Source organism: Paenibacillus arenosi (genome assembly GCF_014841135.1).
Taxonomy (GTDB): Bacteria; Bacillota; Bacilli; order Paenibacillales; family Paenibacillaceae; genus Paenibacillus_B; species Paenibacillus_B arenosi.
The window spans coordinates 57,672-112,246 of the sequence record NZ_JACYTN010000016.1 but is presented as its reverse complement, the minus strand read 5'-3'; the positions used below and the strand labels follow the sequence as shown (position 1 = coordinate 112,246).

The 54,575-nt window shown below is 45.0% G+C and carries 46 protein-coding genes (1 of these 46 only partly in view); 24 read left to right on the top strand and 22 right to left on the bottom strand.

The features are described from left to right. Nucleotides 1-188: 188 nt before the first annotated feature. The 6 genes from IFO66_RS16785 to IFO66_RS16760 form a co-directional block, all read right to left on the bottom strand. Complete coding sequence (locus tag IFO66_RS16785) at nucleotides 189-1,904, bottom strand: ABC transporter ATP-binding protein (RefSeq protein ID WP_192026266.1); 1,716 nt, start codon at nucleotides 1,902-1,904, stop codon at nucleotides 189-191. Nucleotides 1,905-2,094: 190 nt separating this feature from the next. Then, nucleotides 2,095-3,126 (bottom strand): ribonucleotide-diphosphate reductase subunit beta, encoded by a 1,032-nt coding sequence (locus IFO66_RS16780; RefSeq protein ID WP_192026276.1) that lies wholly within the window; start codon nucleotides 3,124-3,126, stop codon nucleotides 2,095-2,097. Between the two features lie 265 nt (nucleotides 3,127-3,391). Continuing rightward, the gene (locus IFO66_RS16775; RefSeq protein WP_192026265.1) at nucleotides 3,392-5,749 is read right to left on the bottom strand and encodes a ribonucleoside-diphosphate reductase subunit alpha; all 2,358 of its coding nucleotides are present in this window, start codon (nucleotides 5,747-5,749) and stop codon (nucleotides 3,392-3,394) included. Between the two features lie 582 nt (nucleotides 5,750-6,331). After that, complete coding sequence (locus IFO66_RS16770) at nucleotides 6,332-7,114, bottom strand: formate/nitrite transporter family protein (protein ID WP_192026264.1); 783 nt, start codon at nucleotides 7,112-7,114, stop codon at nucleotides 6,332-6,334. Nucleotides 7,115-7,594: 480 nt separating this feature from the next. Continuing rightward, complete coding sequence (locus IFO66_RS16765) at nucleotides 7,595-7,735, bottom strand: hypothetical protein (protein WP_192026263.1); 141 nt, start codon at nucleotides 7,733-7,735, stop codon at nucleotides 7,595-7,597. Beyond that, nucleotides 7,736-8,632 carry a manganese catalase family protein gene (locus IFO66_RS16760; RefSeq protein WP_192026262.1) on the bottom strand — a complete coding sequence of 299 codons (897 nt, stop codon included), beginning with the start codon at nucleotides 8,630-8,632 and terminating at the stop codon, nucleotides 7,736-7,738. A gap of 251 nt (nucleotides 8,633-8,883) precedes the next feature. Here IFO66_RS16760 and IFO66_RS16755 point away from each other — a divergent pair, with 251 nt between their 5' ends. The 4 genes from IFO66_RS16755 to IFO66_RS16740 all read left to right on the top strand — a co-directional run bounded on the left by IFO66_RS16755 (nucleotide 8,884) and on the right by IFO66_RS16740 (nucleotide 13,378). Further along, on the top strand, nucleotides 8,884-9,585 hold the full coding sequence (locus IFO66_RS16755) for a response regulator (RefSeq protein ID WP_192026261.1): 702 nt from the start codon (nucleotides 8,884-8,886) through the stop codon (nucleotides 9,583-9,585). Next, nucleotides 9,582-10,574: a sensor histidine kinase gene (locus IFO66_RS16750; RefSeq protein ID WP_192026260.1), complete on the top strand. Its 993-nt coding sequence runs from the start codon at nucleotides 9,582-9,584 to the stop codon at nucleotides 10,572-10,574. The genes IFO66_RS16755 and IFO66_RS16750 overlap by 4 nt, the downstream gene beginning before the upstream one ends. Before the next feature lie 133 nt (nucleotides 10,575-10,707). Continuing rightward, on the top strand, nucleotides 10,708-11,478 hold the full coding sequence (locus IFO66_RS16745; RefSeq protein ID WP_192026275.1) for an ABC transporter ATP-binding protein: 771 nt from the start codon (nucleotides 10,708-10,710) through the stop codon (nucleotides 11,476-11,478). Next, a complete protein-coding gene (locus IFO66_RS16740; RefSeq protein ID WP_192026259.1) occupies nucleotides 11,453-13,378 on the top strand; it encodes an ABC transporter permease in 1,926 nt (641 codons plus the stop codon). Before IFO66_RS16745 ends, IFO66_RS16740 begins: the two co-directional genes overlap by 26 nt. A gap of 151 nt (nucleotides 13,379-13,529) precedes the next feature. Here IFO66_RS16740 and namA read toward each other — a convergent pair whose 3' ends face one another. Together namA and IFO66_RS16730 are read right to left on the bottom strand one after the other, a co-directional pair. Continuing rightward, nucleotides 13,530-14,540 carry an NADPH dehydrogenase NamA gene (namA, locus tag IFO66_RS16735; protein ID WP_192026258.1) on the bottom strand — a complete coding sequence of 337 codons (1,011 nt, stop codon included), beginning with the start codon at nucleotides 14,538-14,540 and terminating at the stop codon, nucleotides 13,530-13,532. A gap of 222 nt (nucleotides 14,541-14,762) precedes the next feature. Further along, complete coding sequence (locus IFO66_RS16730; protein ID WP_192026257.1) at nucleotides 14,763-15,692, bottom strand: alpha/beta hydrolase; 930 nt, start codon at nucleotides 15,690-15,692, stop codon at nucleotides 14,763-14,765. A gap of 160 nt (nucleotides 15,693-15,852) precedes the next feature. Here IFO66_RS16730 and IFO66_RS16725 point away from each other — a divergent pair, with 160 nt between their 5' ends. From IFO66_RS16725 to IFO66_RS16700, 6 genes are all read left to right on the top strand, one after another. Then, complete coding sequence (locus IFO66_RS16725) at nucleotides 15,853-16,749, top strand: PhzF family phenazine biosynthesis isomerase (protein ID WP_225445830.1); 897 nt, start codon at nucleotides 15,853-15,855, stop codon at nucleotides 16,747-16,749. 374 nt (nucleotides 16,750-17,123) lie between these two features. Beyond that, complete coding sequence (gene ggt / locus IFO66_RS16720; RefSeq protein ID WP_225445835.1) at nucleotides 17,124-18,812, top strand: gamma-glutamyltransferase; 1,689 nt, start codon at nucleotides 17,124-17,126, stop codon at nucleotides 18,810-18,812. Nucleotides 18,813-18,981: 169 nt separating this feature from the next. Next, nucleotides 18,982-21,030 carry a methyl-accepting chemotaxis protein gene (locus IFO66_RS16715; RefSeq protein WP_192026254.1) on the top strand — a complete coding sequence of 683 codons (2,049 nt, stop codon included), beginning with the start codon at nucleotides 18,982-18,984 and terminating at the stop codon, nucleotides 21,028-21,030. Nucleotides 21,031-21,202: 172 nt separating this feature from the next. Next, a complete protein-coding gene (locus IFO66_RS16710; protein ID WP_192026253.1) occupies nucleotides 21,203-21,712 on the top strand; it encodes a GAF domain-containing protein in 510 nt (169 codons plus the stop codon). Nucleotides 21,713-21,744: 32 nt separating this feature from the next. After that, nucleotides 21,745-22,203, top strand: coding sequence for a DMT family transporter (locus tag IFO66_RS16705; RefSeq protein ID WP_028596764.1), 459 nt, complete (start codon nucleotides 21,745-21,747; stop codon nucleotides 22,201-22,203). 186 nt (nucleotides 22,204-22,389) lie between these two features. Next, entirely contained in the window at nucleotides 22,390-23,364 is a 975-nt protein-coding gene (locus IFO66_RS16700) for a diaminopimelate dehydrogenase (protein WP_192026252.1), read from the top strand. A 244-nt stretch (nucleotides 23,365-23,608) separates the two neighbouring features. Here the strand turns inward: IFO66_RS16700 and IFO66_RS16695 are convergent, their stop codons facing one another. Continuing rightward, complete coding sequence (locus IFO66_RS16695) at nucleotides 23,609-24,124, bottom strand: GNAT family N-acetyltransferase (protein WP_192026251.1); 516 nt, start codon at nucleotides 24,122-24,124, stop codon at nucleotides 23,609-23,611. A gap of 147 nt (nucleotides 24,125-24,271) precedes the next feature. Then, on the bottom strand, nucleotides 24,272-24,823 hold the full coding sequence (msrA, locus tag IFO66_RS16690) for a peptide-methionine (S)-S-oxide reductase MsrA (protein WP_192026250.1): 552 nt from the start codon (nucleotides 24,821-24,823) through the stop codon (nucleotides 24,272-24,274). A 607-nt stretch (nucleotides 24,824-25,430) separates the two neighbouring features. Here msrA and IFO66_RS16685 point away from each other — a divergent pair. After that, on the top strand, nucleotides 25,431-26,069 hold the full coding sequence (locus IFO66_RS16685) for a Bax inhibitor-1/YccA family protein (RefSeq protein WP_028596760.1): 639 nt from the start codon (nucleotides 25,431-25,433) through the stop codon (nucleotides 26,067-26,069). 231 nt (nucleotides 26,070-26,300) lie between these two features. After that, a complete protein-coding gene (locus IFO66_RS16680; protein WP_192026249.1) occupies nucleotides 26,301-26,483 on the top strand; it encodes a hypothetical protein in 183 nt (60 codons plus the stop codon). A gap of 109 nt (nucleotides 26,484-26,592) precedes the next feature. Here IFO66_RS16680 and IFO66_RS16675 read toward each other — a convergent pair whose 3' ends face one another. Next, nucleotides 26,593-27,672, bottom strand: a complete 1,080-nt coding sequence (locus tag IFO66_RS16675) for a M42 family metallopeptidase (protein ID WP_192026248.1) — start codon at nucleotides 27,670-27,672, stop codon at nucleotides 26,593-26,595. Nucleotides 27,673-27,996: 324 nt separating this feature from the next. Next, nucleotides 27,997-29,721 (bottom strand): phospho-sugar mutase, encoded by a 1,725-nt coding sequence (locus IFO66_RS16670; protein WP_192026247.1) that lies wholly within the window; start codon nucleotides 29,719-29,721, stop codon nucleotides 27,997-27,999. A gap of 357 nt (nucleotides 29,722-30,078) precedes the next feature. Here IFO66_RS16670 and IFO66_RS16665 point away from each other — a divergent pair, with 357 nt between their 5' ends. The 4 genes from IFO66_RS16665 to IFO66_RS16650 all read left to right on the top strand — a co-directional run bounded on the left by IFO66_RS16665 (nucleotide 30,079) and on the right by IFO66_RS16650 (nucleotide 32,842). Beyond that, on the top strand, nucleotides 30,079-30,711 hold the full coding sequence (locus IFO66_RS16665) for a DUF418 domain-containing protein (protein ID WP_192026246.1): 633 nt from the start codon (nucleotides 30,079-30,081) through the stop codon (nucleotides 30,709-30,711). Nucleotides 30,712-30,776: 65 nt separating this feature from the next. Then, on the top strand, nucleotides 30,777-31,205 hold the full coding sequence (locus tag IFO66_RS16660; protein WP_192026245.1) for a DUF2500 domain-containing protein: 429 nt from the start codon (nucleotides 30,777-30,779) through the stop codon (nucleotides 31,203-31,205). 49 nt (nucleotides 31,206-31,254) lie between these two features. After that, complete coding sequence (locus IFO66_RS16655) at nucleotides 31,255-31,674, top strand: hypothetical protein (protein WP_192026244.1); 420 nt, start codon at nucleotides 31,255-31,257, stop codon at nucleotides 31,672-31,674. Nucleotides 31,675-31,960: 286 nt separating this feature from the next. After that, nucleotides 31,961-32,842, top strand: coding sequence for an ATP-binding cassette domain-containing protein (locus IFO66_RS16650; protein WP_192026243.1), 882 nt, complete (start codon nucleotides 31,961-31,963; stop codon nucleotides 32,840-32,842). A gap of 227 nt (nucleotides 32,843-33,069) precedes the next feature. On the opposite strand, the gene IFO66_RS16645 is transcribed toward IFO66_RS16650, so the two are convergent. The 6 genes from IFO66_RS16645 to IFO66_RS16620 all read right to left on the bottom strand — a co-directional run bounded on the left by IFO66_RS16645 (nucleotide 33,070) and on the right by IFO66_RS16620 (nucleotide 40,810). After that, a complete protein-coding gene (locus IFO66_RS16645) occupies nucleotides 33,070-33,540 on the bottom strand; it encodes a MarR family winged helix-turn-helix transcriptional regulator (RefSeq protein WP_192026242.1) in 471 nt (156 codons plus the stop codon). Between the two features lie 85 nt (nucleotides 33,541-33,625). Then, on the bottom strand, nucleotides 33,626-34,993 hold the full coding sequence (locus tag IFO66_RS16640; protein WP_192026241.1) for a glycosyltransferase family 2 protein: 1,368 nt from the start codon (nucleotides 34,991-34,993) through the stop codon (nucleotides 33,626-33,628). Beyond that, nucleotides 34,990-36,618: a tetratricopeptide repeat-containing glycosyltransferase family 2 protein gene (locus IFO66_RS16635; protein WP_337913254.1), complete on the bottom strand. Its 1,629-nt coding sequence runs from the start codon at nucleotides 36,616-36,618 to the stop codon at nucleotides 34,990-34,992. The genes IFO66_RS16640 and IFO66_RS16635 overlap by 4 nt, the downstream gene beginning before the upstream one ends. Continuing rightward, nucleotides 36,584-38,782: a glycosyltransferase gene (locus IFO66_RS16630; protein WP_192026239.1), complete on the bottom strand. Its 2,199-nt coding sequence runs from the start codon at nucleotides 38,780-38,782 to the stop codon at nucleotides 36,584-36,586. Before IFO66_RS16630 ends, IFO66_RS16635 begins: the two co-directional genes overlap by 35 nt. Nucleotides 38,783-38,878: 96 nt before the next feature. Next, nucleotides 38,879-40,498: a DUF6385 domain-containing protein gene (locus IFO66_RS23840; RefSeq protein ID WP_225445829.1), complete on the bottom strand. Its 1,620-nt coding sequence runs from the start codon at nucleotides 40,496-40,498 to the stop codon at nucleotides 38,879-38,881. A 3-nt stretch (nucleotides 40,499-40,501) separates the two neighbouring features. Further along, nucleotides 40,502-40,810 carry a DUF6385 domain-containing protein gene (locus tag IFO66_RS16620; RefSeq protein WP_192026238.1) on the bottom strand — a complete coding sequence of 103 codons (309 nt, stop codon included), beginning with the start codon at nucleotides 40,808-40,810 and terminating at the stop codon, nucleotides 40,502-40,504. Between the two features lie 810 nt (nucleotides 40,811-41,620). On the opposite strand from IFO66_RS16620, the gene IFO66_RS16615 reads away from it, so the two are divergent. After that, complete coding sequence (locus IFO66_RS16615) at nucleotides 41,621-41,950, top strand: DUF1904 family protein (protein WP_192026273.1); 330 nt, start codon at nucleotides 41,621-41,623, stop codon at nucleotides 41,948-41,950. A 101-nt stretch (nucleotides 41,951-42,051) separates the two neighbouring features. On the opposite strand, the gene IFO66_RS16610 is transcribed toward IFO66_RS16615, so the two are convergent. Then, nucleotides 42,052-42,810 (bottom strand): tryptophan-rich sensory protein, encoded by a 759-nt coding sequence (locus tag IFO66_RS16610; RefSeq protein ID WP_192026237.1) that lies wholly within the window; start codon nucleotides 42,808-42,810, stop codon nucleotides 42,052-42,054. A gap of 229 nt (nucleotides 42,811-43,039) precedes the next feature. Here IFO66_RS16610 and IFO66_RS16605 point away from each other — a divergent pair, with 229 nt between their 5' ends. From IFO66_RS16605 to IFO66_RS16590, 4 genes are all read left to right on the top strand, one after another. Continuing rightward, nucleotides 43,040-43,549: a DUF2062 domain-containing protein gene (locus tag IFO66_RS16605; RefSeq protein ID WP_192026236.1), complete on the top strand. Its 510-nt coding sequence runs from the start codon at nucleotides 43,040-43,042 to the stop codon at nucleotides 43,547-43,549. A gap of 159 nt (nucleotides 43,550-43,708) precedes the next feature. Beyond that, on the top strand, nucleotides 43,709-45,100 hold the full coding sequence (locus IFO66_RS16600) for a dicarboxylate/amino acid:cation symporter (protein ID WP_192026235.1): 1,392 nt from the start codon (nucleotides 43,709-43,711) through the stop codon (nucleotides 45,098-45,100). A 172-nt stretch (nucleotides 45,101-45,272) separates the two neighbouring features. Further along, entirely contained in the window at nucleotides 45,273-47,084 is a 1,812-nt protein-coding gene (gene pepF, locus IFO66_RS16595) for an oligoendopeptidase F (RefSeq protein ID WP_192026234.1), read from the top strand. A gap of 433 nt (nucleotides 47,085-47,517) precedes the next feature. Then, entirely contained in the window at nucleotides 47,518-48,357 is an 840-nt protein-coding gene (locus IFO66_RS16590) for a M15 family metallopeptidase (RefSeq protein ID WP_192026233.1), read from the top strand. A 424-nt stretch (nucleotides 48,358-48,781) separates the two neighbouring features. Here the strand turns inward: IFO66_RS16590 and IFO66_RS16585 are convergent, their stop codons facing one another. Both IFO66_RS16585 and IFO66_RS16580 read right to left on the bottom strand, forming a co-directional pair. Beyond that, nucleotides 48,782-49,537 carry a GTP pyrophosphokinase gene (locus tag IFO66_RS16585; RefSeq protein WP_420488676.1) on the bottom strand — a complete coding sequence of 252 codons (756 nt, stop codon included), beginning with the start codon at nucleotides 49,535-49,537 and terminating at the stop codon, nucleotides 48,782-48,784. 118 nt (nucleotides 49,538-49,655) lie between these two features. After that, on the bottom strand, nucleotides 49,656-51,923 hold the full coding sequence (locus tag IFO66_RS16580) for an ATP-dependent helicase (RefSeq protein WP_225445828.1): 2,268 nt from the start codon (nucleotides 51,921-51,923) through the stop codon (nucleotides 49,656-49,658). A 197-nt stretch (nucleotides 51,924-52,120) separates the two neighbouring features. Between IFO66_RS16580 and IFO66_RS16575 the strand changes: the two genes are divergently transcribed. The 3 genes from IFO66_RS16575 (at nucleotide 52,121) to IFO66_RS16565 (ending at nucleotide 54,435) form a co-directional block, all read left to right on the top strand. Then, complete coding sequence (locus tag IFO66_RS16575) at nucleotides 52,121-52,960, top strand: zinc ribbon domain-containing protein (protein ID WP_225445827.1); 840 nt, start codon at nucleotides 52,121-52,123, stop codon at nucleotides 52,958-52,960. A 230-nt stretch (nucleotides 52,961-53,190) separates the two neighbouring features. Next, nucleotides 53,191-53,985 carry a TrmB family transcriptional regulator gene (locus tag IFO66_RS16570; protein ID WP_192026230.1) on the top strand — a complete coding sequence of 265 codons (795 nt, stop codon included), beginning with the start codon at nucleotides 53,191-53,193 and terminating at the stop codon, nucleotides 53,983-53,985. Nucleotides 53,986-54,123: 138 nt separating this feature from the next. Continuing rightward, nucleotides 54,124-54,435: a dipeptidyl aminopeptidase gene (locus tag IFO66_RS16565; protein WP_192026229.1), complete on the top strand. Its 312-nt coding sequence runs from the start codon at nucleotides 54,124-54,126 to the stop codon at nucleotides 54,433-54,435. A gap of 115 nt (nucleotides 54,436-54,550) precedes the next feature. Here IFO66_RS16565 and mscL read toward each other — a convergent pair whose 3' ends face one another. Continuing rightward, a protein-coding gene (gene mscL, locus IFO66_RS16560; RefSeq protein ID WP_192026228.1) for a large-conductance mechanosensitive channel protein MscL crosses the window boundary here: on the bottom strand, nucleotides 54,551-54,575 show its 3' end. 467 nt of this gene lie beyond the right edge of the window; only the last 25 of its 492 coding nucleotides appear in the window; its start codon lies off the right edge, out of view; it ends in the stop codon at nucleotides 54,551-54,553.

Below are 54,575 nucleotides of genomic sequence, written 5' to 3'. Positions count from 1 at the left end.
AGGGCTGAGAAGTTTACTTACTCGTTATGTAGAACTTTGTTAACCTTTTGGAACCGCCGTATGCGGACCCGCATGTACGGTGGTGTGAGAGGACGGGGGCTAGGCGCCCCCTCCTACTCGATCGTTGGTCTTATTACCTTTTGTAACCTTTTGTAACAGGAACCTTCGTAATTTCCGAAATTCTAATTCTAAGAGCTAAACTGAGCATGGTGCAAACGGCTATATATTCCGCCCGCGGTTACAAGCTCTTCATGCTTACCTTGCTCAGAAATGCCATCTTCCGTAACAACGACGATACGATCTGCGTTCTTAATCGTCGCTAATCGGTGAGCGATGACAAGCGTCGTACGTCCAACAGACAGTTCCGCCAACGACTGCTGAATCGCCTGTTCTGTCTCGGTATCAAGCGCGGAAGTGGCTTCATCTAAAATGAGAATCGGCGGATTTTTCAAGAACATTCGTGCTATCGCTAAGCGCTGCTTCTGACCACCAGAGAGCTTCACGCCTCGCTCACCAACGAGCGTTAGCAAACCATCTGGTTGTGAACGAATAAAGTCGTCCAAACGCGCACGACGAGCTGCCTCCATAATTTCCTTATCGCTTGCGCCAAGCTTGCCGTACTCGATATTTTCCCGGATCGTTCCTGCGAATAGGAACACATCCTGCTGAACGATACCGATCTGGCGACGCAAGCTTGTCAAGGTCATGTCGCGACTATCGATGTTATCAATCGTGATGCTGCCCTCATTTCGTTCGTAGAAGCGGGGGAGCAGGCTGCACAGCGTTGTCTTACCAGCGCCTGACGGACCGACAAATGCAATCGTTTCACCTGCATGAATCGTCAAGTTAATCTGGTTGAGAACATTAGCATGTCCTTCGTAACCGAACGTAACATTGTCATAACGAATGTTCCCGTTTAGATGAGCGACCTCAATCGCATCTGGCATATCTGCTACATCAGGCTCTGTATCGATAATTTCGAGATATCTTTTGAATCCGGCAATACCTTTTGGATAGCTTTCGATAACCGCGTTAATTTTCTCAATCGGTCTAAAGAACACGTTCGTAAGTAACAGGAAGCCAACAAACTCACCGTACGTAATCTTATTTTGAATAACGAACCATGTTCCTGAAATCAGTACAAATAGATTTCCTAATCGCATAAGCAAGTAGCTAGTCGAAATATTGAAGCCCATTATTTTGTAGGCCATCAGCTTCGCTTCACGGAAACGCATATTGTTGACGGCAAACTGCTTCTTCTCATGTTCTTCGTTTGCAAACGCTTGAACAACGCGGATACCGCCAACACTATCTTCTACGCGCGCGTTGAAGTCGGCAATATCGGAGAACATACGGTCAGCCGCTACAGTCATACGTTTATTGCAAACGACGACGAGCCATGCCATGAATGGCACGATAATAAACGTCATTAGTGCCAGCTGAACATTCATATACAACATAATTGTAAAAGAGCCGATCAAGGTCATAATCGCGATGAAAATATCCTCGGGACCGTGATGTGCCACCTCACCAATTTCAAATAAGTCATTCGTCATACGAGACATCGTATGACCTGTCTTGTTGTTATCGAAGTAACGGAAGGACAGCTTCTGGATATGCTCGAACAACTTTTTCCTCATATCCGTTTCTATATTGATGCCAAGCTTATGTCCCCAATACGTTACTACATAATTGAGTCCTGTATTAATGATATACAAGACGAGCAGCCCGAAGCATGCCCATGCGATCCATGACCAGTTATTACTTGGAAGTAGATCATCTATGATTCTATTAACGACGAGAGGGAAGCCCAACTCTAAGAGCGCAGCGATCACAGCACAGGAAAAGTCGAGTATAAACAAACCGCGATAAGGCCGGTAGTACGAGAAAAATCGTTTTAACATGGAAATTCGGTTCACTCCTTTGGCTGTTGTGCAAGAGGTTGAAAGTAATCAGTTGATAATCGTTATCAATGGTAGCATCAATTGTAAAGGATGTCTACAAATCTATAGGATGTTGATAAGATGTTACTATAAAAAAGAGCAGCGCCACGTTTGTGACCTGCTCTCTTCGTATTATATAAACGATAAATAATTACAGCTCGTCGAACCCATTGTCGTCGCCAGCTTTTGCGTACGTGCGGGACTTCGCTTCGAAGAAGTCCGTCTTCGTTGCGTTCAATGCTTCATCAGAGAATGGCTTGATCCAAGGCATACAGTTGACGTCAACGCCTTCATAAGCTTTGTCCATACCCATGAGAGCAAGGCGGCGGTTCGCAATATGCTTGATGTAGTCAGACAACTCACGAAGGTCAATACCGCTAATATTTTTGAGCGTGTAATGTGCCCAATTTGTCTCCAACTGTACAGCACGCTCAATTGTGTCATATACAAATTTGCGGTTTGCTTCTGTATCCAATTCTGGGAAGTCACGCATCAACTGCTTGAACACTTCACCGAAGAAGTAGCAGTGCTGATTCTCGTCACGTTGAATGTAAGAGATCATTTGGCTTGTGCCCATCATCTTCTGGTCGCGTGCCATGTTGTAGAAGAAGGCAAACGTTGAATAGAAGAAGATACCTTCAAGAATCAAGTCCGCAACCAACGATTCGAAGAACGTTTGCGGAGTCGGATTGTTACGGAAAGACTGATAAATATCAGCAATAAAGCGATTGCGCTCAAGCAATACTTCATCGTGCTTCCAGTACTCGAAGATTTCTTTCTGTTCTTGCTCTGACACGATAGAGGAAAGAACATAAGAATATGATTGGTTATGAACAACTTCTTGCTGTGCGATAATTGCAGAAATTGCTTCAAGTGAAGAGTCTGTAAAGTACTGCTTCACGTCGCCTACGTACATCGTCTGCATGGAGTCAAGTACAGCAAGTAGGGAGATGTTTATTTTGAATGCACGACGCTCTTCTTCAGACAACAATGCAAACTGCTGTGCATCTTTGTTCATTGGAATTTCGTCTGCGATCCAATGGTTCAATAACAATACTTTATATAGTTTGTACATATGAGGCATACGAATATCGTCCCAGTTCAAAATACCGGAACATTCACCCATAATGATACGAGTGGATTGGTTAGGTGCGGATGTATTGAAGATCGACTGGCGCTTCAAATCTTGTTCTAACAAGCTCATGAAGGAGCACGTCCTTTCTGCGTAACAATAATAATTAATAATAGAATGAATTAGGAAAGCATCGTACATATATCATAAAGTTTCGAATGCGAAACCGTTTGTCCAAAGGAAGGGCACAAGAGGGAAAGGCGGTAGCCAGTAACTCATTGTGCCCTATTATCATATATACGTGTTCGTTTAAAAGTGTGAACTATGATGGATTGCATTCATTTTACTAATGAAATCGTAAAATGATCTCTCTCAATTAAGAGCTGCAAGACTCACATTCTTCAACTGTTAATGCTTGGCTGCGTACATAGTACGTGGACTTCATGCCATCGCGCCATGCGTGAAGGTGAAGCTCAAGGAACTCAACTGCACGAATGTCAGGACGAACGTACAAGTTGAAGCTTTGGCCTTGATCTATATGGCGCTGACGAGCAGCTGCCATACGGATAGATGCATGTTGGTCAAGACGGAATGCCGTCTTGTAGAACCACATCGTCTTGTCGGACAAGTCTGGAGCCGGATTTGCAATCTTATAAGTTGTCTTCTCTTCGTAGCTAAGAAGCTCATACACAGGGTCAATACTTGCTGTAGAACCTGCAATAATGGATGTAGAACCATTCGGCGCTACTGCCATTAGCCAACCATTGCGCATGCCGTTCTCACGAACTTCTGCCGCCAACTGCTGCCATTGCTCAGTCGTAATGAATTCACCAACACGAGTACCTGTTGTGTATTCACGATCATCGAAGTAACGGCCATTTTCCCACTCAGAACCAGGGAAGAGCTCGTACGTTCCTTTTTCCTTCGCCAACTCCATGCTGGAGCGGATAGCCAAGAAGTTAATGCGCTCATAAAGATTGTCATTGAACGTAACCGCTTTGTCGGATTCCCAAGCGATCCCTTCAAGTGCAAGCAAGTGATGCAAACCGAATGTACCAAGACCGATTGCACGGTAGCGGCGGTTCGTGTGCTGTGCTTGCAATACTTCAATATTGTTAATGTCGATAACGTTGTCGAGCATACGAACTTGAATTGGCACTAGGCGGTCCAGTACGTCAGCGCGTACCGCACGTGCCAAGTGAATGGAGTTCAAGTTACACACAACAAAGTCACCAGGTGTCTTCGTAATCACGATACGTGTTTGACCGTCTTTCGTTACGAGCTCTTCGTGCTCAACAACCGTAGCGGACATGTTTTGGAAAATCTCTGTACACAAGTTAGAGCTGTAAATCATACCGTGACCTTTGTTCGGGTTCGCACGGTTTGCAGCGTCTTTGTAGAACATATATGGCGTACCTGTCTCAAGCTGAGATTTCAATACGCGCTTCATAATGTCGATAGCTGGCAAAGTAATGCGGGACAACTGAATGTTAGCTACAGCCTCAGCATACTTTTCACGGAATGTGCCTTCGCCGAACTTCTCATCATAGAAGTCTTCCAAGCCAAGCGGTCGACCATTCGCATCTGTCCAACCCATTACTTTCTTAATTTCGTGCGGGCAGAATAGGTGCCAGTCTTCACGTTTCTCCACAGCTTCCATGAATAGATCCGGAATCGAGATCCCGTGGAAAATGTCATGCGCACGCATGCGCTCATCCCCGTTATTCAACTTCAAGTCGAGGAAGGACAGAATATCTTTATGGTACACATCTAAGTAAACAGCAATTGCACCTTTACGTGTACCCAATTGGTCAACGCTTACTGCTGTATTATTCAGCTGGCGAATCCATGGGATTACGCCCGAGCTTGTATTTTTATGTCCGCGAATATCAGAACCACGAGCACGAACTTTACCTAAGTAAACGCCGATACCGCCGCCCATTTTGCTAAGACGAGCTACGTCTGTATTGGAATCGAAAATACCTTCCAAGGAATCGTCGATCGTATCGATGAAGCAACTGGAAAGCTGGCCAGCGACTTTCTTACCAGCATTCGCCATCGTTGGCGTTGCGGCTGTCATGTATAAGTTGCTCATTGCCCAGTACGCTTCTTTAGCAAGCTCTACGCGGCGCTCCGCTGGCTCTTGATACATCAAGTACATCGCGATAATCATGTAGCGCTCTTGTGGAAGCTCCATCGTACGAGCATCGAAGTCTGTAGCCAAGTAGCGCTCACGAAGCGTCAGAAGGCCGATATAGTCGAACAACTCATCACATACAGGCTCAATCGCTGCACCGAGCTCAGCAATTTGCTCAGGTGTATAGGCATCGAGCAATTCTTGACGGTATACGCCAATATCAACGAGACGTTTGATCAATTTATAGAAATCACCATAAGGCTTATCTGGATAAGCTTTGTAGTTACGATGTACAGCTGCTTCTTTGTACAGCTTCGTCAATAGAGAACGTGCAGCGACGAACTTCCAGTCTGGCTCTTCACGGGAAACGAGCTCCAGCGCAGACATAATGCAAGCTTGTGTAATTTCCGCAGCTTGTACACTTGAAGAACGAAGCTTCGTTAGTACACTGCGGTGCCAGCGCTCGACATCAAGATGCGGATAATCCTCCATAAGACGTTCGCCGTATACACGGATACGATTGGCATCGAAGGCGAGTGAGCGATTATTCGGCTTAAGTACCGTCTGCACGGTATGAGCAGTATTGGTTGAATACATAGGTTGTTCCTCCTCCACATAAATCCGTACTATCCTGCTTCATGTACATCCATATCATAAGCTGTCATTTAGCTAATCCTTCTGGTAGTAGGCGTTAAGCATAAGACAGCGTTCTAACCGTCCGTCATGAGTCATAAGGAAGCCTCTTTGCTGCATACATGTAACTGCCGGATTGTTCCGAACAGATGTCAGCCGCAAAGAGGCGTACTATTGTTATAAATTGCGCATACTGAATGTACCCTTATCCCCAAAGGGCAGTGTTAATCATTAACGTTGACTTGGTGGGCTATTCGGTGACAGCTTGTCTGAGTCATAACGTGACCTTGGCAAGGTTTCATTTCTTTACAATCATGCATGTTGAACTCCCTGCGAGGTAGATAAGATTGTTCATTTCTATCAGTAATCAAGTTGTTAATATACTACATGAAATAAGGGGAAGTAAATAGGACTGAGTGACATTAATCATACCATAATGGGTTAAACCTTTGGTGTTATTGGCTTTAATTCGAGAGAAATTTTTTTTGGAAATGATGAGCATTACTATGAGACATTTTTAGGGATGAAATGCAAGTAGTTGCGTGTTCACTTTACTGTATGTTTATTACTAATATACCAATAAGCCATGCCGACAAATACAATTCCACCAACGGCGTTACCAACCGTAACCGGAATCATGTTGTACAACCAGCCACCCCATGTAATGGAATCCGGGTGCTGCGGCAATAAAAGTGATAAGGTTAGCAAAGACATATTAGCAACACTGTGTTCGTAGCCTGTGGCGATAAAGGCATACAGCATCCACCAAATAAGAACTAACTTTGCGATGTCATCCTTTGCACGCATCGATGTCCATATCGCTAAGCAAACTAACCAGTTGCACAATATGCCTCGGAAAAATAGCTCATGGATCGGCATATTCATTTTTGCTGCTGCAGTCGTAAATAGTAGATGATCAGGCGCAATTTTTCCGAAAATGCCTGTACCATAGATGAGTAAACTAAATACGACAGCTCCAGCCAAATTGCCGAAGAACACGATGACCCAATTGTTCCATGTAACAGACCAAGGTGTTCTCTTCGACAGGCTGCTTACCGTAAACAGCATATTGTTGCCCGTTAGTAGCTCCGCCCCTGCAAATATAATCAACGTTAGTGCGATGCCGAAGGAGCCTCCCATAATAACGGAAGTGGCGGGAGAGTTCGCCGCCATAAAAGGGCCGCCAATTTTGAAAATTAGCATAATGCCAAAGCCAACGTAAGCGCCTGCGAGCATCGCTGCTACCCAGTATCGTGCAAGGCTTGATTTCATAAGATTCTTCTTTGTTTCTACAGCTTCATTAATCTGTTCAATCGTTGGCTGAAACATCGTGACCCCTCGCTTTTTCATTTACAGATAATAGGATAATAGTAGTTCATATTGAAGATTTGAAAATGATCTATTAGCATTACTATCGCTTTTTAGTAGTTTTTAGTGTATTACAATGCGGATGGAATTGTCTCGAACTTTAGTGATAAGAAGTAGAGCTCGCGAACTCATGACTAGCTACCAAGCATTAGTTGTACTCAGCAACTAGCTGCAAGCTGCTTCATTACAGAGGAAAGGACTAGGCTGCTACCATACATCAATGTATTAAAGTACTCGTCGTGTAGCGAACAGTGGCAATTATGCAGTTATTTCTTTGGTAAATGCACTTATTTAGGCTGTTATCCGCAAAAATGCAGTTATTTTTCTGTCATTAGCCATTTCAGCTACTAATTTAGAAAAATAACTGCACATTTGTCCATTTTTATCTTCAAATGACGTTTTTTCATTAAAATACCTGCATTTTTGTCCATACAATATGATTTAAGCACAATAGTGGTAGAATTCGTGAGTACCAGTACCAGTACCAGTACCAGTACCAGTACCAGTACCAGTACCAGTACCAGCACCAGCACCAGCACCAGTACCACTGTGCTCCGAGCTAATTATTTTTGTTGATGACAATTACAATCCGGCGTTCTTTTGTAAACGGCGCACAATGGCCATAAAGTCTTCTTTGGAAATGCCAGGAGCAAATTCTTCGGGCAAGTCATCCAAGTCTGGAATCGGGTGGCCTTCTGGTGTGCCTTGCTTCACTTCTAGCGGTTTGCCGTCTCCTGGATGTTTGCCGCTCCAAATTAACCCGATGTCCTTGTAGTCATTGTCACTCCAGGTGTACAGAATACGACCAAGCCCTTGATCCTCGAATTTGCGTGCCGTATCAAAGGCGCGATTGTCCAGGTTAGGGATCGGCAGCATTTTGGATACATCGACTCCTGTTGCAATTTCCAATGCCTTCGAGTAGGCAAGAACATGGGTGCCACCACGGACGAGCAGATATCCAATCATGGCTCGGGCAGTAGGGTGATCTGTCATTTCATATACCCTCATCTTATGGGTACGGGCACCACATTCAAGGAAAAAGTTATGCAGCAGATCAAGCACGAGGTTGCCGCTGTTGAATACATAGTCTCCAGCCCACGGTCTGCCCATGGAATCTCCAACGACAGTGGTTTGGGCATTGGCGATAAAGTGATACGTATTGCGGGCGTTCATGCCTACATGCAAAGGCGTCTTGTTCGGATTTCCAGCCTTTGTGCTGCCTGACAACACAATGTTAATCGCATTAGAAACAAGCTCGACATGCCCGAACTCTTCCGCTGTGATGCTGGCAACAATATCGTAAAAAGGCTTCAACTTTCGCTTCTGCCGGAAGTTGAACGACTGGAACATATAATTGTTCAAGGTAGACATTTCACCGAAGCGTCCACCGAGCAGTTCCTGTACGGCGGCAGCCGCATTCGGGTCGCCTTCTTTTAAGACGGGCAAGTCAATCGCCAGTCGATTGATCCTTTTAAACATCTGAAGTCCTCCTTCATGAGGGATCGGATCGCTGCGGCTCGTCACCGTCCCCAAATTCCGTTCGAATCTTGCTGCTATTTTTGTTACGCCACTTCAATAAAGTTCATTATCATACATGGTTCTAGACCTATGCGTATGACAGAATGTCCTATGCTTGCAGCCTACAAACCGTCACGTTTGACCTCTATATTAGGGTCTTTTACAATAGTGAAAAGATCGAAAAGATTCGGATTCATGAAGGGGAATGACGTGTGTACAAAATAATGATCGTGGAAGATGATCCGAAAATAGCAGAACTGCTAGCCTCTCATATTGAGAAATATGGGTATGATAGCATCACAATCGAAGATTTCACTCATGTTTATGATGAATTCCAACGTGTTCAGCCCCATGTCGTGGTGATGGATGTCAATTTGCCCAGCTATGACGGTTATTATTGGTGTCGGCAAATTCGCATGGTATCTACTTGTCCTATTTTGTTCTTATCTGCGCGCAGCGGTGAAATGGATCAAGTGCTAGCGCTAGAGAGTGGAGCGGATGATTATATTACGAAGCCATTTTCACGCGAAATAGTAATGGCCAAAATCCGTAGTCAAATTCGACGTGTCTACGGCGACTATGCGATAAAGGAACGTACGGTGGAAAAGTACGGTATGATGCTGTATCCAGAACGGCTGGAGCTTCATCTTATGGGCAGCATGGTTCCGCTGACAAAGAAAGAAGCGGTGCTCATTGAGACGCTTCTTCAAGCTTGTCCGCGTATCGTAAAGCGAGATGCTATTTTGGATAAGCTATGGGACGATGAAAGCTATATCGATGACAATACATTGAGCGTCAACATTACACGGTTACGGAAGAAGCTATCGGATCTTGGTGTAGAAGATGCGCTGGAGACGGTACGTGGGGTAGGCTATCGCTTAAATCAAACATGGTCTGTAGAAGGTGATTCATGAGGTTATTTATTCGTGAGCATGTTCCGCTAATAGGCTTTACAATGATACAACTATTGCTCGTGCTGCTTGTCGTATGGTTTGATGGCTATCAGCAAATAGGGACTGCTTTATACGCAATGTTTCTAGGGCTGTTTGTCCATTTGGCTTATTTGATATACCGATATGTGACCCATCGCAGGTTGTATGAACGGCTATCACGACCGCTTGCGTCCATTCATGATGGAGGAATTACGGCCGACACGCCGCTGGGCCATGCGGTAGACTCTCTGTTGGAGAAGCAGTACGGCTATTATCAACAGCAGCTCAAGACGTGGGAGCGCAAGCAGCAGGAGCATCTTACGTTTATGAACCAGTGGGTTCATCAGATGAAAACACCACTGTCTGTCATCGAGCTCATCATTCAGGATGGTGAAGATATCGACCCGACAAGCATCTCGGAAGAGACCGATCGCCTGCGACAGGGGCTTGAAATGGTGCTGTATATGTCCCGGCTGGGAACGTTCGCTCAAGATTTTCATGTGGATCGGGTATCGTTGCATGCGGTTGTCAAAGAAGCGATTAGGGACAATAAGGGATTTTTCATTCGCAGCTATGTATATCCAGAGAATGTCGTTCCAGAAGAGGTGTTCGTTGAGACTGACGCGAAGTGGCTTCGTTTTGTTATTTATCAGCTGTTATCTAATGCCATTAAATATTCGGCAGGCAGTCGAGAGAAAGTAACGATTTCTGCGTATACAGAGGGACGCTCAGTCTTCTTGGAAGTGACAGATCGTGGTGCAGGGATACCTAAGCAGGATCTATCTCGCGTATTTAGAGCATTTTATACAGGGGAAAATGGGAGAGCGTACCGAGAATCAACAGGCATGGGGTTGTATCTTGTTAAGGAAGTCGTCGATAAGCTTCATCACAACATTTCTCTTGAATCGACGGTTGGAGTAGGCACGACCGTTCGCATTGAATTTCCATATGCAGGGACGAGGGCTGATTAGTCATACCTCGTTCTTTTTTTGTAGAGAGGCGAACATAATCTTACAAAGTTGTTAGCTTGGTGAAAGATGGAAAGGTAGGAGGTGCTGCAACGGTGTTTTATACTAAATTGCATCTGAGAAGGGAGACGGAATGATGGACATCGTAAACGTTCGCGACCTGTGTAAAATATATAAAGAAAAAGTAGCGCATGAGGCACTCACCAATATAGATTTAACGATTGCCAAGGGAGAGTTTGTTGGTATTATGGGGCCATCTGGCAGTGGCAAAACCACACTCCTCAATATTATATCGACGATCGACGCACCAACTTCTGGTGATGTTCGAATTAATGGTCAATATCCGCATGATTTGTTCCCTGAGCAGCTAGCTTCCTTTCGCCGCAAGGAATTAGGCTTCGTGTTTCAGTCATTCAACTTGTTGAACACACTCACAGTGGAAGAAAATATGCTGCTGCCCCTTACGCTGGAAGGGGCCTCTCTCAAAGAAATGGACATCAAAGTGAAAGAGATCGCGCAGAAACTGGGGATTTCAGATATTTTACATAAGCGCACGTATGAAATATCTGGGGGGCAAGCTCAGCGAACTGCGATTGCTCGTGCACTCATTCATGACCCGAAGCTTGTGCTAGCTGATGAGCCGACAGGTAATCTGGATTCAAAGTCGGCCCGCGATGTTATGGAATTGATGGCTCATTTGAACCGTACGGAGCAGACGACGATGATGCTCGTGACGCATGATGCGATGGCGGCCAGCTATTGTAACCGAGTTGTTTTTATTAAGGACGGAAAGTTCCACAATGAGATCGAATGCGGCGAGAGCCGGGAGGAGTTCTACCAGAAAATTATTCATGTCCTATCGCTGTTAGGAGGGTATCGACATGACGTTTCGTCAATTCGCGTTTAGAAATATTGTTCGGAATAAACGCGTCTATGTAGCTCATTTTTTGAGCAGCTCTTTTTCCGTCATGATTTTCTTTATTTATGCGCTGTTGTTGTTTCATCCCAATTTGCAAGGGGAGTTGGCTTCTACTAGCATTACTATTAGTAAACTCGGCATGATGGCAATGAAGGCATCGCAATATATTATTTTTACCTTTTCATTTTTCTTTTGTATGTATTCCGTCAGCGCTTTTTTGAAGGCGCGCAAGCGAGAGTTTGGTATTTTGATGGTGCAGGGGATGTCGCCGAAGCAGCTTCATCAACTTTTGTTTATGGAAAATATGATGATTGGTATAGCTTCGATTATTGTTGGCATAGTAACGGGAGTTGTGTTCTCCAAACTTATACTGCTTGTTAGTGCTAGCGTGCTGTTTATACGAAATGGACTTCCGTTTTATTTACCGTGGCAAGCTGTTTCTTTAACGGCATTGGCGTTTATAGTGATGTTTTTGGTAGTCTCATTACTCACATCAAGGTTGGTGAAGACCAATCAGTTAATCGAGCTGATTCGGTCGGCAGATAAGCCTAAGCCTGAGCCGAAGGCGTCCGTATGGTTAGCGCTGTTATCGATTGTGCTCATCGTGGCAGGATATGCATCTGTATTTTATTTTGCACTGAGAGAACAATCTCCGTATATCCTCCTTGCCTGTGTCATTCTTACAGTAACGGGGACCTATTTCTTATTTACACAGTTGAGTGTGTATGTGCTCCGTTTGTTACGTTCTAGGAGAGGATTGCTGCTTCGTAAGACGAATCTACTCGTATTGTCAGAACTCGGTTATCGGATGCGAGATAATGCCGTCATGTTCTTTATGGTCGCGGTTGTAACGGCAGTATCCTTCACAGGCATTGGTACTTCTTTTGCTCTGCTCAATCCAGGTCTTGCCGCCATGGAGAATCCGTACGCATTTACGTATAGTTCTCATAATAATAATACGTTTGAAGCAAAGCATTGGAAAATGATAGAGCAAGAGCTTGAGCAGGCTGGATTCGCTTATGAATCAGCTAAAATAACAGCGATCAATACGACGGATGGACAGGCACTGCTTAAGCTGTCTGATTATAACCGCTTGGCTGAGATGCTCGGATATCCAACAGAATCGCTATCTGATCCGAATGAGGTTATTTTGTCTCCTTCAAGGGTGTCCCAGCAAACACAGTTTAAGCAGAAGATAATGATACCAGAAACGGTGACGATCGGGCATATGGATTGGAAATACGATATGAAGGTTAAAAAAGCAGCAACGGCCATTGTATATACTCACAATGAACATGTTATCGTGGTGCCAGATGACCTATTGGAGAGGGGATTGCATGGTGAAGGAGTAAACGCTTATACACCGACGTATATTCAATTTGTCGTTAAGGACTGGGAGTATTCACAAGACGTAGCGCAAAGAATCGAGGCTAGTCTACAAAAAGACTATAATAATAGAGAGTACATGTTTTATTTTGAATCACTCGTTACGCACTGGCTTACTTCCAAACAGGAAAATGGGATTGTTCTTATGGTAAGTGTGCTTATCGGCATTGTGTTCTTTACGTTTGCAGCCAGCTTCCTGTACTTCCGTCTGTACACAGATCTTGACCGAGATCGCCAGCACTACAACATGATCGCAAAAGTTGGATTGAGCCGGAAAGAAATGGGGCGGGTTGTCACTGTTCAATTTATGTTCATGTTCTTCTTGCCTTTCCTCATTGCTGTTATCCATAGTAGTGTTGCATTTATGGCTTTGCAGCAACTGGTCAGTTATTCGGTCTTACAGGCATCGATTCTTATTTTTATTTCCTTTGCTGCAGTGCAGTTTGCTTACTTTATCGGAATTAGATGGCGCTATCTTCGCAATTTGACACGTGCGATGTAGGCTTGAATGAATAAGAAATCCCCTTGCGAATGGAGATCATTACTGCTTTAAGCAGCGATGCATATCTCGCTTTCGTTAAGGGGATTGTTCAGGTTATCGTTGTGCTGTCTATGGTCGGCTGCAATGGTTCGTAGCTAGTACCAGTGCAAGATTACCATCCACGCTTATAAGGCTGTGGTGGTTCCAATTTGGCATCTAAGACGGCCGCAGCACGTCGTGGCCAATAAGGATCGCGGAGTAGCTCGCGTCCAATGAACACAAGATCGGCACGATGATTGCGTATAATGTCTTCTGCATGAGTAGGCTCTGTTATAAGTCCAACTGCTCCTGTTAAGATACCCGTCGATTGACGAATCATCGAAGCATAGTTGATTTGATAGCCTGGGTAGGCTTTGACGGGATAAGGTACGGTTCCGCCTGAACTGCAGTCTACAACGTCAACACCTTGTGACTTCATGCGGCGTGCATAGTCCGTATACGTTTCTATAGAATTTCCGTTCTCCGCATATTCATTTGCAGATATACGGACGAACAAAGGTTTATCCCACACATGACGGACGCTATCAATAATTTCTGCTAAGAAACGATAGCGATTGTCGCTGTTTCCACCGTATTGATCTCTTCGCTCATTGGTGAGTGGCGACAAAAATTCATTGATTAGATAGCCATGTGCCGCATGAAGTTCTACAACATCGAACCCCGCCTGCTGGGCACGCTGTGTTGCATCCGTAAATGCTTTGATCGCTTTTCGAATTTCTTCTTGCGACATTTCTCTAGGAACTTGATAATCGCCATTAAACGAAATAGCAGATGGAGCTACAGCATCAGGAACGTCCGCCTTGCGGCCAGCATGGGCGAGTTGAATACCGATCTTCATCCCATGCGCATGCACCATATCTACGAGACGGCGCAAGCCTTCAACATGCTCATCGCTCCATATGCCTAAGTCGCGGGCACTAATCCGCCCGTTCGGTTGAACAGCTGTAGCTTCCACTATAATAAGGCCTACTTGTCCAATTGCACGAGATGCATAGTGGACGAGATGCCAATCGCTTACTTTACCGTCTTCGGTCTCACAGGCGTACATACACATTGGTGACATGACAATTCGGTTTGGTAATGTGACATTACGAATCGTTAACGGTTCGAATAAATGAGGCATAGGATTCCCTCCATTCTCCACTCTACTAGATTCATCGCTAATCTATCTTATCTCTAGTTATGTTGATATGTAGTTATACAACCATTATACCTGTTCCTAAGATCGCTTACCAATCACATACAGTAGCGGGATATATGGACATTTTTGAAAACGCCTCAGCTAGATCCTCTTAGTTAACTGAGGCGTGTGTACATACTAATAGATCCTACGTTCCACATCATTTTAGGCCAGTATTTGATCAAACCATTGAATGACATCTGCCGTGACTTCATCACGATTCGTATCATTAAGAAGCTCATGTCTTCCTTCTTTGTACGTAATCCTTTTCAAGGATTGTGATCCCGCTTGCTTCAATAACTGCTCTAGACGAGGTACACCTTTGCCGAAATGGCTCACTGGATCCATATCGCCTGCAATAAGTAGAATAGGAAGATCATTCGGTATGCGAGCAAGTTGTTTTGGCTGGTGAATACGGCGCAGCATGTGGAACATCTCTTCGTAGAAGCCTACGCTGCAAATGAAGCCGCAGTAAGGGTCTTCCACATATTTGCGCACTTCATCTTTATCACGGGACAGCCAGTCAAATGAAGTTATGCTTGGCTGGAAGCGACGATTAAAACCACCAAAAGCCATGTTGTTAATTAGGTTGCTATGATACGTACGTCCACGTATTTTTCCAATCAACTTCGCGAGTACTACGCCTGCTCCTAGTTCTGGTCCGCGCGGACCATTACTGCCGCTCAGTACAGCACCTTTCAAACGTTGTCCGTACTCTGTAAGGTAGTCCGTAGATAAAAATGAACCCATGCTGTGTCCAAATAGCAGCAGAGGCAGTTGAGGATGGGCTGATTCAATATGTCTGCTTAACAGATCCATGTCCTGCACCATATGTCTCATATCGTTGGCTTCCAGGTGGCCCAGCAGTTCATTGCTTATAGATGTTTGCCCGTGACCACGATGGTCGTTGGCATAGACGATATACCCGTGTTCAGTCAAGGAGCGAGCGAATCGTTCATAGCGTGATCCGGTCTCTGTCATGCCATGTGCAATTTGTACAACGGCACGCACAGGCTCGTTCTCATCAGGTGACCATTGACTTATATGCAAGGCAAGCCCGTCATGTGCTTGCAGAGTAAAGGTGTGATGTTGCATCGTAGTTGTTCAACTCCTAATGAAGTGTTTGATGGCGAGATCGTATTTAATATTGTAACTTGAAAAGGGATGAAGTGCAGTGCAGCATTTCTCTTCTTCATTTCTTTCCTACTATAAATGAAACATAAGCTATGAATGATACATAAAGGAGATGAATGTTATGAAAACAGTTCACCCAGTGACTATTTATCACTATGATGCATTTACGAATGTGGCAGGTAAAGGAAATCCGGCAGGTGTAGTTCTTGATGCTGATCAACTAACAGCTGCGCATATGCAGCAAATTGCGCTGGATGTGGGTTTCAATGAGACGGTCTTCGTGTGTACATCTCAGTGTGCGGATTTCCGTCTCGTTTATTATACGCCAGGTCATGAGATGAATTTGTGCGGACACGCTACGATAGCAGCATTAACCTGCCTTCTCGATGAGAAAAGAATGGTTGGGCGTACTGCTTTGACGATTGAGACCAAAGCAGGTGTATTGCCTATTCATATCGAGCAGGGTGAACAAAGCAAACGGAATATCACGATGAGGCAAGATGAGCCTCAATTTGTACCTTACACGGGAAATCGTGGACAGTTAGCGTCGCTAATTGGATTGACGGAGCAGGAACTGCATTCAAATTTACCCATTGTTTATGGAAGTACAGGGATATGGACATTGCTTGTGCCAATTGCTAGGCGAGAAAGTTTTGGTCATATGGTACCGCATACCAAGGCATTTCCTGAATATCTATTGCAAAATCCTAAGGCGTCTATTCATCCATTTTGTCTGCAAACGGTAGATCCGACAGCATTCATGTATGCTCGACATTTTTCTTCACCTTATTCAGGAACTATTGAAGACGCAGTCACAGGAACGGCTTCTGGAGTCATGGGAGCCTATTATTTGACTTATATGGAGCCAACACTAACACAAGCTTCTTTTCTTGTTGAGCAAGGGTATGAGATAGGGAGAGAAGGCAGGGTAAAGGTACATGTGAAGCGGCCTGAAAAAGGGTCGATGGAAGTGAATATATCAGGTACAGCAGCTCTTGTAAGGACGTGGAATTGGTAACGTTAGAAAAAAATATGAAATTTCGTTCCACAATATTGAAAAATCGTTCATCTCTACCGATATACTATTTGGTGGCATAAATAGGCATATGTGATCAGGTGCTAAAATGATAATTTTATAGGAAAACACCAATTTTGGTGATGTCGAATATTGATGAGAAATGTTAGATAGGATATAATTACTAGGCTATATGATTATATGATCATAAATGTAGCTAATTTTGTAGTAAAAAAGTTGTGTATATGCGCACTTTTTTCTAGAAAATCTATTCGTCCCATTGAAGGGGGGCATAGGGGAGAGGGGCAAGGTTGTACATCATTACATCATGAATCAGGGGGAATAACATGCGTACTCAATTTAAGAAGTGGGCAATTATGCTGATGGCAACGGTTATGTGCTTCTCTATGTTGTCAACAACGGCTGGTGCTGCTAACCGTCCGACGACGATGGCACCAAATGGTATCGTAACAACACCTCATTACTTGGCTTCTGCGGCAGCTTTGGAGGTTCTTGAAGAAGGCGGTAACGCGGTTGATGCGGCTATTGCTGCTCAAGCAACTTTGGCAGTAGTATATCCACAATACACAAGTATGGGTGGAGATGCTTTCTGGCTTATCTACAACGATAAGACGAAAGACATCAAAGCATTGAACGCAAGCGGTCGTTCAGGGGAAAAGACGACAATTGATTTTTATAAAAGTAAAGGCTACAACAAAATTCCTTCCCGTGGCTATTTAGCAGCGAACACAGTTCCTGGAACGGTTTCTGGTTGGGGTGAGGCATATAAATATGCTGAAAATACAATGGACATGTCCATGGAATGGGACGAATTGCTTGAGCGTGCAATTGGATATGCGGAAAAAGGATATCCTGTAACACCGAACCAAGAAAGATGGACGAAGACGGCAATGAATCCTGACAACAAAGAGCTATTCGACTTGGGTCGTTTCAAAACGTTTACGGACATCTTCGTTAAGCCTAATGGTGAGCATTACAAAGTAGGCGAAATGATGGTACAAAAAGATTTGGCTAACACGTTGAAGCGCATTGCTGAAAACGGTGCTGGAGAGTTCTACAAAGGTGAGACTGGTAAAAAAATCGCTGCGGACATTCAAGCAAACGGCGGTTCTTTGACTCATAAAGACTTTGTTGAGCATAAAGCAGACTGGGTACAGCCAATCTCGGTTGACTATCGTGGTTATAAAGCTTACAACGTACCACCAAACTCTCAAGGTATGGCTTCCTTGTCGATCTTGAACATCTTGAACAACTTTGACTTGAAGAGCATGGGCGAAGGCTCAGCTGACTACTATCACGTTATGGTTGAAGCAACGAAGCAAGCATTTGCTGATCGCGACAAGTGGTTGACGGATCCAGACTTCGTTAACATTCCAGTTAATGATTTGTTGTCTAAAGAACATGGTAAGAAGTTGGCTGCACGTATTGACATGAAAAAAGCTGCAGAAAACGTAAAACCATTGGATCCTAAAGGTGATACAGTTTGGTTGGGTATCGTCGATAAAGAAGGAAACGCAGTATCCGTTATTCAAAGTCATTACTTTGACTGGGGTGCGGGTGTAGTTGCTAAAGACACAGGCGTTCTATTGCAAAACCGTGGTAGCTTCTTCTCCTTAGATCCTAACCATGTTAACGATTTGGAGCCTAAGAAGCGTACGTTCCACACGTTGAACCCTGCTATGTTGATGAAAGACGGCAAGCCTTTCATGCTTTATGGTACGCAAGGTGGAGAGGGACAACCTCAAACACAAGCAGCACTTGTAACACGTTTCGTTGATTTCGGTATGACGGTTCAAGATGCGATTGAAGCTCCAAGATGGCTGCATGGCCGTAACTGGGGAGAATCCGCTAACGGATTAAGAATGGAAGGACGTATCCCACAATCCGTTATGGACGAAATGATTCGCCGTGGTCATCCAGTGAAGAAGATTGATGATTACACAGACCAAGTTGGTCAATCCGGTATGGTAGTTATTGATCCAGAAACAAATGTTAAGTTTGCTGGTGCTGACCCTCGTGGTGAAGGCGCAGCTGTTGGCTATTAATCATTTCTACACTTATGAAATGATGCAATAGATGGGTTGAGGGTGTCAGGGCAGGAGGGGAGAGAAGCCTGCCTTGACGATCTCTCGCTAGGGGTTATGTGATCAAATGCACATAGTCCTAAAGTACTAATTTATTCATTTTGGAATTCAATTATGGAGGTATAAGGTAATGAACGAACATGTCGAACCAAGTTCGACGGATGCATCCAAAGGTACTAAAGTAGGCACGGTATTCAAGGGTAAATTGAAAAATCGGTTGATAGCTTGGTTTCTTGTCGTTTCCCTTATTCCCCTTGTCCTCACCTCGACATTCGTGTACAGCACAGCTTCATCAAAGCTAATTGAGAAACAAAATGATGCTTACGTTTCACTCGTAAAGAGTAGAGCAGAAATGATGGATGAGTATTTTAAAGAACGTATGAATGAAATTCGAATTATTGCAACGACCTCAGATCTTCGCACAGATGATAACGCACATATGATGAAATTTATTCAAAGCTTGAAGCAAACGGCACCACAATACGATGGTAATACGTTCATCGGTTTGGATGGACATGTGAAAGCTGACACATTTGAAAACAGTATCGGTATTAATCTTGGTATGCGTCCATTCTTTAAGAATGCGATGGAAGGCAAAGAAACCTACACAGACGTTATTTTAGCGAAGACGACAGGTCAACGCTCCATCATCGTCGCAGTACCTGTTAAACAGGCAGATGGAAAAGTAAAAGGTGCACTAACTGGACTAGTGAATTTTGAGAAGTTCACTACGGAGATTTTTAAAAGTTTGTATATTGATAATGGGGTAGGGTATCCGATTGTCGTAGACAACCAAGGAAAGATTCAGCTTCATCCGAACAAAGAATTGATTGGTAAGACGGCTGAGGAAGCGAAATTGACTGCAGGATTGGTCAATATTTTGGGTCAAGAGAAGTCGGATGCGACGTCTTATTCGTACTCGGAAGATGGAGAGAACTTTACGGTTGCTTACGCGCCGGTTCCTACCACAGGATATAGCATATATATGCACATTCCAGAAGCTTCGATCACTGAAGCAGTTTCTTCTATCCAATGGAGTGTGATGGTAATTGTCATTGCAGTAAGCTTGATCGTTGTTGTTCTTGCTTATTTCATCGCACAGCAGATTACACGTCCGATCGTTGCAGTGGCGGAAGCTGCAGAGCGCGTATCGAATGGCGATCTGAATCAAGAAGAGTTACCAGTTAAGTCGAGTGATGAAGTTGGCAAGCTGACAGGTGCGGTGAATACGATGATTCGCTCCCTGCGTCAATTTATCCAACAAGTGAATCGTACTGCTGAGGATGTAGCTACATCTGCTGAAGAGTTGTCTGCTAACGCAGATCATACGAGCAAAGCGACAGAGCATATTGCCATGTCGATTCAAGAAGTAGCAGACGGTACAGAGCAGCAGGTGCAGAACGTAGAGGAAAGTGTGCGTTCGATCCATCAAGTTGCAGAAGGCGTTCAGCAAATTTCGAATAACGCTCAAAGCGTGGCGCATTCTGCATTGACAGCTTCGGAAAGTGCTGAGATGGGTAACCGCATTTTACAATCGGCGATGGAACAAATGCAGTCGATTCATAACACCGTTAATACGCTTAACGAAACTGTGAAGCAGCTCGGTCAACGTTCTGCAGCCATCGATAATATCGTACAAGTTATTTCCGGAATTGCAGCACAAACGAATTTGCTTGCACTGAATGCTGCCATTGAAGCGGCTCGTGCTGGAGAGCATGGACGTGGATTTGCAGTTGTAGCTGATGAGGTGCGCAAGCTGTCCGAGCAGTCGGGCGAATCTACAGAGAAGATAGCTGAATTGTTGGCAGCGATTCAAAGTGAAACAGCAACAGCAATCGAATCAATGGAGCAAGGTACACGTGAAGTTGCAGTTGGTATGGATGTTGTTAACCAAGCAGGTGCAGCATTTACGGAAATATTGAATTCTGTTCAGCAAGTAGCAACACAGATTCAAGAGGTTACCGCTTACTCGATCGAAATGAACGGCAGTACTGAACATGCGGTTGAGCAAGTGAACCTAATTACGGAAGTTGCAGAGCGTTCAGCAGAAGGAACGCAGAACGTGTCGGCTGCTACGGAAGAGCAATTAGCAGCAATGGAGCAAGTAAGCTCTTCGGCGACATCATTAGCGAAAATGGCAGAAGATCTACAGTCTTACTTGAGCAAATTCAAAGTGTAACGAAAGTTTTATTGGAAGGGGGCTGAATAGCCCCCTTTTTTATACTCTCTAAATCTTGCTATATTATTGGATAAGTCAAGTCTGAAAACGACATGTAAATAGTGATAGTATAGAAATGTTGAAAGCACAAGTTTTGTTGAACGTAAATGGTTAGGCATAAGGAGGACGTAAGATGTTCCAACCACAATCATACAGCGGCGATGCTAGTAAAGATTATGAGCTAATGGTAAGTCAGTTGAAGGCGTTAATAGACGGAGAATCGAACCAGATCGCGAATCTAGCAAATGCTGCAGCTCTGCTCTGGCATGGACTTGAGAAAATTAACTGGGCGGGGTTCTATCTGTATGAAGCAAAGACCAATCAGCTCGTATTAGGACCATTCCAAGGGATGCCAGCATGTGTCCGTATACCGCTCGGTCGAGGAGTATGCGGTACATCTGCAACTGAGCTGCGTACCGTTATCGTGTCCGATGTTCATGCGTTTCCTGGTCATATTGCTTGTGATGCAAGATCACAAAGTGAAATCGTTGTGCCGCTTGTTCAGAATGGACAACTGGTCGGTGTATTGGATATTGATAGTCCTATTTTAGATCGGTTTAACGAGACGGATGGGATGTGGCTCGAGCGCATTGCTGAGCTGATCGTACAAGGCTCCGAACATCTTAATATGGTTGCCAAATAGAAGTGAAATGAAGTGAAAAAGAGGGTTGCGACATGAGTTCAATTATGGTCCTACTCATCGTTCTTATCGGCGGTGTGGCGACTGCATTTCAAGCGGGCGTAAATGGCTTGCTTGGCAAGAAGATTGGCATTATCGAAGGCTCCTTTGTGTCGTTTCTAACAGGAACGATTGTGCTGCTTATCTTGTTGCTGATGACGAGCCGTGGTAATCTGGGGCCGCTCGTTCAAGCTTTGCATGTGCCGAAGTGGCAGCTTACAGGTGGAATTTTAGGAGTTATCTATGTGTTGATCATGATATTTGCAGTGCCAAAGATCGGAACGGCAACAACCTTTGTCGCTATAATTGCGGCCCAGATGCTAATGAGTACGGTGATCGATCATTATGGTTTATTTGGTAAGACGGTTCCTATTAACAGCTACAAAGTGATAGGGCTGCTGTTGCTGGCTGGGGCGTTGTTCTTTATATATAAGTCCAGCCAAGTGCAAGGATAGACGGGTTGTCTATTGTAATGAGAAGGAGAGAATGACACGGAATTTTCTTCTAATTACCACATTTTTCTTCTTTTTATACTGATTACGCCGACATAATGATCTATAATAGATATGATATTTTGTCGAATTCAAGATGTTAAGATCTGTAGGTAATGAAAAATTTGATCGTAGGGTAGGGTGAAGAGGTTGCAAAAGATTAGAATCGGTATTGTTGGTTATGGTAACTTGGGTAAAGGTGTAGAATATTCAATCCGCCAAAATCCAGATATGGAGTTAGTAGCTGTATTTACACGTCGCAGTCCAGAATCCGTTCAAGCATCTGTGCCAGTGATCTCACTGGATGACGTTGAGCAATATCAGGATCGTATTGATGTAATGCTATTGTGCGGCGGATCTGCTACAGATTTGCCTATTCAAGGTCCGGCAATGGCGAAGTTGTTTAATATCGTAGACAGCTTCGATACGCATGCACGTATTCCTGAATACTTCGAAGAAGTTAACCAGCAAGCTGAAGGTAATGGACATGTTGCGGTTATTTCTACAGGTTGGGACCCAGGCTTATTCTCCTTGAGTCGTTTGTTGTTCGAAGCAGTATTGCCAGAAGGCAATGCATATACGTTCTGGGGCAAAGGTGTGAGCCAAGGTCACTCTGATGCGATTCGTCGTGTTCCAGGCGTTAAGAATGGTGTTCAGTACACGATTCCATCTACAGAAGCAGTAGAGCGCGTTCGTAACGGTGAGAATCCAGAGCTTACAACTCGCGAGAAGCATCTTCGTGAATGTTTCGTCGTAGCAGAAGAAGGCGCTGACCTAGATGAAATCAAGCAAACCATTGTTAACATGCCTAACTATTTTGCTGATTACGATACAGTTGTTAACTTTATCGACGAAGAAGAGTTGAAGGCAAACCATAGCGGTATCCCACACGGCGGTCTTGTGTTACATAGCGGCGTGACAGGTGAAGGAACGACACAAGTAATGGAATTCGGCTTGAACCTTGGAAGCAACCCTGAGTTCACTTCCAGCGTTCTTGTTGCCTACGCTCGTGCTGTACACCGCTTGTCTCAACGTGGTGAGCGTGGAGCACGTACCGTATTCGATATTCCATTCGGCTTATTGTCTCCTAAATCTGCGGAGCAATTGCGCGCTGAGTTGTTATAATCCGTTTGTTATTATTGACGAATAAATAAGTTCATATCATAAGTCTATTGATGCTGAATAGCTGTCGAGTGTACACTCGACAGCTATTTTTTACGAAGGGAAGTGGACGATATGAAAATAGTTAAGAAAATAGGGAAAGTTCTTTTGGCTATGTTCTTGTCGGTGTATGCTCTTGTTTTGATACTAATCATTCTCTTTGTTCTAGGTATAATGTATGCGGAGATATTCATGTACGATCCTTAAATCATATGCAATTAACTTCGAGACACAGATTTTCAAAGATTGTTGTATAAATAAAAGAGTCATGCTTTGTAACGGTCAACTTTTGAAATCCGTATTTCTGCGAAAACCGTTGACCTGCTTCCGTAACATTGTCCGTTATAACCTCTTCGAACTTCCAACCCAGTTTCTCTAATGATTCATAATACGCACAATAATGTTGAAGCATATGCTGGACTGCTCCTCTACCGCGATAGTGCCCATCTACGACGATACAGGACAGAAATAGATTTACTTTGGATGGCTGTTGTGAGCTCACATCGATAATATCTTCATAGGTCATGAATTTGTCATTGAACGTTCCTTCTGATAGTTCGTTGTACACATGCGAGGTGACCGGAAACAAACACATGAAGCCTATCATTTCCGTTTGCTCTGCCAGCACGGTAAAAGAGTGAGGGCGATTGCTATACCAGGCATATGATTCTGCCGCAGGTGTAATATATTGTTCATCATAGTACTGCCGTTCTAAATGTTCCATGTAATCAAAGTGTTGTCGAGTTAAAGTATTTGTCACGATATGCATGAGTTAGGTGAGGCAATTTGCCGTATCTCCTTTTACATAAATATGGCCCTCTCAATGTAGAGAGGGCATAGCGGTGAAAAAGTGTTATTGTGATGACGAAGATCAGTCCCAATGAGATTGGATGAATTCATCTCGTCCTGATGCAGTGCGATCCTGTTTATAGTGTTCAGGCTCTTTGCGATAATAATCTTGGTGGTATGCTTCTGCCTCGTAGAATGGAGCAGCATCAATAATGGGAGTTACAATCGGTTTGTTGAAGCGTCCACTATCAGCCAATGCAGCTTTAGATGCTTCTGCCAACTGTCTTTGTTCTTCACTGTGAACGAAAATGGCTGTCGTATACGATTCACCACGATCTTGGAATTGACCGCCTGAATCAGTCGGGTCGATTTGCATCCAGAAAATATCGAGCAGCTGCGCATAACTGAACATGCTCGGATCGAACGTAATTTGTACAGCTTCTATATGACCTGTCGTCTGTGTTTTTACTTGTTCATAGGTTGGGTTAACTACATGTCCTCCTGTATAGCCTGAAATGACTCTATGAATGCCATCCCATTGATCAAACGGTTTCACCATACACCAGAAGCAGCCCCCAGCAAATGTTGCTTTCTCTAAAACTGTAGAATTGGATTGAGTAACTGATGTTGTCATTGCCGTATGCCTCCCTATGCTCGATCATTCTCGTAATGATGAAGATTAATGTATCATTCGAATTGCTACTCATTGATATAGTTGGTTCAATATTCATTTAAGTGTACCTGTACTGCTGCTGATTGAACAGTTATTTATAATAAATGCTAGAAATAATTAATGTGTTAAATTTGTATATCATGATGAGGAACGACAGAGCTGGAGGTAAAATCATGTATGAGAGTCAAATTTCATTAAACAGGGAGCAAATCCCTTCTTTTCATAGTCACCCAAGTTATTATTGCTACTCATTCGCCGATATTCATGTCCTATCCCGATGCTGCGTGAATTGCTTCAAGATGAAGAGTTGGATGGATAACATAGATAATATGTATGAGCATGGGAACAGGGGCATAAAAATAGTGGAGAGTACGAGCTCTGGACGATAGTATTTTCTTACATGTTAGGTGCGTACATGACGGTTACTATATAGCGATATTACGCTGTTTAAGTTTGCATTTAATTCTATTTCAACAACGAATTCAATATTGTGGGACAAAATGGATCGTACTTCGTATATAATTAAAGAAGAGATATGAAAAGTATAAAAAGGAGGAAATTGATACTAATGCATAGCACAGAGTATTCTTCATCAAATGGCTCATTGCCTAAGTTGTTTTCAGTATTGTTTATTGCATTGCTGATTTCATTTGCAGGTATTTATGCAGGACAATTCGTACCCGCAGCATATGCGATCCCTCTCTTCGTTGTAGAAATCGGTCTATTGTTGGCTGTCTTCTTCTTGAGAAAGAGCAAAGCTGTTGGGTACCCGATAATGTTTGCTTTTATGTTTGTTTCGGGTATTACGTTGCAGTTTGCGATCGCTTATTATGTAAGCACGCTCGGAGCAACTCTTGTTGGGCAAGCATTTGCCCTTGCGGTAGTCGCTTTCGGGGGTACAGCACTTTATGCGGTGAAGTCTAAGCAAGATTTCTCCTACATGCGTGGTTTCTTGGTTGCTTCGACGCTTGTTCTTATTGGTATTATGCTTGTAGGCTTGTTCGTTCCAATGACAGGTACAATGGAATTGATATATTCAGGCTTCGGTATTCTGATCTTTATCGGATGGACGTTGTTTGATTTCTCTCGTCTTACAAAGCATGGATTTGCGGAAGAAGATATTCCTTCCATCGTCGTGAGCATTTACCTCGACTTTGTGAACTTGTTCTTGTTCATTCTTCGCTTTATTGGAGCAAGCAGAGACTAATATTTTTTCATAAAGATAGAAGCTCCTTCAGCGGTGTAGTACTGAAGGAGCTTTTTGTTCTACGTAATGCGAGCTTCGTTATTTCCACTTTTCCCTACAATCACGATTCAGTTGTTCAAACGTGAGTTTTCCATCTAATTCACATATAATTATTGGTTATAATTAGTGCACAGGTGTGATATATCGTGAAGAGACAGGAAATTAGAAGAATGAAAAGGAGGATGGTTACTCATGAATGATAATGATCAAAAAAATAATGATAGTATTGAAAAACGTTTGCATGACATTGAGAACCAATTAAGTTTACAAAACAAAAGAGGGAAAATGATTAGAACCGCTTTCTTTGTTATTTTAGTACTGTTTTTGATTTTTTTCTTAATAGGAATAGCTCAATTTATAAAGGGTGGTTCATAGTTTGCGTTATGTGATCCAAACATAGAAGGACCTTCCATCATTCATGATGGAAGGTCTTTGGTGATGAAAAAAAGGTGCGATGCTGGAAAGGGAGCATAGGTATTACGTGCTAAGCTCGCTCAACGATCGTGTTGTACGTTGTACGGTCAGTATGTTTAACGAGTTGGATAAGCAGTTCCTTCGCTGCATCAATATCATCCGTATGAACGATGGATGCTGGTGTATGGATGTAACGTCCGACCACACCGATAATCGTAGATGGTACGCCTTTACCGCTTAAATGTACTTGTCCAGCATCTGTACCACCAGGAGATACGAAGTATTGGTATGGAATTTTGTGCGTATCGGCGATATCTTGTACGAACTCAACGAGACCGCGATGTGTAATCATCGTCGGATCGAAGATACGAAGAAGTGCGCCTTTACCTAAGTGACCGAAGGAATTACGGTCGCCGGTCATATCATTGGCAGCACTGCAATCCAATCCATAGAAGATGTCAGGTTGAATTAAGTTTGCAGCTGTACGTGCTCCACGCAGACCAACTTCCTCCTGTACCGTAGCACCAGAGAATAAAATGTTAGGCAGCTGAGCTTTCTCACGATGCAGCTCTTTCAACAATTCGATGGCAAGTCCAACACCGTAACGGTTGTCCCATGCTTTGGCCATAATCTTTTTCGGATTCAGCATCGGTGTAAACTCACAAACTGGCACAATTTGTTGGCCAGGGCGAATGCCTGCTGCTTCCGCTTCTGCACGGTTATCTGCACCTACATCGATATACATCACTTTAGGATCAACAGGTTTGTTAGCTGTTGCTTCATCGAGCAAGTGCTTCGGAATGGAACCGACAACGCCGCGAATTGGACCGTTTGGTGTAATGATATCTACTTGCTGAGCGAGAATAACTTGTCCCCACCAACCGCCGAGCGTAGTGAATTTAATCATGCCGGTGTCTGTAATTTGCGTAGACATAAAGCCGACTTCATCCAAATGTCCAGCAACCATAACGCGAGGACCTTCTTCATTACCACGCACAACGCCAAATACGCTGCCAAGCGCGTCATGAATGATTTCATCTGTGTATTTGCTAATTTCTCCTTTAACAAGTGCACGGAGATCACGCTCAAAGCCAGGAGCGGCTGGGAATTCAGTTAGCGTGCGGAATAGCTCTAATGTCTCTTGCTGCATGTCGAGGTCTCCTTTATACGATGAAATTCAATATTAAAATGGAGTCAAAATGACTCGGTGTTGCTTGATGCATATAAGGTAAGTATGAACTTAATTACGGATGTAGGCAAGCGTAGAAGAGGGGACAATAAATAAAAGATTCCAACGGGTGTGGCATGCATCTGGGCAGTGTATGTGGGAAGCAGCTATAAAAGGTGGATATTTATAAAGGCTGACTAGAAACGAGAGCAGTATGGTTATAAATTAAAAAGCCAAGCCAACGAGCAAGATGCTTGATGGCTTGGCATGAGGATGTTCTATATGAGTATTAGTGCTTAGTAGTTACTATTCACTGCGTGCAGCAACAAATGCGTCGATACGAGCCATTACATCGTTCGTTACACGCTCCAGACGAGCTTGAGCATCTGCATTGTCCGTGCCTTTTACTGCGAAGTACATTTTAATTTTTGGCTCAGTTCCAGAAGGACGAAGGCAGAACCAGCTTCCGTCTGCAAGATGGAACTTAAGCACGTTCTCTTTTGGTAGATCATAGAGCCCAAGCGCATAGTCTTCTGCCTTGGCAACAGCTATGCCGCCAGCTTCAGTAGGGACATTTGCACGCCAGTCTTCCATAATACCTTGAATGACCGCAACACCTTCTACACCTTTAAGGGTACGGGACTGCAAGCCTTCCAAGTAGTAGCCGTGCTCCACATACAGCTCTTGCAGCACATCATACAATGTTTTGCCTTGCGCTTTATAATACGCGCCAGCTTCAGCAATTAGCATAGCACCAATGACAGCATCCTTATCACGTGCGTAGTTGCCAGCTAAATAGCCATAGCTCTCTTCGTATCCAAACAGGAAAGTATGCTCGCCAGTCTCATCGAACTGAGTCATTTTCTCTCCGATATATTTGAAGCCTGTTAGCGTGTTTAGTACGGTCATGCCAAACGATTCAGCGATGGAAGCACCTAGCTCGCTTGTTACGATCGTCTTAATAACTGCGCCATTTGAAGGCAGTGTGTTGTTCTTCTTCATCGCATCCAGTACATAATGTACCATTAGAGCGCCTGACTGGTTACCTGTCAGTACAACATATTGTCCAGTTCCATCTTTAACAACAGCACCCATTCGATCAGCATCAGGGTCAGTACCCATAATAATGTCAGCATCCCAAGCTTGAGCTTGCTCAATCGCGATAGCAAATGCTTCGCGCTCTTCAGGGTTAGGTGACTTCACAGTTGGAAAGCTGCCATCTGGCTGCTCTTGTTCAGCAACTACACGTACTTGGCTGAATCCGATACGCTCTAGCACATGGCGAACAGGTAGATTGCCTGAGCCGTGAAGCGGAGTGAACAAGACGCGGAAGTTGTTGCTCGTTTCACGAATGACGTCTGGGTTTTGGCTAACAGCTGCGACGGCGCTTATGTATGCCTCGTCCATCTCTTTGCCTAGCCAGACAAGCAGTCCTTGTGCTTCTGCTTCTTCACGTGTGAGGCGCTTTACATCAGCTAGTGACGCAATGCCGCGAATCTCACCTATCACTTGATCAGCTGTATCAGGATTAATCTGAGCTCCATCTGCTCCGTATACTTTGTATCCGTTATATTCTGGAGGATTGTGGCTTGCTGTCACAACAATACCTGCGCTAGCTTGCAACTGACGTACCGTGAACGACAGCTGCGGTGTTGGACGCAGTGATTCGTATACGTACGCTTTGACGCCGTTGCCTGCAAGGACAAGAGCAGCTTCTAGTGCAAACTCAGGTGAAAAATGACGAGAGTCGTATGCGATTGCAACGGAAGGTAAATCCGTGGCTGCGTTCAAATATTGAGCCAAACCTTGAGTGGCTTTACCTACTGTGTATACATTCATGCGGTTTGTTCCTGCGCCTATAACTCCACGCAGACCGCCTGTGCCAAATTGCAATTCTGTATAGAAACGGTCCACAATTTCCTTGTCTTGGCCAGCGATTGCTTGAAGTTCTTGCTTTGTAGCTGCATCGATATGCGGATCGTTCAGCCAGATCGAATACATTTCTTGAGAGCGATGATCGGTTGCTAACATAGTATCCTCCTTAATTTCGCATCGACGGATGCCCTATAATTCTAATGCCATCATAACAAATTTTTTTGTAAAAATGTAATTTGCTAGATTCGCTGCAGTGATAAAGACGGAAATATCACTCTTTACTATACTATGGTGCAACTGTGTAGGAATGTCCTTTTTTTCATAGTTGTATATAGGGTCAGACGTTAAGAGTAGATGAATTGGATGCTTTGTTCAATCCTAAGACCGATGCTCGATTTGTGAGATAGGACTATACTTGCAGCATCTGAATGAACGTAGGAAAGGTGGTCATGTATATGGCTTCAAGGACAAATAGAATGGATGGTCTTGATGTAGCTAGAGCCATCGCTATTTTTGGAATGTTGGCATCCTCAACAAGTATTGATCCAGTATGTAGACTTTTGGACGTTGGAAGGGTTTTTACGGAATCTGCTGTTTAATGGGTATCACCCTGTATTTCCGTGGCTATGCTTGTTGCTTATTGGAATGTGGTTGGGGAGACAGCCCTTAGCGACGTATGCGTATCGTAGACATTTACTGCGTATAACAATAGTCCTCTTTCTATCGGTGGAAATATTATCCTTCGGTTTGATATACTTGCGGGTAGCAGGCATAAATCTGGATACTGACGCTTATTTATTTGGTACGAAGCCTTATCCGCCAGGCTTGTTCTACCTAGTATCTAATGTAAGTTCGTCCATTATCGCTATCCTTGCTTGTATGTACATTGCTGAGAGACTGGCAAATAGCCCAGTGATAACTTTGCTTATCCGTACAGGACAAATGGCGCTGACGATTTATGTGTGGCATGTTGTATTTGGAATCGGCATATTAATTCTATTTGGTTGGCTGGAACATCAGTCACTTGCTGCAGCACTGATGTATGCGATAGCCTTTTTTACGTTAAGTGCAATTGCTGCGTACTTTTATCGTAAGAAGTTTGAGCGAGGGCCAATTGAGCAAGGTATGAGGAAATTGTGCGGTTAGCTCTGTCTGCTTAAGGAAGCACCTTAGTGGACAACGACACGGAAAGGAGTTGAACAATCGAGCTTATGGTCATTTCCAGACGATTGCATGCTTACTTTCAAGAGCCCGGGTTTTGGGATTTTTTAAACGAAACGCCGCTCGGGTTTAAATTATTTTTTGGTGCTATCTTTATTTTTATTTTTGGTTCCATCCTCATATCTATTGTTACAGGTATTTCACGCTGGTTATCGAATAATAGAGCTCCTCAAGTATCGGAAGTTTGCAAAGTGGTGGGCAAACGCGTTGAAGTATGGGGAGGGAGAAAGAACTCAGGCGTTAAGAAGGAGCATTATGTGACATTTGAACTGGCAGATGGGAGTAGAATGGAGCTTCAAGTTGAGTCAACAGAGTACGGCTTGATTGCTGAGGGTGATCAAGGCATGATTTCTTATCAAGGAACTCGCTTTTTGAACTTCAATCGAGAGATAAGTGCTATAGACCGCTCCCACATGTAGATGAACAAATAATATTTTTGAAAAATGGGAAGGAGGGGAGCATGAGCGGATGTTTATTCCTGTACTGCGATCTATGCTAGTAAGAAGCTTGCCGGCTCTCATCCATGTAGTGCTAACACTTCTCTTTATTCAGTGGCTGTATACGTATGAAGATTATGATCATAGTTTAACTATTGGCGTATTCATACTTATTACCGTCAATTTCATTTCTACTTCCCTCGTATCGCAGGGGCAGTGGAGGCAGCTTATCATATCGTTCACTTCGTTTTTCATATACATGGTCTTGTATGCATTCGTGGTTCCTTTGATCGGAGGTTTATACGAAGCAGATGGTGACGATTCAGGAGAAGGATTTACGGCCATGTTCGGTATAGCCATCTCTCTCATCGCCTTTTTAATCGGGACGATGCTTGGTATTGTTGTGAATGCTCTTCGTAAGCAAATAAGGATTTTCTTTGGTAAGGGATAGTGCCAACGGATATCGATACATGGTAGTAAATAGGGTGGTTGAATAGAGGATTGCTTAACAGGATTGGAATAACCTGTAGGCAATCCTCTTTATTTGTTTGCCTATGTAAATGAGGAGATTTGTATATTTTTGGCGAGGGATAGACATTACTAAAGATTAGTGATATTATCATTGATAATCATTATCAATTGATAAAATGAACGGATACAATGTCGGACGTCCAATTTCAACTCAGATCGGTATTGGCATAGATAAGGTAAATTATTTGTAAAAGGGAGTGGGCGCAGTGGAGAGATTGCGTACAGAACAGCTTCGGATTGGGTACAATGACACGGTAATTGTAGATAATTTGAATGTATCGATTCCAACGGGAAAAATAACGGCGCTAGTCGGTTCTAATGGTTCAGGCAAGTCTACGATATTGAAGACGATGTCTCGGATTATGAGGCCTTCGGGAGGAGATGTCCTGTTGGATGGGCGCTCTATCCATGAACAATCTACGAAAGAAGTAGCCAAGCAGATGGCTATTTTGCCGCAAAATCCAACAGCGCCTGAAGGTCTAACGGTTTCGGAGTTGATTAGCTACGGTCGTTTCCCGCACCAGAAAGGCTTCGGCTCGATGACAAAGGAAGATCGTGAGATCGTCCAATGGGCGATAGAAGTGACGGGACTTGCCGCTTTCCATGATCGTCCTGTTGATCAGCTATCTGGAGGTCAACGTCAGCGTGCTTGGATCGCGATGGCGCTTGCGCAGCAGACGGATATTTTATTTTTGGATGAGCCTACGACATTCCTTGATATGGCGCATCAGCTAGAAGTTCTGCAGTTGTTGCACAAGCTTAACGAAGAAGAAGGACGGACGATTATTATGGTCGTTCATGACTTAAACCATGCGTCTCGCTACGCTCATCATATGGTCGCAATTAAGTCAGGTACGGTCATTTGTGAGGGAACGCCAGAAGAAGTCGTAACGCAGGATGTTCTTCGTCAAGTTTTCGGTATCGAAGCGGATATCGTGCCAGATCCACGTTCTGGTGTACCTTTATGTTTGCCATATCAATTGGCATCTGTGACAAAGAGTGGTCATACATTCATTCCTCGCCAAGGTAACAATGATACATCGCAGCTTGTTGCGGATACGAGGGAACTAGTTGCCGCAAACGGATAATGATACTCAGAACGAAGCAACGAAGCCGCGAAGCAATGAAAGATGTTAGGTATGGTTTCATGGACAAATTAAATTAGATAATAATACAGCTGTCTCCGTTCTAGGGTTAACCTGAGCGGAGGCAGTTTTTTTATTGTATGCTACATCCTTATAGTTTTCGATAACTATGTTAAGAAAAGCCCTCATCTCACATCTTTGCGTGTAGGATGATTCGCAATGAAAGCTCCCTAATTGGATGGTGCTGTGTCAGGTTGACCTAATATCTTCAATAGCTGAATCAACTGCTGTTGTTGTTCATTAGTCAGGTGACTCATTCGATCGTGTAGAGTTTGAGCATGTTCTGGGAAAATACGAGCAATGACTTCTTCGCCTGCAGGTGTTAGTTCGATCATAATGACGCGACGATCCTGCTCCGATTGCTTGCGGATTATGTAGTCTTTACTTACGAGCTTGTCCACAACATAAGTCATTGTGCCACTAGCAAGCAGAACCTTGCTGCCGATCTGCTGAATCGGAGTAGGCCCTTTATGATAAAGCAATTCAAGCACAGCAAATTCACTTAAGTTCAAGCCATACCGTTTAATGTCTTGCTGGGACACCTCCATTAAGGAGCGTGACGCACGAGACAAGACAACGAGTAGTTTAAGTGCTTGCTCTATCTCAGGGCCGTAATCTTTTGTTGATTTCTTTTCGTGCATATTATATTACCGCCTTTGTATATATCTCGAAAATAATTATCTTGAATATGAGGAGAATATAACATCCTGTTCTTAGGATGTCAAGTTAAGTGTCATCATATAAGAAATGGCGGGTGAATGAAGCCCAATCAATGCTTGTTGTGTGTTGTAAGGCTGGTACAAATGGTAGGAGATGAGCGGCAGCAGAGGAATGGACAGAGGCGGCTAGCGCTTGTGTAAGTCGATGAGTAATGGTGGGTAGTGTTTGTTCGGAAGCCGCCGCAGCCGATCGCATCCAACGGCTGGATGAAATCCAATCGGATCGATGCCATGCCGCAGCAGACTTGAGAACAGCAGAGGGGTGCTGTGCGATGGTGTAGGCGGCAGCGTGTTCATAATGGTGCGCAGCTTGAGCATAATTACTGGTACGTTCAGCAAGAAACGCTGCCATCCAATGTGCTCTCCACGTACTAGCACCATCAGTGCTCGTATATAGGTGTGTGCGATCTCCGCAGGATGCGGCTTTTTCGGCACAACGGTAGGCTTCTGCTAAGCTGCCACGGATGGCATACAAGGTGGAACTGAGCAGCAGCAAATCTGGAAAGCTTGGAAATCGATCCATCGCTTCTTCGGCTAATCGGACAGCGCTATCTATTTGCTTAAGCGAATAGTAGGTAAAGACAGCTTTAAGCCATACGTCAGAAGAATAGCCTGGCAAGCGAGGCTGCTTGGATAAGGAAGTAATCGTCCGCAGCAGCCAGGGAAGTGCTTCTGCATAGCGTTCTGCTTGGAAATGTTCTGTCCCATAAGCATACCACCATAATGGATTTAGCGGCTCTTCTTCTAGTTGCAAATGAAGCAAATGCAGGTTCCGTGCTGATTTATCTTTGTTCTGCAAGCGCTCGGTTACGTATCCATCATGCCATATGGTGAAGGAGCTCCAACATATGGCTTCTGATGATTCTTCTGTTGACACGATTTCAATAGTAGAGGTGATGTCTTCGTGAATGCGCCCAGCATAACGAAGGCGGGGATCGTTACGAAATAGTCGACACGCCATATCGGTGGCACTACAAGCTGGTCTATGGTTAAGATTATGGTTCCAGCAGTGAGTTAAATGGGCAATCCGTACATAACAGCCAAGAACGTGCGGCTGTGTAAAAAAAGCTTGCATTTGTTCTTCTTTCCAACTTTCTCTATCTATGATTTCGTCAGCATCCAGCATTAATATCCATGGCTGCTCGGCTTTGTCGATAGCAGCATTGCGTGCGGCTGAAAAGTCATCTTGCCATTCGAAATGATAAACGGAAGCCCCACATTCCTTTGCAATTGCGGGGGAGGCATCCGTTGATCCTGTATCGACAACGATAATTTGAGCCACCAGATCTTTAGCCGATTGTAGGCAGCGACGCAGCACGTCCTCCTCATCTCGAACGATGACACATAAAGTTATGGGGTAAGAAGGGGTCGTCATGTTGTAGAAGCCTCCTTTGTCTGAGCTGAAAGTGCCAATGCATAGAGGGGAAGCAAAAGGCGTGAAGTGGCTGCTGACGTGCGTGACCGAGGGTACTGCTGTAGCCTTGCTAAGGCTATATCAGCTTTAGACAAATAGGATAAGGCTTGTGCAATAGGCGTGTTATTTGTTGTAGGTTGTACGTGTTGTGTATGTTTTGGTGGGCTTGATAAGTTGTTATCGTGATTGTTGTTGTTGTTGTTGTCAGCAAGTAGATCAGCTAATGAAACTGTAGCAGATGTGCGCGATGGGTTTTTGGCTGCTGACGAAGCGGTTGAACGAGCCGAGGCAGCAGTTGGCTTTGCCTGCGGCGTAATGCTGCTGCCGACAGGGGGAGTGGGGGCATTATGGGCAGCGGAGGCGTGAGGTAACTCAAGCGCTGAACCGCCGCCATGCTGTGCCGCGCTGAGCAATGCGGCGCAGAGCGCCTGCGGCTGCACTTGCAGCCATTGCGCTGCGGCTTCGCTTAGCGCAGGCAGGTCGCCCTGAACGCGGCGCAAGCGCACGCTGGCGAGCCAGGCCGCTGCCGGGCAGCCTTCCGCCGCCAATGCGGCGTCGAAGGCGCGCGCCGCTTCGCGCCATGCGCGCGCCTCAAGCGCCCACGCGCCCAATTGCATATGGGCGCGAAAAGTACCCACGCCTCCTTCGGTATGATAATGCGAGGGAGGCGTGCCAATCCGCGCCGCCTCGCGCATCGCCTCGATGGCAGCGTGACGATTGCCGCTGGCGTCGTAATACACCGCCAGCGCAAAGTGGAGGTCAGTATAGTCGGGGAAGTCTTTAATACCGGCCGTGCATAGTTGCACGGCTTCGTCTATTTTTCCACTCCGCGCACAAGCCCAAGCTTCTATTTTGATCATCAGATGAGTAAACGAAGCGGATAAGGGTGTAATCTCACGTGCTTCACGGAGTAAGGTGAGGGCGGTTATGTCATCGCCTTGTCTCAATCGCTCAACAGCAAGATTAAACAAGTGGAACGGCTGCCTTCCTTCGTTTTCAATGATTCGTTCCAGCATGTGTATGTTGCGAGCAATCTTGTCTTTGCCACTAACAATATGCGGCTGGTAGCCTAAGTGAAGCACGCGTATCGGTGTGAAAGCGAGAACGGCATCCACCTTCTCGCGAATAATGACAGATGCTATTTGTTCGTGAATAGCTCCCTCGAAACGATAAGCCTCTCGATTGCGAAACAGCCGAAGCAGCGGATTGACCGTGATCGGAGTCGGATCGAAACCGTCTCCGATCGCATGTTCCACCCTTAAAAAGTACCCTTCATAGGGATCGTTCCCTTCCACTAGCTTGCGGAGCAGTGGGATGCTTTCGGCATCTAGGCGCTCATCTGCGTCTAGAATAAGGACCCACTTGCCTGTTGCATGAGCCAGTGAAAGATTTCTAGCTGCTGCAAAGTCGTCGTTCCACGGTATTTCAAGGACGATAGCCCCCGCCTGCTTGGCAATAGCTATCGTTTCATCGGTTGAGCCTGTATCTACGACGATAATCTCATCTACTACTTGACGTATACTGTGCAGGCAATCCGGAAGTAGATGCTGTTCATTCCGAACGATGAGACAGGCGGACAGCTTCACTTTGGACAAGTTGGATGTTCCTCCTTTGCAGTGTGGTGCGCGGCAGTTCCCAAGGTGTCGACGATAATTGCTCGATTGCCAGACGAATCATCTTGAGCTGTTCTTCCCACGCTTGCTGCTTAGGATCAAGCGCAATGGCCTGCTGCAAATAATGCTCAGACAGCCGAACATACGTAAGTGCCAACATACGATCAAGCCTCGCGGATACGTCTTGCTCGACGTTTTCTTGCTCTTGGTGCAGCAGTCGGGCACCTTCTAACAAGTCGAGTGCTTCCTGCCAGTGCTGTTTCTGCATGAGCACCTCGCCTAGCATCATGGCTCCTTCTGCATCAAGCCGTTGTTCCGACATCGCTTTAAGTAAGATGTCTGCTGAGTTGTAAATATCACCAGCGGCATACAAGGCTTTGGCACACTTCAAATCGAGGTTCCCAGCATGGAACGTCCATTTTTGGAGTGGTTGAATAAGCGCTTCATCGCGCAGCAGAGCTATCCATCGATCTAGAACTTCATATAGCTCGCTGCTTTGGGAAGTTCCCTCAAAAAGGGATGCGGCTCTGTTCTCCCCGATATCACGTTTAGGATGAGCAGTTTCTACTACGGACTGCTCATCTGGATGCTCAACCGTATATTTATGAATATAGGCTTTCCCGCTTGCAATGGCTTGGCTGGACCTTGTCAGCAGCTTGTAAGCCTCACGGACAGCAGGTGTCCAGGTGGCACTGCTGACGAGAGCGGGCTTTCCTTGCAAGTGAGCTTGCCATGCACAGATGGCCTGCCAATCTTCCAGCTGTCTGCGCTCGTTATCATGCAGTCGCGTCGTCTGCAGTAAATGGTGCAGCATTCCATTGGCTTCCGCATATCGTTCTTTGTGAATCCAAGCAATGGTTAATCCATAAATAGCTTGGGGTGTAGATAAACGATTGACGCACAATTGGGCAAGGGAATGATGATAGCCAGCTTGTTTGTAGACACGAACGAGAATAACGGCGCTAGGGAAGTTGATTTCTTTCCATAGTGATTCAATATGAGTGACAACCTCTTCTTCTGACACATGCAATTCCACAGCAGCTCCTACGAACCCGTGAAGTGCGGGTTCATATTGTGGATGGTCAACAAGTGCAGTGTTGTAGGATTTGAGTGCTTCACTATATTGGCGCAGCTGCCGGTATGTCTCCCCAATCCACGTATGTGCGATATAGCTGTTGCTTCCATTTTCCGTGACGTAGTGGTCAGATTTTGTTGTCAGAGCATGTTGGAAGCTGTGTAAAGCATCTTGTAATAACCCTTGTTGAAACAATGACTGTCCTTGCAAAATATAGAGTTCGGTATATTCAGAATAGCTAGAAATAGCCTCATGCAGCCATTCCTCCGCTGCATGGGGGTTATGTTGTGCGAGCAGTACTTTGATCGCATCCCGAAATAAGGTTGGACGATAAGCTGCGTGGAGATCAACGTTCTCGCGAGAAAGACGGAACCACCGATAGGCCTCATCCAGTTCTTGCTGCTGAACAGCGGTGACTCCAAGTCCATACAGCAAAAAGGCGTCGGTAGGATTCAGCTCTATACTTTTGAGCAGCAGTTGTTTATTGCGTTCGGGCTTGTTCTTACGTTGGATATGCTGTGGAAGTGTGCCAATGTGATCAATGGTGATCGCACTGTCCGCTAAAGCTGCTTCTTCATAGATTTGCGTAATGGAAGGTCCGATATCTTCGTGAATCCTACCTTTATAGTGGAAGGTATCACGGCGTCGAAATAGCCTTACTGCACGATGGCAAACAGCTAGCTGCACATCTTCTTCACTCAGTCGATTGATAATTTTCACAGTGCTGCCTTCGCCATTTGTGTGGTAAATCCATTCTCGAACATCCTGGATCGAACTTGTCAATCGTTCATCTGCATCCAGTACAAGTATCCAATCCGTCGTCATATGCTGTAGTGCCTCGTTGCGTGCTTCTGCGAAATCATTATTCCATTGCAGCTGAATGACATGTGCTCCTTGTTGGAGAGCAATTTCAGGAGTGCCGTCAACGGATCCTGTGTCAGCAACAAGACATTCGTCAGCTTCCTTTACACTGTCTAAGCAAGGTCCAATTAATGCTGCTTCATCACGGGCTAGTATGAGGACGCCTATGGTAAAGCTTCGATTGCCATGCGAAATATACATACCCTCTCACCTCATTGTTCGCACGTGCAGAAAGAGCACATGGTGCTCACGTGCTCTTTCGTGTTGTTAGTTATTAGGTTATGTGAGGGCTATTTATTAGGTACCTTGCCCATTGAAATAAACATCAATAGTAGCCGGGGCTGCCAGTAAGGCAAGTCGGTATGACAGTCTGGTGTATTTTAAAAATCTGGCAGGAACGACAACGTCAGATGCACCAGCTGCGATCGTTGCTCCATTTGTATCGACGAAATAGTTTGTGCCGTCTGCGCTTATTTCGACTCTAGTTACAATAGACCCTCCCTGTCTGTTATAGACGAAGTAGGAATATACGCCCAATACGCTTGTCGTTACTGCTGGTAGTGGAGCGAAAGTAGTAGATGATGGCTGGACATTCAAGACAGATGATTCTACGAAGCTTTTTTGCGAAATCGAAGTGACACTAGACAGGGTACCTGCAGTTATCGTTGCACCAAGGATGCTGGTAATGGTGCCAATGTTATTGACGGCAGCTAAGGTGCCTCCAGTGATAGTCGCACCAAGAACACTGGTGATGGTCCCGTTTAGAAGGTTGCCTACCGCGGACAAGGTTCCACCTGTAATGGTAGCACCGAGAATGCTCGTAATAGTACCAATGTTATTAATAGCGGAAAGAGTTCCGCCTGTGATGGTGGCACCGAGAATACTGGTAATGGTGCCAATGTTATTGACGGCAGCTAAGGTACCACCAGTGATAGTCGCGCCAAGAACACTGGTGATGGTACCGTTTAGAAGGTTGCCTACCGCGGACAAGGTTCCACCTGTAATGGTAGCACCGAGAATGCTCGTAATAGTACCAATGTTATTAATAGCGGAAAGAGTTCCTCCTGTGATGGTGGCACCGAGAATACTGGTAATGGTGCCAATGTTATTGACGGCAGCTAAGGTACCACCTGTGATAGTCGCGCCAAGAACACTGGTGATGGTCCCGTTCAAGAGGTTGCCGACCGCAGACAAAGTTCCGCCTGTAATGGTGGCACCGAGAATGCTTGTAATGGTACCGATGTTATTGACGGCAGCGAGAGTCCCACCCGTGATAGTCGCGCCAAGAACACTGGTGATGGTCCCGTTCAAGAGGTTGCCGACCGCAGACAAAGTTCCACCGGTAATCGTAGCACCGAGAATACTGGTAATGGTGCCAATGTTATTGACGGCAGCTAAGGTGCCTCCGGTGATAGTCGCGCCAAGAACGCTAGTGATGGTACCGTTCAGGAGGTTGCCGACCGCAGACAAGGTTCCGCCTGTGATGGTGGCACCGAGAATGCTGGTAATGGTGCCAATGTTATTAACGGCAGCGAGAGTCCCACCCGTGATAGTCGCGCCAAGAACACTGGTGATGGTGCCGTTCAAGAGATTGCCGACGGCGGATAAGGTACCCCCCGTAATAGTGGCACCGAGGATACTGGTAATGGTGCCGATGTTGTCTACAGCAGCTAATGTCCCGCCCGTAATCGTTGCTCCCAGTACACTGGTAATCGTCCCGATATTAGTGACGGAAGATAGCGTCCCTGCTGTAATGGTTGCCCCAAGGATGCTGCTGATCGTTCCATACATCGGAACACTTAGCAGATTTCCATTTGTATCCGTTCGGAGTGCGACATTATTGTCAGACGGGTCTTTACCGAATATTAATGTGGTTAAATTGGCGGGATCCGTCTGAAAAACATTATAGTTAGGCATTTGCTATTGTTCCTCCTCCTGACTTCCTAATGATTGAGCTTGATAATAGACATCAGCCGTGCCCGATTCGCCTTCTGCGGTGGAAAGTGTTAACCGCATCCATCTTAAAAATCGGAGAGGTACTGCTACTTTCATCGTTTTAGGCTCAATGGTCAACGTCGAGTCTTTCGCAAAATCTATCCCATTAGGACTTATTTCTAATTCAGCAATCAATGGGACTGAGCTGTGATTATGAATAGCATAAGAGATAACAGATGCTACGGATGTATCTTGCGCAGGCAGCACGGATTGTTGATGGATCGTTAACTGCATAAATTTCTCTTCTTGAAAAATAGTTTGAGTGCCGCATAGACAATCACAAGGGGGTTCCGGATCAGGTGGGCAGGGTGGTTTAGGTGGAGGACAAGGATGAGGGTGATGACTTGGCCGACAGGTAAGGTCCACACATAACTTCCATTTCATTTTGCGAGATGGTTTAGATGGACAAGAACGCCAATTGTGAGGTCGACGAACTCTTATAGGACTGATCGGATGACTACATTTAGATTTGTTACGTTGGCATTTTTGAACTCGCTGTTTTCGTTGTTTGTGGAGCTTATTGGAGCGGGACGAGTAGGTTCTCTTTTTCAACCGTCCTGCTTTTTTCTTGCGACGGTGGTTAGTATGCTGGGATCTGCTAGGAAGGGAGGAAGAAGGGGGTCTTCGTTTTCTCTTTTTTACATGAGCTGATTTCGAAGAGCTGTCTCTTTTCACAGAATCAATGGGGGGAGATTGCTGACGTACATCGTGTTGTGCGCAATTATTGTGATTAAATATGTTGAATATATATCGTGAAGACGGGAAGCGTCCTTTCCAGAGAAAAGCCTCCATTCCACGTTCTCTTCTACGCTGAAGTCTAAATGTATACAGCGACTTCCGGCGTGCAGAACTTAGACAGCGGGGTACGGAATGAGTTTCAGTAGGCCATCTATTTCGATTATAGGTATCCATCGTACATCCGCCTTCTTTCTCCATGAGAATTTGTATATGTATATTAATTATGCATGGCAGAAGGAGTTGATCACGGCGCGAGCCCCATGTATGATGCTAATTAGTGAATCATCTGTAGAGAGGGAGAAAAGAATGCCGCATTTAATTTTTCGAGGAGTAGCCGCAGAACAGTTGGCTCCGGTTAGTCAACAGCTAGCAGAGGAGCTGGCACAATTGTGTCAGTGTGGAACAGATAATTTTACGCTGGAATGCTTGCAGACGACAGGAGTATGGGTGGGGAAAGTGGTTCCTTCCTATCCTTTCGTGGAAATTAGTTGGTTTGAAAGAGGAACAGAAGTGAGAAATCGCTTTGCTGAGATCGTGACACGGCATGTATTAGCAACAGGGATAGAGGAAGTAGAGGTTGCTTTCCGTACGTTCGAACCAAGTCATTATTATATTCAGGGTGTTCCTTGTAAATAAGAACTGCATTTATTTGGAGTAACATAGAAGAGGGTGAGCTTGCATGATACGATCATACAGGCTCACCCTCTTTCCTAATTTTTAGTTGAAAGTAAACAAAGTTAACCTACATTTCGCTTTCTTGGCCGGAATGGTAAAGCGATAGCCAGCAGTGCTAGCAAAGTGGAGAAGCCTAACGCTGAATAAAAGATGGCAGCACTATCTTTGTTATTCCATGCAATTGCTACATAGGCCCACACAAATACGAGCACAAATGCCGCATCACGGTTCGGACCACCTATTACCCACGCCAAGAAGGTGCCAATAGCCAGCAGGGCAAGCGTCCAAGCTTGATCACTCCATCCGAAATGATCCCATCTTATTGCATGCAGCGCGACAGCAATGTTAACGATGGTCGCCACGGTAATCCAGCCAAAATAAATACTGAAAGGCAATTGAACGAGCCATTTCTGCCCTGTAGTTGGGTAACGATGGTTACGAACGCTGCGATAAATAAATACTAAGCTGATAAATAATCCGAACATGGCAATAAGGGACAGCCACACTTGGTCATAAAAGTAATGCCACAATACAATCCAAGTTATATTGAACAGACAGCTCAAAACGAATAATGGCCCAATGGCACGTACCGTAGTTTCACTTCGAGGCAGCAACTGATAACATGCGAATCCGACTAACAAGGTGTAGATGAGGATCCAAATGGTAAAAGCATAAGTTGCAGGTGTGAGGAGTACGGGGTACATCGCTGATACATCACCTGTCGTAACGCCGTTAAAAGGGATGATGTTGGCAAGCCCATTTATCGCAATGACGGCAATTATCGCCACGAGATTGAGCCATTTCCATGCGGATGTTTGCATAGCGAACCCTCCTTATCGTTCTATTCTATTGTTCATTAACAGTATTTATGTTCGTTGAACCAGTCTTTCCCCATCAACATACGGTACCTAGTTAAGAAATATGACACTTATACATGGTCAATTTCATTTATCTTACATTATAGTAAGGTATGTAATTTTAAGAGAGATCGTGTGTTATTATACTTTTAGTTCTTTTAGAAGTGATTCATACAACCTGGAGAGGACGGAAATGATGATCGTAGTAAAATGGCTGAGAATTATGAGATATCATAGCATCCGTATGCTGCGTTCTAGACAGGGTGCTTCTAAAATATCGCGTGGTATTGTATTTGGTTTCCTTCCATGTTGGTACCCAACATTCGGCATCGGGCCGGTCTTATCCATTGGGCTAACGAAATGGGTTGGCGGGAGTATAGCGGGCTCCATATTCGCTGCTGCGATAGGAACTGTTTTGTGGCCTGCATTATTTTATATGAATGTCCTTACAGGTGATTGGTTAATGAAGTTAGCCTATTTCTTGCATATCTATTCGGCTGATATTGCTGTAGGCGGTGGAGGTTGGCTGCAAGTATGGCTGCGCACAGGATTGAACTTCACTTTGGGTGCAATATTAAATAGCGTTCTATTCACATTGTTAGGTTATTGGATTTGGACATTAATTATCCAACGCTTTCGCCCGCAGCTGCTGCAAATGGTTCGTTCTCGTCGACGTGTGCAGCAAGTGCAGACAGAATCATAAATGGTTTATTGAAGACAGTCTACTTATTGTACAGGCTGTCTTTTTTTGATGCAAAAATAGGGTGAAAATAAAAAAAAAGTTTGACGAATAGCATAGTTGTTTTTATAATACCTATTAAACAGGTAGGAATTATTAGATAATTAAAGGGGAGACTTATAGATGAAAGACCAATCATGGTTAACGGTGCAGGACTGGTCCGTATACGGAAGTTGGGCAGCAGCTCTATTGCTAGGCGTCGTACTGTGGTGGCTAGCGAAAAAGAAAGTGGGATTCGGTACACGCGTCATGCTGGCTCTTGTGTTCGGATTTACAGTGGGAGCTGTATTCGGTAAAGATGCTGCTGATGTTGGTATTATTGGTTCCATTTACGTGAACTTAATTAAAATGGTCGTTATACCGCTCGTATTTTCCACGATTATTACAAGTTTAACTTCGGTCAAAGAAGTAGGCGTATTGAAGAAACTCGGTGTGAAGACGATCAGTATTTTCTTGATTACGACTGCAATTGCAGCAACAATTGGATTAGGAACAGCGCTTGTTATTGATCCTGGTGCTGGTATCGCTAACCAACCTGAAGCGGCACAAGATTTTGAAGCGCGTGAGATTCCTACTTTCAAAGAAGTATTGTTGAGCTTAGTGCCTTCTAACCCGATTAACGAGATGGCGGAAGGTAAAGTCGTTCCGGTCATTATCTTTGCAGTTTTTATTGCAGTAGCAATTATTTGGGAAGGTTCTCGCCATCCTGAGCGAGTGGAGCCTGTTCGTAAAGTATTTGAATCCTTGTCTCATATTATGTTCCGTGTTACAAAGTTTGTTATTCGTCTAACTCCGTACGGGGTGCTCGGCCTAGTAACATCAATGGCAGCAAGGTACGGTCTCGATACACTAGAACAGCTTGCTTGGTTCGTAGCTGCTGTATTTATCGCCTGCATTATTCATATGGTCGTAACGTACGGCTTATTAGTAACATTTGTTGCTCGTGTTAACCCGATTCGCTTCTTCAAGAAGGCATATCCAACCATTGCAGTCGCGTTTACGACGCGCAGCAGCTATGCGACATTGCCTGTTAACTTGGAAGTAATTACGAAGCGAATTAAGGTGTCTGAGCGTGTTGCGAGCTTTGTTGCTCCACTTGGGGCTACGATTAACATGAACGGTTGCGGCGGTATTTATCCAGCGATCGTTGCGGTGTTCGTCGCGAAGGTGTTCGGTATTGAATTGGGCATTACCGATTATGTGCTGATCGTTGTAGTAGCTACAATTGCTTCCATCGGAGTGGCTGGCGTGCCTGGTCCTGCTTCGATCTCGACTACGGTTGTACTTGTGCAAGCGGGCTTGCCAATCGAAGGCTTCGCACTTGTGCTTGCGGTAGATGCTATCGTGGATATGGCGCGTACAGCAGTTAATGCAACAGGTACGACGGTTGCTGCTTTGCTAGTCGGCAACAGCGAAGGTGAGTTCGATCGTGAGGCGTTCAATAAGGACGAAGATGATGATATTTCATTTGGAAATGAAGTAGAAGGCGGTAAGCCAGCTATTTCTGCAACTTAATCGGGTCAGTAATAGAGGAGAGTCTTGCCGTAACTGGCAAGGCTCTCTTTTTTTGCTTACTAGCTAGCATTGTCTGTTATAGGATCTACTATTTTAACTATGTTCAATAATATGATATCGTGAACATATGGAATAATGTGCTAACATTCCAATTTGGGGGGAGACTTGCGAAATGACGGAGAAGCGATTGTCACGTAATGAAGTACCGGTTGAAGCAACGTGGAGATTGGAAGATTTATTTGAGACGCATGATGCTTGGGAAGCGGCTTTGAGCAAGATTCAAGAGGATGTCCCCAATGTCACAAAATATCGCGGTAAGCTGCACGAAGGCGCTCGTGTTCTACTCGGTGTGCTGACTGCTCAGGAAGAGCTGCTTGTACGCTTGTATCATGCGCATGCTTACGCTCATTTGCATTTATCTGTAGATAGCACGAATCCAAATTATCAGACAGATGCGGCAAGAATGGGGGATATTGGAGCATCGATTATGACAGCGATGACCTTTATTCGCTCCGAGCTATTATCTTTGCCCGAAGGAACGATTGAAGCATACCTAGAAGAAGAGCCGGAATTGGCTCCATTCCGTAAGACGTTGTTGGACCTGCTGGCGAAGAAGCCGCATCAACTGTCACCTGAGACAGAATCGGCGCTCGCTTCTTTGAGTGAGGTTCTTGAATCACCGTTTCGTATTTATAAGCGCGGTAAGTTGTCAGATATGTCATTTGATTCGGTAGAAGATGCGGAAGGCAGTACCCGTCCAGTATCCTTTGCTCTCTATGAAAATAAATACGAAATGTCATCGGACACGACGCTGCGCCGTAATGCATATGCATCTTTCTCCAGTACGCTGCGCGAATATCAGAATACATTTGCTGAGACATATGCGACTCAAGTGAAGAAGCAGGTGATTATGTCTCGTTTGCGTGGCTATGAATCTGTCACGCATATGATGCTGGAGCCGCAGGATGTATCGCTTGAGATGTACCATAACATCTTAGATATTATTCAAGCGGAGTTGGCGCCACATATGCGCCGTTATGCCAAGCTTAAGCAGCGTGAGCTGGGGCTAGAGCAGATGCGCTTCTGTGACCTGAAAGCACCGTTGGATGCTGACTTCAGTCCATCGATAACGTTCGATGAGGCTGGCAAGCTGGTTCAAGACGCTTTGCAAGTGCTTGGTACGGAATACAGCGACATTATGCGGGAAGCGTTTACGGAACGTTGGATTGATTATGCAGACAATGTAGGCAAATCAACGGGCGCATTTTGCTCGTCCACCTATGGTGCCCATTCCTATGTATTAGTTTCGTGGGCGGACAATATGCGTGGTGCCTTCACACTTGCGCACGAAGTAGGCCATGCAGGCCACTTTATGTTGGCAGGACGTTATCAGCGCTTTGTAAACACGCGTCCATCCCTGTACTTTATCGAAGCTCCTTCCACAATGAACGAACTGCTGCTGGCTGAACACATTATGAAGCAGTCCGATGATAAGCGGATGAAACGTTGGGTTATTGCCCAACTGTTAAATACGTACTACCATAACTTTGTCACGCATCTTTTGGAAGGTGAACTTCAACGTCTCGTCTATGACTTAGCGATGCAGGATGTACCAATGAATGCGAAGAAGTTAAATGACTTGAAAGGTGAAGTGTTGTCCAGCTTCTGGGGCGATGCTGTAGAGCTGGATGAGGATGCGAAAATGACTTGGATGCGTCAGCCGCATTATTATATGTCCTTATATCCGTACACATATGCGGCAGGATTGACAGCATCGACAGCTGCAGCCCAGCTCATTAAGGAGCAAGGTCAACCTGCTGTAGATCGCTGGTTGGAAGCACTCAAAGTAGGAGGAACGTTGTCCCCATTGGAGCTCATGAAACTAGCAGGGGTAGATATGTCAGGACCTGAACCGATTCGTAGTGCTGTCGCTTATGTAGGGAGCTTGGTTGATCAGCTTGAGCAATTGTTTGAAGCGGAATAACAATTATAATTTCTAAATCCATTTTATTTTATAGCAGTATGTCAGCGTGTGGAGGGCAGCTTCGTTATTTATAACGAGGCTGCCCTTTCTTATTATGTATTCAATTGGAGAAAACTTCGATGATACGGTACTACTGCATAATCAGATTTTATGAGAGGTGAACTCTTTCTTTCTATTCGTTATAATAGAGTTCTACATTTCGTTTGCACTAGATTTGATATCATTCGCTTCAGTAAGGTTAATAAGGTAGAAGGCGTACGTTGCCAACTCAAAACAATCTTTTATAATCAGCTCTTTTGACGAGGTTCGTTAGTAAGAGCATGTTTGTTATGGCAATAAGCATGATTCTGTCTAGCTGACATGATGATAGAGTTCCTGTATGCCTGTATGTAAGTATGTAAGATTGAAAATGATAGGAAAGGTTTGATACAAGATGAAACAGCGTCGATGGGCAATTCTATGCCTTGTCAGTGCACTTAGTGGTGCGATGCTGCTGAGTGGATGTTCCTCTGAGAAGCCACAGACTAAGCCTGAGGAGACTCAAGGTGGGGCACAGACAGGACAACTAGACCCTGCCCTTGCAGGAGATGGTGGCAGCGACAGCGCCGGGGTGGAAAGCAACGAGACGGGAGATGCGATACAAGCGATTCAGCAGTCTCACGCGTTAAGTTCTACGGCTAAGGAGCAAGATGGTAGAACAGTCGTGACGAATGAAAACTCGATCTATGTAGTCGTGAATAAGGAACGATTCCTTCCCGATGGATATATACCACCAGACTTAGTGGAGCCTCAAGTGAAGTTCTCTTTCGATGGACCACATGAGAAACGTCAGCTGCGCCAAGATGCGGCGACAGCGTTGGAGCAGTTGTTCCAGCAAGCAGAGTCGGAGGGAATCGAGCTGAATGCCGTATCCGGCTACCGCTCTTACAAGCGTCAAACTTCGGTATACAATAACCATGTAAATACCAAGGGTGAAGAATATGCCAATCGTGTAAGTGCCAAGCCGGGGACAAGTGAGCATCAGACAGGCTTAACGATGGACGTATCCAGCCCAAGTGCGAATAATGAGTTAGAACAATCTTTTGGGGATACGACAGAAGGTCAATGGTTGGCGGAACATGCCCACGAATTTGGTTTCATTATCCGATATACGAAGGACGGGGAAGCAATTACAGGTTACATGTACGAACCATGGCATATCCGTTATGTCGGGAAAGAGGCAGCACAAGCCATTTTTGAACAAGGAACAACGTTGGAGCAGTTTCTACAATAGGCAGCATATCGCATTTATTGAGATTATATATTGATGATAAGATATGTTAGTAAGTATCAAAAAGAGGTCATCCATGAGCCGTGTTAGGACGAGCTGTGGATGGCCTTTTTCGATGGCTATTGTTAGATAGTAGCAATGAGGCGTGTGGGGTATGTTGTGAAAATGAAAAGGCGATACCCCAATCAGGGTATCGCCTTGTACGAGACCTCCATCATGTATCTAATGAGATACGGTGAGAGGCTCTGCCCTTGTTTTTGAAGAAGTTGGCTTGTTTAGCATGTACAACAAGGGCATGTAGGTGGTCGCCAGACGATCCATTTCGGAAGTGTCGTAAAGACTTCGTCCAGCACAGTACTAATATGTGTTGATATGGCGCTCATTATTCATCATGTCATTGAAAGTTGAATCGAGTCATCGAGCGTAATTATGATCTTGGATCAGACTCGGCTGTCTGCTTGAGCATCTGTTCCAAATTGCCAAGGGTAAGCTTACTGCTGTACGTCTGCTGCAAAGACATGCTCGCCATTCCTTGCGCCCATTCCTCGTCATTATAGGAGAGGATTTCTTTGCGCAGATCGAGCATTTTGCGATCCAGTTCATCTACAGCACGAGCTGCTTCCGCAAGTTCATCCACAACATGCGGTGGAACATGCTTATTGAACTTATAGAAAATAATGTGTTCCATGCTTGCCCAGAAATCCATTGCAAGCGTGCGGAGTTGAATTTCTACATACACCCAACGGACATCGTCAAACAGCACTAAGGGTACTTGAACGATAACATGTACACTTTGATAGCCGTTTGCCTTAGGCTTCTCAATGTAATCTTTAATTTCAACCACACGAATGTCATCACGGACTTTGAGATGATCGAGAATGAAGTAAATATCCTTCACAAAAGCACACACGATGCGCATGCCAGCAACATCATAAATGTTGTTCACAATCGTATCCAATGTAGGAGGGAACCCTTTACGCTGTATTTTGTTGAAAATACTGTTTGGTTCCTTCAGTCGTGTCTTAATATGCTCAATTGGGCTGTAGCCGTTTCGTATTTTCCACTCTGCTTGAATGACCTTTATTTTTGTCTCCAGCTCTTCCAATGCCAGTTGATAAAGAGTGGGGAGCTGGTTCACTTGTTCGTATTGTTTTAACATTACATCAGATTCGGACATATCCATTGCTCCTTTACTTGCAATCGTCGTTGTTCGCGCGTATTTATTACCCGCCTGACTGCGTCCTAAGCTCTATCATACTGGAAAGGAGGGCAAAATTTCAAAGCAACATGTCAGCTGTCTGCTACTTCGTAAATCGAGAACTAGACCATGCTTCTGTAATGAAGCGGCTAACATCAGCCTGCTTGCCGTGAATCTGTGCAGGGGAGCTAATATACAATTGTTCCTTAGCACGGCTAACCGCGACATACATCAAACGGCGTTCCTCTTCGACAAGCGCCATATTGACCTCATCACGGTCTTTAGATTTGGAGCGATACGCGGCTTCCCGCTCGGCAGGTGGGTTTTGGCGCAGTGCTGTTCGATGCGGCAGTACACCCTCTGAAGCCCCGATAACAAAAACGCAGGGGAATTCCAATCCTTTGGCCCTGTGAATGGTCATTAAAGTCACTGCATCTGGCTCAGTCTCTTGCTGAGTCGCTTGAATAGTCTGGCGAGATTGAGCTTGGCGAGAACGTGATCGATCTTCAGTATTCGTTGATGCCGCTGCGTACTTCGCTGCTAAATCATCAATATGCTTAAGAAACTGCTCGATGGTGGCAAAGCGCTGTGCCGACGTTTCCAACTCCTCCAGCATATCGACGGTTCCTTCTTGATAAGCTGTAGCTCGTTCTCCAGCCATCGCCGTCAGCCATTTGTCATAGAATTCGCGCCGTATATCACGCACCGCATGATTGGGCTTCATTTGCGCTACCTTTTTCAAATAACGGATTCTCGGCTTGATCGCCTCCTGCTGAAAAGGTGCTAATCCCGGACAGGTTGCTAAATGAACGAGTGGATATTTTTTAGCAGATGTTTTTTCTGCTTGCCTGATGTAGGTCATGCCAGCTTCCTTAGGTACATATAAGGCCGCAACCGCGCTCGCCAATGCATCTGGATCACGTGGATGAAGGGCTAAGCGCATATGATCAATCAGCGTCTTTACGGACAAATGCTCATAGAAGAGCGGTTCTGCACCGAATTGACGGAATGGAACATTTTGAATCGTCATATATTCAACGATTGCTCGACTCGCATGAGCACTTCGATATAGGATTGCGATATCGCTAAGCTTATATTGTCCGCTAGCCGTCAGCTTGCGGATGCTTGCAATCGCTGTTTCTGCTTCCTCATCTGTCGTAGCTGGGCGATTGTACTGCGGTTTCGCCTCTTGTATAGGGATGGATGCTTCTGCCCTTTTTTTAGCAGCAGCACGCATCGTTTTCGCCAGCCGCTCTTTATTGCACCGGATAATCGCATTTCCAAGTCCTACAATCGGTGGAGTAGAGCGGAAGTTGTAATCAAGCGTAATTTGTGTGACGTCCGGATATAGACGATGAAATTGAGTAATATGTTCATGGTTTGCGCCATTAAACGTATAGATGGTCTGATCATCGTCACCGAATACGGCTAGATTGCTGCTTCCGTCTGCAATATGGCGAAGCATTCTTAATTGCATAGGCGTCGTATCTTGAAATTCATCCGCCATTACATAGCGGAATCGTCTTCTTAGCTTCTCAGTAAGCTCAGCGTCAGATTCCAACAATTTCACGATATCGACAATTAGATCGTCGAAATCCTTTATATCGCGTGCTTGCTTCTGCTCCTCATATCGGATCATCGCACGCTGCAAGTTCCGTTCGCCCTCATCAGCAGGGCGCCAATCGCTAGGAGATTCTCCACGTGACTTCAAGGCAGATAAGGCGGCTAGTACCGTCTCTGCCTCGACAGCATCGCGGAGCCCGATTTCTCGCAGTACACGGCTCATCCAGCCGTGGCGTGCGCGTTCTTCTGTCAGCAGCGTAAATGGCGGTGCATATGCCTTTAGCAGCGTCAAAGCGAAGGAGTGAAATGTACGCGCCTGTACACGCTTTGCTATAGCGGGCGTAAGCCCTGGCAGCCGAGCTAATCTTGAACGCATTTCAGCTGCCGCTTTATTTGTAAACGTAACAAGCCATAATGCTTCAGGTGGCACTTCATGGACGGCGATCATATAGGCGGCTCTGGCTGTTAGTACGGACGTCTTACCTGATCCAGCCCCTGCTAGGCACAGTAGAGGGCCATGCTGATGGCGTACGGCTTCGCATTGAGCTTTATGCAAATCTAGGCCGCATTCACGAAGAGCGGCGAAGAACCAACTGTCTGATGAAGGGTCGCTGGTACTAACTTGTGGCTTGAGACCCTTTTCGACAGGTGTGGAGTGTGGTACGTTGGTAGCAGTGCGCTCTTCATTCATGTAGAATGTGGGTTGCGCGGATTCAGCCGTTGGGCATGTAGCTTGAGCGGATATTCCATAAGGATGCGACTGCCAGCGAATGTTCGCAGCCGCAGGCTTCGTTAGTTGTGTTGGCATTGGGTGCTCCTTTCTCGGTCCGGTATCCGTTCATGAGTTGCTGTGCCCATCTATTATAACGGTCAAGGTCAACATTGCCGAATACATGTATTGCCAAGCGCATACGTTGTCCTTAGAGCTGCCAGGTATTTTGTCCTGTGAACTCCGCGTTTCGTTATCACATGGAGCGTGTATAGGTTAATAAGGGTGATTATTTAATGTGGAAGAAGAGAGGGGAAGCCGGGATGAACCGTTTTCTGCAAAAAGTGAAAGAAGGCGCATCCAAAGCTTCTGAGAAAGCTCAGAATGTATTGGAATTGAATCGAGTCCAGACTCAAATTGATGCGCTTCGTAAAGAGTGGGAACATAATACGTATGAAATAGGCCGTTTGGCTTTTGAAGCTTATAAGAACAAAGATTATGCTTCACTGGGCATGGAAATGGATGAACTGGCCCAAGCGAATGTGATGTTGGAAGAAGAAATGGAACAGCTCGAATGGAAACGCTGTGCGCTTCGCAATGAAAAGCGTTGTTCTTGTGGTGAGATTGCACCGTGGTCCTCTAAGTTCTGCGCATCATGTGGAGATAGACTGCCAGATCCTCCTGTTCGTGAAATAGAGAGTGAGCTTAGTGGCTCCAGCGAGATGCAGCCGTACAAGTTAGAGGATGAGGCTGATCCAAAGGTTGAAGATAAGGAGAAAACGTATATTACCCTTCATCAGACGCCAACTTCAACAACAATTAATCATACAGATGAGCTTGATGATCATGGTGGTCATGAAGAGCCGCTATCACGATATGCGAAATCAACCAAAGACAGTTCAGCACCTATCCATCCATATAGTCCGTACGACCAATATGGTCAAGAGGATGAGGATGATGCGGATATGATGGAAATCAAAAAGCCTACCCCACAGGTGAATATTCGCGGAAGTGAGCGTTACATTCGCCAGCAGTCGGTAGAGCATGATTCTAATAGTCGAACTTGTTCTAAATGTGCAGCGTCAGCTCCCTCAGAAGCAAAATGGTGTGAACGTTGTGGAGCACCCTTTATTTAAGGAAAGCTAAGTGAGTTGTAAATTAGCTAAGTATCAGTTCCATAATTTGTATGTAACTATGACCCGTATTGGTCGTGGTACAATATGTTAAGACAGCATCTGATAGGGTTGATACGATTATATTGATAACGTCGAACAGCCGGGAAGCTTCTATAGCTTACTCCGGCTATTTTGGCGTTTGCGAAAAGGTTTAAAGAACACCAGCAGCATGGGCTGAAGGGGGAAACGAGATGGACAGCTTGATTCAGCAGCTGCGTGACGTCGGATTTACAGAGTTGGAATCCAAATTGTTAATTTTGCTCTCTGAACAAGGATCAATGACAGGCTATGAAGCAGCAAAAAAACTGGGAATATCGCGCTCTAATGTATATGCTGCTTTGCAGCGTCTTGTGGATCAGAGCTTCGTGCTGCATGCAGTAGGGGAACCGTCGCACTACGCTGCGATTGAGCCAGCACAGCTTACGAAGACGATTGCGGAAAGAATGCAGGCTTCGCTGCGTTTTGTTGAGGAGCATATGCCTTCACCTAAGCAGGAGCTATCCTTTTTTTATAGCATAGAAGGCGATAAAGTTGTTGCAGAGAAAATTGGACAAGTCATCGCCGCAGCTGAAATAGAAATTATTGTGGAGATGACTTCCCGAGATGGAATGCTGGTGCAGCATGCGCTGCAGCAGGCGGAGAATCGTGGTGTGAAAGTACTGTGGTCCATTAGCTCCAATGAAGAGCAACTGCCTGCCTCTGGCTTCCTTGCTTCTCGTGAAGGGCAAGTAGACAAGCATCTTGCGGGCAGACGCTTTACGATGATTATTGATCGTAAGATTGCCTGTATTGGAATGAGAAGTGCCGCTGAAGAAGCGAAGCTGTTATATACGGAACATCCGGTTATGACGGAGTATGTACTTAGCCGTTTCATTCAGGATATCATTTTGTTTGAATTGGAACAGCAGCTTACTGAGGAGCAGCGTCAGCACTTTGGCCCATACTTTTCACGCTTATGGGAACCCTATTTGAACAAGGAAATGTAGTGTGAAATGGCAAATAGACTACCTAATTAATGTTATCGTTCACTAATATGTCATCATTTACATGTAACGATGAATTGCGTTGATTCGTAAACAAGTAGTAAGAAAGAATGGCTGGATGACAGTTGAGGAGGAAGTACGATGGTGGAAGTTATAGTTCACTTTGATGTTCTGGAGCGAGATGGAGATACTTCTCATTTGCGAGGGTTGATTATGGCAGATCCCGGTGAGAAGCCGACCATTTCTCAAGTGGAAAATATGCTGCGTTCGATGGGCTATCAGGTGACAGCGGAAGATAATGAGCACTATGTGTATGTTCCTGTTGAAGCTGGAACAGAAGTGAAGAAGATTGAAGTGCGTAAAATGGACAATGGGGAAGAAGAATTCTCGATTGACCCGCATATGAAAATGATTGTGCAAAATCTCATGGGCAAGCCGCATCGGCCGATGTAGATGCGCTTGTTCTGTAAAAAAAGGGCTGTCTCCGTCATGTTATGTGCTCAGGTCAAACTGGACATAACATGGGAGGCAGCCCCTATTTATTTTAAAATGTTAATGAATCATAAACTTAAGCTTGTGCGTTCGCTTCTACC

Bases quoted from the DNA above. Each gene is read 5' to 3' on its own strand.
- IFO66_RS16615 (WP_192026273.1), top strand. From the start codon at position 41,621: ATGCCGCATTTAATTTTTCGAGGAGTAGCCGCAGAACAGTTGGCTCCG.
- IFO66_RS16730 (WP_192026257.1), bottom strand. From the start codon at position 15,692: ATGCAACATCACACCTTTACTCTGCAAGCACATGACGGGCTTGCCTTG.
- IFO66_RS16750 (WP_192026260.1), top strand. From the start codon at position 9,582: ATGAGGTTATTTATTCGTGAGCATGTTCCGCTAATAGGCTTTACAATG.
- IFO66_RS16740 (WP_192026259.1), top strand. From the start codon at position 11,453: ATGACGTTTCGTCAATTCGCGTTTAGAAATATTGTTCGGAATAAACGC.
- IFO66_RS16645 (WP_192026242.1), bottom strand. From the start codon at position 33,540: ATGCACGAAAAGAAATCAACAAAAGATTACGGCCCTGAGATAGAGCAA.
- IFO66_RS23840 (WP_225445829.1), bottom strand. From the start codon at position 40,498: ATGCCTAACTATAATGTTTTTCAGACGGATCCCGCCAATTTAACCACA.
- IFO66_RS16590 (WP_192026233.1), top strand. From the start codon at position 47,518: ATGAAACAGCGTCGATGGGCAATTCTATGCCTTGTCAGTGCACTTAGT.
- IFO66_RS16565 (WP_192026229.1), top strand. From the start codon at position 54,124: ATGGTGGAAGTTATAGTTCACTTTGATGTTCTGGAGCGAGATGGAGAT.
- IFO66_RS16770 (WP_192026264.1), bottom strand. From the start codon at position 7,114: ATGTTTCAGCCAACGATTGAACAGATTAATGAAGCTGTAGAAACAAAG.
- IFO66_RS16670 (WP_192026247.1), bottom strand. From the start codon at position 29,721: ATGTTAGCAACCGATCATCGCTCTCAAGAAATGTATTCGATCTGGCTG.
- IFO66_RS16620 (WP_192026238.1), bottom strand. From the start codon at position 40,810: ATGCAGTTAACGATCCATCAACAATCCGTGCTGCCTGCGCAAGATACA.
- IFO66_RS16675 (WP_192026248.1), bottom strand. From the start codon at position 27,672: ATGCAGCAAGAGACATTAGAGCTATTCCGCACGCTAACTGAATTCCCA.
- IFO66_RS16760 (WP_192026262.1), bottom strand. From the start codon at position 8,632: ATGTTTAAAAGGATCAATCGACTGGCGATTGACTTGCCCGTCTTAAAA.
- IFO66_RS16680 (WP_192026249.1), top strand. From the start codon at position 26,301: ATGAATGATAATGATCAAAAAAATAATGATAGTATTGAAAAACGTTTG.
- IFO66_RS16710 (WP_192026253.1), top strand. From the start codon at position 21,203: ATGTTCCAACCACAATCATACAGCGGCGATGCTAGTAAAGATTATGAG.
- ggt (WP_225445835.1), top strand. From the start codon at position 17,124: ATGCTGATGGCAACGGTTATGTGCTTCTCTATGTTGTCAACAACGGCT.
- IFO66_RS16585 (WP_420488676.1), bottom strand. From the start codon at position 49,537: ATGGATATGTCCGAATCTGATGTAATGTTAAAACAATACGAACAAGTG.
- pepF (WP_192026234.1), top strand. From the start codon at position 45,273: ATGACGGAGAAGCGATTGTCACGTAATGAAGTACCGGTTGAAGCAACG.
- IFO66_RS16745 (WP_192026275.1), top strand. From the start codon at position 10,708: ATGGACATCGTAAACGTTCGCGACCTGTGTAAAATATATAAAGAAAAA.
- IFO66_RS16630 (WP_192026239.1), bottom strand. From the start codon at position 38,782: ATGTATATTTCGCATGGCAATCGAAGCTTTACCATAGGCGTCCTCATA.
- IFO66_RS16685 (WP_028596760.1), top strand. From the start codon at position 25,431: ATGCATAGCACAGAGTATTCTTCATCAAATGGCTCATTGCCTAAGTTG.
- IFO66_RS16785 (WP_192026266.1), bottom strand. From the start codon at position 1,904: ATGTTAAAACGATTTTTCTCGTACTACCGGCCTTATCGCGGTTTGTTT.
- namA (WP_192026258.1), bottom strand. From the start codon at position 14,540: ATGCCTCATTTATTCGAACCGTTAACGATTCGTAATGTCACATTACCA.
- IFO66_RS16580 (WP_225445828.1), bottom strand. From the start codon at position 51,923: ATGCCAACACAACTAACGAAGCCTGCGGCTGCGAACATTCGCTGGCAG.
- IFO66_RS16725 (WP_225445830.1), top strand. From the start codon at position 15,853: ATGAAAACAGTTCACCCAGTGACTATTTATCACTATGATGCATTTACG.
- IFO66_RS16660 (WP_192026245.1), top strand. From the start codon at position 30,777: ATGGTCATTTCCAGACGATTGCATGCTTACTTTCAAGAGCCCGGGTTT.
- IFO66_RS16695 (WP_192026251.1), bottom strand. From the start codon at position 24,124: ATGGAACATTTAGAACGGCAGTACTATGATGAACAATATATTACACCT.
- IFO66_RS16605 (WP_192026236.1), top strand. From the start codon at position 43,040: ATGATGATCGTAGTAAAATGGCTGAGAATTATGAGATATCATAGCATC.
- IFO66_RS16575 (WP_225445827.1), top strand. From the start codon at position 52,121: ATGTGGAAGAAGAGAGGGGAAGCCGGGATGAACCGTTTTCTGCAAAAA.
- IFO66_RS16705 (WP_028596764.1), top strand. From the start codon at position 21,745: ATGAGTTCAATTATGGTCCTACTCATCGTTCTTATCGGCGGTGTGGCG.
- IFO66_RS16600 (WP_192026235.1), top strand. From the start codon at position 43,709: ATGAAAGACCAATCATGGTTAACGGTGCAGGACTGGTCCGTATACGGA.
- msrA (WP_192026250.1), bottom strand. From the start codon at position 24,823: ATGACAACATCAGTTACTCAATCCAATTCTACAGTTTTAGAGAAAGCA.
- IFO66_RS16640 (WP_192026241.1), bottom strand. From the start codon at position 34,993: ATGACGACCCCTTCTTACCCCATAACTTTATGTGTCATCGTTCGAGAT.
- IFO66_RS16715 (WP_192026254.1), top strand. From the start codon at position 18,982: ATGAACGAACATGTCGAACCAAGTTCGACGGATGCATCCAAAGGTACT.
- IFO66_RS16655 (WP_192026244.1), top strand. From the start codon at position 31,255: ATGTTTATTCCTGTACTGCGATCTATGCTAGTAAGAAGCTTGCCGGCT.
- IFO66_RS16775 (WP_192026265.1), bottom strand. From the start codon at position 5,749: ATGTATTCAACCAATACTGCTCATACCGTGCAGACGGTACTTAAGCCG.
- IFO66_RS16570 (WP_192026230.1), top strand. From the start codon at position 53,191: ATGGACAGCTTGATTCAGCAGCTGCGTGACGTCGGATTTACAGAGTTG.
- IFO66_RS16610 (WP_192026237.1), bottom strand. From the start codon at position 42,810: ATGCAAACATCCGCATGGAAATGGCTCAATCTCGTGGCGATAATTGCC.